A 54,818-nucleotide genomic window follows, 5' to 3' on the forward strand; every position below is an offset into this window, starting at 1 on the left:
CGAGAGACCGAAGTGGCCTGACGTCTGGGGACGTTCGTCTGTACACAACTGGGGAGCTAAGGCCGTACGCCGACAACCGGGTTTACGTGGCCGTTATCGACCGGGCGCCCCGGCAGCTACCGGAACTGTGCAAGGCGGGACCGGACGACATCAACGGCCGCGGGCTGGCTCTGGTCGAAGAACTGGCGGACCGGTGGGGATACGACTTGATGGGCTCTGGACGCAGCCTGTGGGGCAAGCGCGTCTGGGCAGAGATGAAGGTGACTCGATGACCGAGACCAAAGCGTTTCCGTCGGTCGGCGACGAGGTGATGGAGGGCAAGACCCGGGCCATCGTGACCGACGTCCGCGGCGGAGTCGTCTGGCTCCGGCCCCGCGCTGGCGGCGGTAAGGAGTGGCCGGCGGAGAACCCGCAGAGACTGACGGTCAGGCGAACGCGCGCCGAGAGGATCGCGGCGGGAGACCTGTGAGGGCCTGCCGCAGCAGCGGGCCGTAGCCCGCACTCGAACCCCGCTGCCCCCGCCACCCCCGTCGCGGGCAGCGGCCGGAAGCGGCGCCCCGGAATCCCACCCGTGAAGGGTTCCGGGGCGCCACCGTGTGTTCCAGTTTTCTGGAATCAGCCGCCCTCCCGGCCACACCCGCACGACAGCCCGAAGCCCCACCGGAGTCCGAGGCGCCGACCCTTCTTCCCTCCCCTCCCCGTGAAGGCCTTCCCCAGGTCGGAGGACGGAGTGTCAAGGTGGAGCGCCCGCACCGCAGGCGCGTCCGTGAGGAACGAGCGGACGCGGCGAGGAGCGGACGTACGACCTTGATACGGAGGAGTCCGGCCGGACACTGGAGAGGCCGGGGAGGGATACCCCAGCAACACACAGTGCCCCGCGAAGCGGGGCACTTTTCCTGTGTTCTTCACGTCAGGCGGTCGTGCTTCCGGCCGCCGACGTCGCGACTTCCTCGGCTCCGTTCTGCGTCGGCACCGCAGCCGCCGGCGAACCGGTCGAGGAGTCGGTGGACGCCGCCCCCGGAGCCGCCTTCTTCACCGCAACCCGCTTGCCCCGCGGCCGCCCCTTCGGGCGCTTGGCGGGTTCCTCGGCGCCGATCGCCTTCAGTTCCTCCGAAGTCCAGCCCGCCGCCTCTGCGGCTACGAACGCTTCGGCGTACGGCGCGTCCAGCTCCTCCAACTGACGCTGGAGATCCGCGCGCTGCCCCAGGATCTCCGCCAGCGGCTCGAAGGCCTTCTCGCGGACCGCCTGGACTTCCCTCATTCGCTGCATGATGTCGTGTGCACTCGCCATGCCGCGATCGTACTGGCACGGTATGGACGGCGGCTGAGAGGCATGACCTATCACCGCAGGCCATAGAGGTTTTTGACGGATGGCCACGTGCACCGTGTGCACCTAATGGCGGCCTTAGCCACCGGTAGCAAGGTAGTGCTTACTGGGCCCAGTAAGCGGCATCCCCGAGCGCCCCTCCATTAGGGTGGCGGCCGGTGATCATGGGTCCGAGCACGGACCGGGGGAGACCTGAAGGGGCTGTGGTGGCAGAGCCAACAGCGGATGAGACACGTCAGCGCCCCGCTGCGCGGCGACGCGAGCGCGAGGCCGGCGGCACTCGCGAGACACGCATAAAGGTGTCGTACAACGACGACGAACACGCGATCGTGAAAGCGGCTGCTGAGCGCGAGCGTCAGGCGACGGCGTCCTGGGTCGGACGAGTCTCACTGGACGTCGCCGAGGAGATCGTCGTGCCCACGCCCGTCAACGCCAAGGCCGTGGTCGCAGAGCTGATCGAGGCGCGGAAGCAGCTCAAGAGGATCGGGGTCAACTACAACCAGATCGCGAAGGTGCTGAACTCCGACGGCGTCGTGACCGATCCAGAGATGCTCGCGGTGCACCGAGCATTGCTGACGGCAATCCGGCGCCTTGACGAGGCCACGCTCCAGGTGATGAGGGAGAGGAAGGAGCGGGGGTGATTCCGGAGAAGCTGGACGAGGGCAGCGACACCTACGGTCTGCTGCAGTACCTCTATGGGCCGGGGCGGCGCGACGAGCACACTGACCCGCACATGGTGGCGGCGTGGGATCCGTACGTCGATGACCCGGGCCGTTCGCCGGACATGGCGATCTCGGATCTCGCCCTGCTCTTGGACGCCCCAGTCTTCGCGATGCGGGGGAAGAAACCGAAGCTGCACGTATACCACGTGGCTGTCCGCAACGCCCCCGAGGACCGCATCCTCAGTGATGAAGAGTGGGCAGAGGTGGCGCACGAGATGATGCATGCCTCTGGGATCGCTGAGCACGGTGATGACGAGGCTTGCCGGTGGGTGGCTGTCCGGCACGCCGACGATCACATTCACCTCGTGGCGACCAAGGTGCGCGAGGACGGACGGCAGCCGAACTTGCGCCAGGACATCGTGAAGATGCAGTCTGCGGCGCGCGCTTTCGAGGTGCGGTTCGGACTTCGTCGTCTCAAGCACGGAGACAAGACCGCATCACGTTGGCGGAAGGCTGGCGAGCTGGAGAAGGCAGAGCGCCGCGGCTTGAACGAAGCGCCGCGCGTGACCCTGCAACGGACGGTGCGCGAGGCGACAGCGCTGGCAATGAGTGAGGCCGACTTCTTCGCTCGACTGGCGGCGTCCGGGCTGCGCGTGAAGCAGCGGGTCGCTCCGGACGGCAACGTGACCGGCTACTCCGTGGCGATGCCTGGGGACCGTAACCCGGAGCAGACGCCGATCTGGTTCCCCGGAGCCCGGCTTGCGCCGGACCTGTCCCTGCCCCGGGTACGCGAGCGGTGGAGCGAGTCGCTTCCGGCGCCGCGCGTTGCGCCGGCGGAGCTGTGGCGGGTTGCCGAGAGCAAGGTGCGCGCGGCTGCCGACCAGCTCGGTGCCGAGGGGCTGCACCAGGGGGCGGGGAGCGTGGCCGCGCTCGGGGACCTGATCGTGGTTGCCGCCGTCATTTCGCCGCGTCTAGTCCGCAGTCAGATCAAGGAAGCGGCGTACGAGTTCGAGCGGGCCTCCCGGGCTCCCGGCGATCGTGCCCTGGAGGGCCAGGCGCGGACGTTGTACCGGGAGTCGACACAGCTGCTGTCGCAGTCGGCGGCTGCGGCGGGCCGCAGTGATGCGGTCGCCGTGCTCGGGTTTCTGCTGGCCTTGGTGACGGCGGTCGAGGCGTCCCGGCGCTGGCACCAGGCGCAGGAGCACCGCGCCCAGGCGGAGGCCTCGGGGCGGGCCGGACGGCTGCTGCGTGAGGCGGTGGAGGTGACCGCCGGCGCGGCCGCCGCTCGGGGGTACCAACCCCGCCGCAAGCGTGCGGATGCACGACCCAGCGGTTCCCCCCGGACACCCGTGGTGTCCGGTGAGCGGCCGATGGCGGGCGTGCTCCAGCAGGCCCTACCCGAGCAGGCGACTGCGGTACTCGCGGACCCGGCGTGGCCCGCATTGCGCACACGCCTGATCGCGGTCGAGAAGGCGGGCGAGGACCCTGCCGACGTCCTGGCCGCCGTAGCCGCACGCCGGGAGTTGACCTCAGCAGACTCCGTTGCAGAGGTGCTTACATGGCGTCTGGACGGATGGCAGCGCCAACGCAGCACGACGGCGCCCGCCTCCGGCAAGAACCCGTCGCCGACGCCCACGGGGGGCACCGGACGCACCGGTGCGATCCGCAAGACGGGGGCGCCCGGGCCGACCCGTCGGCCGCCGGGCGACGAGCAGCACAAGGGGCCGAAGCGGGCCCGATAACGAGGGGAGCGAGACATGGCAACACCGACGCCAGAGGAGCAGCCAGGAGAGGCGTTTGCGGCGGCTACCGTCGAGGCGGTACAGACCTCCGTGATGGCCTTCCGTTTGGTCATGGCCATCGCGGACGCGGTGCGGCGCCAGCAGCAGAAGAAGGCGGGGAAGGAGGAGGAACTTCCGCCCGCCGAGGAGGTGGTGACCGAGGCCTCCAGCGAGGTGAAGAAGTTCCTGCCGCCGGACATCAGCGCGGCACTGATGGACAGTGCCGACTGGCCGCAACTCGCGCAGCAGCTCATGGCCCTGCGCCGTGCCGGGGTGGACCTGGAGGCGATGCTCCCGCGCGTCGGGGAGATCACGGTGACGGTCCGGGACGAGGTCACCGCGAACGCCGAACGGGTGGCCCGCGAGGGCACGGACACGTGGGCCAAGATGCTGCGGGAAACGATGCCGGCGGGACTGGTGCGCGAGGCGATTCTGTCCTCTCCGGCGTGGCCCGAGATGGCGGCGACGATGGCGAAGCTGGACGAGCGCGGAGTCGATGTGCGGGCGATCCTCGCGTCCGCTCACGAGGAAGGTGTCGGCGTCGACCAGGCCGTCGCGAAGGTTCTCGCGGCCGCCGAGGTGCCGACCACGAGCCGCGACGCGATGCTGTCGTACGGGCCACTGACGACCGGGTTGGACATCCCCAAGGATCTGGACCTGGCCGACCGCGAGCGAGCTCTTCGGCAGCTGGCCATCTCCCCTCAGGAGAACGAGCGTTTCACGCGCTTGGTGCGCGAGGCGATGCCCGGGCGCGAGCGCGAGGCCGACCTTCTGGTGACCGCGAAGCAGTGGCCGTTGGTTGCCGCGCGCATGGCGCAGATGGAGACCGAGGGCGGGCCGGTGAAGGAACATCTGGCTCGCCTGATGAAGGACACCACGTGGGAAAAGGGACCGGGGCCGCAACTCGGCTCACGGCTGGTGCAGGCGACCAACGACGCGCTGCGCAGGCCGTTGGGCGAGGCTGCGGCGGAGTCGCGGGTGAAGGTCAACACCACGGCGGCCCGGGCGCAGTCGGCGACTGTGGGCCCTACTAAGCCGCAGGCGGCCAAGGGCGCGGCGCCTGCTGAGCCGGCGGTGGCCCCGCACCGGGAGGCCGGGCCCGCCCCGACGCGCGGCAAGACCCGCTAATTCGTCGGCCGAACACACGCGTGCCGCAGGCCGGATCGGGTCTGCGGCACGCGTCGTTTTCACGGTAGGTTCTCATCGCTCTTGTCCGGCCAGACGCTTTGAGCTGGGACTTTAGTGCGGCTTCTCATCGAGTTGCCCATGGAGATGTCCACTTCTTGCGGCGGACTACGGGCGGAATCCTTTTGGGGAACAGGGCATCTGGGGCGGCTTGGACCGCCACACTGGTGGGCATATCGGTCGCCGGAGGTGGGGCATGCGAGTTGTTGATGCGCGCGAGGCCGTGAGCCAGGGGGTGACTGCGCAGGTCCAAGCGGCGCTCGCTAACGGCGTGCACACCGCCCAGCAGCGGCGGGAGCGTTACGGGCCGTCGTACGGGGAGAAAGTGTTTGGGCCGTGCGTGGCCCCGCCGGTTCCGGCCGTGGTCGTGGACACCCGGTACGGGGAGGGGGACGCCTCGGTCATCTTCACGTGGAAGGCCCGGCAGGACCCATACCCGTTCTTCATCATGAATGTCCCCACGTACTGGCCGCAGCGCATCGTGCGCCCCGGGTGGGCCGTGCTCGACACCCTGCCGGTGCTCGACGTACTGGACTGGGACGGAGCACGGCGGCCCATTCGGGTGCACACGGCCACCGTCTACGGCCACTGGGACACGCAATGGGGGTGGCGGGCCGGCGCCGTGGACGCGGTACGCGAGGTCGACTGGTCCGACCCGGACAACCCCGTGCTGCGGCAGTCGCTTCCTGCAATGGACCGCGGCTGACCGGATTCGCTTTGCGGATGAGAGTGCGGCCGAAAGCACCAGTTCGCATCACCTGCGAGAACGGATTTCTCATCGTCCCCAAGCGGACAAGGCAGGGACAGAACGATGAGGAAAGGCCAACTCCACTGCGGACCTACGCGAGTGTAGGTTCTCGTTTGATCTGTCGGACGGCGACTGTCTGACCAGGTCCTTCGTCGCCGCTTCTCAACGATCTGTCGGCACTTCTCACCAACCTGTCGGATTCTTCGAACGAATCAGCCATCTTGCTCGGACCCACAGATCGGTGAGACGGTCGACCTGCGGCTTCTCGGGATTGCGGCCTCAAACCGACAGATCGATGAGAAACCGACAGATCATTTGCGTCCCTACAACGAGTTGTAGGTTCTCGTTTGATCTGTCGGTCGGCGCTCGTCTGACCTGGGCTTTTGCTGCGGTGTCTCAGTGACTTGTCGGCGGTTTCGTCTCATCGATCTGTCGGATTCCTCGAACAAGACGGGCGTCTTGCGCGGTCGGACAGATCGCTGAGACGCTTGGCCTGCGGACTCTTCAACTTGCGGTCTCAAACCGACAGATCGCTGAGAAACCGACGGATCTGATGAGTCCCTACACGAGTGGTCAGGGTCGGGTCGCGCCGACGTAGTCGCCCTGGGGCATCGCCGAGGTGAGCGGGGCGACTTCCACGCTGCGTCCAGTGCGTGGAGCGTGCAGCACGTTGCCGTCGCCCGCGTAGATCGCGACGTGATAGATGAAGCCGCTTCCGCCTTTTGCCCAGAACAGCAGATCACCCGGCTTGAGGTCGCTGCGGGAGACGGGCCGGTCGGACGTGGCGCCGTACTGCGCTTCGGCCGTCCGGGGCAGTTTCAGCTTGGGCCAGTAGGCGTACTGGACGAGGCTGGAGCAGTCGAAGCCGATGGTCTTGCTCGCGGCGCACGACCCGTTGAGGTAGCCATTCTTACCGTCGCAGAAGCCGAGCGACGGGCCCGCCGGTCCGCCGCCCCCGTACGCGTATGGGGTGCCCATCCGGGTGGACGCCTTGCGCAGGGCGTCTGCGCCCGAGCCGGACCCGGAGATCGTGAGGAGCCCGGGGCCCTCGAAGCGCGACATGGTCGACAGGATGAGCTTCACGTAGTTGAAGGTCTCGCCCTTCGCGAACGTCACCGGCGGCACCCCGCCGTACTCCACGACCCGGCCCCATCCGGCGTTGTACCCGGCGAGCGCGAGCGCCTGGACGCCCCCGGGATAGCCGGAGTTCTTCGCCGACTTCATCAGCGAGCACATCATGCGGCCCTGCGCGATGACGGCATCACCGATGTCCCACGGCGAGTTCTCGCCGTTGCCGTCCGAGTCGCGCCCCCACGTCGCCCAGGTCCCCGGCATGAACTGCGCCGGCCCCTGCGCGCCGACTCTGCTGGTGGCCTCCTCGCGGCTGGTCTTGAACTTGCTCTCCTGGTAGAGCTGAGCGGCCAGCAGCGCCGGGGTCATCCCCGGTTCCTTGCAGTCGGCATCCGCTTGCAAGATCCACTTGCGGAATTCTTCGGGAACGCCTTGCAACCCGCCCCCGCCGTCAGACGTTTCGGTGGCCGAAGCATCGTCGTCCACGATCAGTACCACCACCCCAATGAACGCCAGTACGACGAGGCCTATCACCGCGGCGACGGCTCCAACGAGCACCTTCACGCGCTATCCCCCCGTGCTGTTCTCTCTCTGCTGTCGTGCCAGTTGTGTGACTTGCTGCCGTACTAGATCACGAGTCGCTTGGCATGTGCGCCTCCATTGAGCGGGGCCGGACCCCGTACGGGATCACGGCTCACGTAGGGTCGGGATCAGGTCTCGTGTGGGGCGTGTTCGCTCGGCGGAAGAACGCCCCCTTCACTGCACGCAGCTGAGCCAAGGCGTCCACGCGGAACCGCTGGCGACTCGGGGTGTGGCTGATGAGTGCAGGTGTTGACGCTGTGACTGGGGGCGGGTCCACCGGTCGCGATCGGGTCGCCGTCTCGAAACAGCCCCTGCCGCGCAGGTGCATCTCCCTTTGCCACGCGCTGTCGTAGGGCGTCACCTGTGACCTGACCTCCGCCTCCCGCGAAAACGCCACCACGGTTTGTCGGGGGTTCACGCTAGCCTCAGTGATCCCAAGAACCCAATATCGTGACTTAAGCGAAGGCATATAGGGGGGAGTTGCGGCATGACCACCCAACAGGTGGCGTCAACCCCGGGTAGGACAGCATCGGTTGTACTCCGGTGGGCGCTGATGCCGGTCGACGGCAATGGCATTGCAGTAGCGACGGTTGCCCGGATGCTCGATGGTGACGCCGGCGGCGCCCGTGCCCGTGTCCTGGCGCCGGGGGAGTACATCCCGTACGCGGCCGCCCCGGTGCTCGTGGCCGACACGACCCTGCACGGCGCGACCCGCGTGGAGGAGACCCTGCTGCGGTGGGGCCCCCTGCCGAAGCCCTGGCTCGTGTGGGTGGCTGACGCCCCGGCGCGGCCGGTACAGGACGCCCGCTTCCTGATCCGCGCCCTGGAAGGGCGTTTGGCCGGGGTGGCGAAGGTGCCATACCTGCCGGTCCTGCGAGCCGTTAAGGGCCCTGACGAGGCCCTTGAATACAAGGACGTCCAGTCCGCGGCCGAGAAGCTGCGGCGCACGATGGAGAGGAACTGATCATGGCTTTGGAGCGGATCGCCGTGGCGATGCAGCTGGCGGCGCCTGGTGACGGCGAGGGTGGTCTCATTCCCGGGGCCAAGCCCACGAAGATCCCCGGGATGGACGGCCCGGTCGCCGAGATCTTCGGCTACGGCCTGTGGCTGCTGATCCTGGCCGGAGTCGGCGGCACGGCCTTCGGCGTCTACAAGCTCGCCGTGGCGGACAAATCCCGCAACGGCGGCGGGTCGGAGCCCTTCAAATGGATGGGCGGCGGCATCGCGGCGATCCTGCTGTCCAGCTCCCTGATCGCCATCCTCAACGGCATCGCAGGCTGAGGGGGCCGACATGGGACGCACCAGGAGCACGGGCACGTGGAACACCAAGGGTGTCTGGTTCGCCGGCGCCGCCCTTGCGGCCGTACTCGCCCTGACGGGGTACGCACTGCTCAACGGGGACGAGGACGGTACGGACGCGCCGGGCAAGGCCGGGGCCAGCGCGAGCGCGGACCCGGGGCCGTCGGCGACGTACGCGGCGCCGGAGGACTGGACTGAGCCGGAGCGGTGGGCTGCGCTTCCGCGGGGGAAGCGGACCGACGAGCGCGGCAGCGAGGTTGGGTTCCCGCACACCGACGAGGGAGCGGTGGCGATGATGGCGGCCGCCAACACCACCGCGGTGGAGGGCAACACCTCCAACGTCGACGAGCAGCTGCGCCTCTACTACGGGTACATCGGGCAGGCCGACCAGTCCTCGGATGCCGCCGAGCGGGTCGAGCTGAACGCGATCGACAGCGACAAGGCGATCGCCCGGAGCATGGGCGTGAAGCCGGGGCAGCCGCTGCCGCCCGGCGCGTACGTGCGCAGCAACGTGGTGGGCTTCAAGGTCATCAAGAAGTCGTCTGACGAGGTCAGTGTGTGGCTGCTGTCCCGGGTGGTCCAGAAGGCCGGGGAGACGGCCAAGGAGGAGGGATCCTACTCCCGGACCCTGATCGGTGCGCAGTGGCAGGGCGAGGACTGGAAGCTGTCGGTGCCCGCCACCCGGCGCGCGCAGGAGGACTCCCAGAGCCAGTCGGAGCCGAAGATGGTGGCTCCGGGTGACGCCGAGTTCAACGCGGCCGGGTGGACGGCCATCCGGGAGGCATCGTGAGGCGGCGGCTGACGTCGCTGCTGCTCGTCCTGGTCGCCATATTCGGGCTGTCGGTGTCCGCGACGCAGCCTGCGGCGGCCGACGGGATCGTCGATGGCGGGATCGAGGTGACCTGCCGGGTCGGCGCCGGGCCGCTCCTGGGCGCGGTGGATGCCGGCGCCGAGCTGTTCACCGGCTCGTCGCTGTGCGACAAGATCGGCGACGCCGGTGCGAAGAAGGTCGACGAGGCCTGGAAGGCCGTCAAGGACTCCATCCTCGGAGACATCATCAAGAGCGCCGAGGACGTGACGAAATGGGTGATCAAGAAGACGCTCACCGTGTCGCTGCTCGGCCCGTCGGTCGACCTCAAGGGGACCGGGCTGTGGGGCGGCGATGCCACGCTGGCGGGCATGATGACCTGGCTGGGGCTGGTGATCGCCGCGGCCGGGGTGATGTGGCAGCTGGGCAAGATGGCCCTGACCGGGCAGGCCAAACATGCCGGCCGGGCAATGACCGGCTGGATCGAGAACCTGATCCTCTCCACCGTCGGCGTGAGCATGTTCGCCCTGCTACTGGTCCTCGGAGACGCCCTGAGTAGCGGTCTGGTCAACGCAACCTTCGACAACGACGGCGAAGCCTACGAGCGCATCGTCGCGGTCCTGCTGCCCAACGGGATCGCCAACCCCATCACGATGCTCTGCGTGGTCGGGGTGCTGCTGCTGATCGGCTTCATTCAGCTGATCATGATCTTTCTGCGGCAGAGCGCGATCCCAATCATCTGCGTACTGCTGCCCGTGGCCGGCGGCGGCCGCACCGGCGGTGACACCACCCGCAAATGGGCCCCGGCCCTGATCACCAGCGGACTCGTCATCATTGCGTACAAGCCCACGGTTGCCATCATCATCTGCATCGGATTCGCCGAGTTCGGGCACAGCCAGACACTGGCGGAGTGGTTGCGCGGCTGCGCCACCCTCCTCCTGGCCGTCCTCGCACCCGGGCCCCTCGCGAAGATTTTCGCGCCCTTCGGGGCGGCGGCCGGGGCCGGGATGAGCGCAGGCGGCGCGATGGGGGCAGTGGCCGGGGGGGCGGGCTACTTCGCCGGTAAGGCCGGTGGAGACGGCGACAGCGGAAGCGGCGGCGAGGGCGACGGGCCGACCACTCCGGTGCAGCACGCCCAGATGGTGTCCCAGACCATGGGCAGCCAGGGCGGCGGCGAGGACGGCGGCCAGGGCGGCGACGCCCAGGCGCAGGCAGCCCGGAATCAGGGCGGGGCAAACGTGCCCACCCAGGGTGGGCCTGACGGTGTGCCGGGAGCCGATACGGCCGTCGGCGGCCGCACCGAAGGAACGGCCGGCGCCACCGGTACCGGCACGGCGGCCGGAGCGGGTGCGGCGAGCGTCGCGCTTCCGGCAGCCGCGCCCATTCAGGTCCTGGACGGCGTCAACAACGCGGTCCAGGATGCGAGCGGAGCAGTAGGCGGGGGAGACCAGCAGTGAGTAGCCATGAAGTGCCCCGGACTCTGATGGTCGACGGTTTCCGGGCCCGCCGTTCCTTCGGGTTCGGCGGGTTGTCGCGGACCGCGACGCTGATCGGTGCTGCGGTGCTGATGGCCGACGGGCTCATCGCCACGCAGGAGCCGCTCTCCCTGCTCATCACGCTGCCCGCGACGGGTGCGGCGTTCACGCTGGCCGCCGCCAAGCGGCACGGCATGTCGGCCCTGTCCTACTACTGGGCGAAAATCGCCTGGAAGCGGGCGGCACGGTACGACGCCACCTCTTACCGGAGGCTGTTTCTCCCGCACCCCTACGCCCTGGATCTGCCGGGCGTGGGCGCGAGCTCCACCCTGATCAGGGCGAGCGACCCGACCACCGGTCGTCTCGTCGGGCTTGTCCACGACCGGGCGACCGGGTACATGACGGTCACGACCCTGCTCGCCCCCGGTGGCAGCCTCATGGCGCCCACCGGGGCGGTGCAGAGCAGTCTGCGCAGCTGGTCGTCCGTGCTGGACGCGATGAGCACGGACGAGCAGGTCAAGGGGGCGAGTGTGACCATCCAGATCACCCCGGGAGCCGGGGAGGCCCTGGGGGACGACGTGAAGGCCCGCAAGGACCCCAACGCCCCGCAGTTGGCCAAGCGGATCATTGACGAACTGGTCCGCACGACGCCGCACGCGACTGCGAGCGTGGCGCCCTGGATGAGCGTCACGGTGGACCCGAACGCCACCGTCAACGCGCCGGCGGACCTTGCCGAGCAGGTTGCCGAGTCGCTGCGGGTGGTCGACGGGCTGGATCTCTCCGGCACCGGAACCGACATCGAGCGCCGGGCCACCGACATCGACCTTCGGCGGATCGTCCGCAGTGCGTACGACCCCGAGGTTTTCAACGCGCGCGACGCGGACTTCGCGGACTTGTCGTGGGGCGAGTGCGGGCCGCAGGCCGCCGACGACGGCTGGGAGGAGTACAGCCACGACGGCGGTATCTCCGTCAGCTGGGTGCTGCGGGAGATGCCGCGACGGCCCATCCCCTACAGCGTGCTGCTGCAGCTGCTGGCCCCCGGCCGTCACCAGCGGCGCATCACCATTGCCTACCGCGTCTTGGACCCGTACGAGGGCGAGGCGGTGCTGGAGCGGGAGATCAGCCACGCCCACCAGCGGGCCCAGGCGACCGCCGAGGTCAAGGGGCGGGCGAAGTACAGCCAGCGGGCGGATGCCCAGCGGGCGGAGAAGGCGGCCGCCCAGGTCGCCGGAGGTGAGCAGGTCGTGGATTGGACGTTGATGGTGACCGCGACCGCCCGCAGTACGGCTGATCTTCCTGCCGCCCGCCAGGAGCTGGCCCGCGCGGTGAAGGCGACCCGCGGGATTCGCATGCGTCCTGCGTACGGGGCCGGGGCCGCTGTGTTCGCCGCCCAGCTGCCGATCGGCTACAACCCGCTGGTGAAGGACTGACGATGGCGCGCAAGCCCAAACAGGTACCCGTGACCACGCCCAAGCGGATGGTGCGGGAGATCGAGCAGGCGCCCAGCCGCGAGGAGAGGCGAGCCGAGAAGAAGCTGCGGGGCCGCTTCGCCCCCCGGCTCGGGTGGGGCGGGCGGTTCAGCGGCCGCGTCCCGGTCGAGGACACCGGCACCGTCTACACCGGGCCGACCAGCCAGGCCGGCGGGATCTACCCGTTCCTGCTCGGCAGCGGACTGCCGCCGCGCGGCGTACCGGTCGGCCGGGACGTACTGACCGGCGAGCTGGTGTGCATCGACCCCTCCGGCTGGACCGGCAAGCTCACGACCAACCCCGGCATGTGGGTCATGAGCCAGCCCGGCGCGGGCAAGAGCGCGCTGGTCAAGCGTGTGTGCCTGGTGTACTCGGCGTACGGGCACATGGTGTGCGTCCCCGGCGACGTCAAGGGCGAGTACAGCACCCTGATCCACGAACTCGGCGGATCGGTGGTGCGGATCGGCGACGGCATCGGCCGCCTGAACCCCTTGGACTCCGGCCCGCTCAAGGGGCGTCTGCACACGCTGTCCGTGGACCGCCGCGAGTCCCTGCTGGACGTCCTGAACGGGCGCCGGTTGGAGACGCTCGTGGCCCTGCTGTCCACCAAGCACGGCCTTGGCCGGGCCCCGGACGAGATCGAGCGCAGCGCGCTCGACACCGCCGCCCAGGTCGCCTCTGCCGCGCAGGAGCGGGGCAGCGACCCCATCGTCTCGGACGTCGTCCGGGTGCTGCGGGCGGCTCCGGAGGAGCTGCGGACGAAGCTGGCCGCCGAGGGCGAGCGGTACCAGGACCTGACCCGAAGCGTGATCGCCGGACTCGACAACTTGATCGGCGGCCCGTTGAAGGGCTTGTTCGACGGGCAGACGACGACGCCGCTGGACATCAACGCCCCCGCGGTCTCGGTCGACATCTCCGCCCTGCGGGCGCGCGGCCACGACGTCGTGAGCGCGGGCATGATCGCCACGTGGGCGTACACCTACAGCGCGATCGACAGCGCCCGCAGCATCGGCCTGATGGACCGTTCGCTCGTGCTGCCGATGGACGAGATGTGGCGCGCCCTGCGGTCCGGCCCGGGCCTCGTGGACGCGATGGACGCCATCAGCCGCCTGAACCGGACCACGAACGACGTCACGATCTACGTCACGCACAGCCTCTTGGACGTCGAGGCGCTGCCGACGGAGACCGACCGGGCCAAGGCCAGAGGGCTGATGGACCGGTGCGACACGTGGGTGATCGGCGCGTCCTCGGAGGAGGAGCTGCGCCGGGTGACCGGCAAACGGTCCCTGACCGAGCAGGAGCGCATGATGATCGGCTCGTGGTCGTCGGCGACATCCACCGGGCTCGACATCGACCCCACCTACGACGACGCCGACGGCACCGCGCCCCTGGAGGAAGAGGGCACCCGGCACCCGGGCCGCGGCAAGTATCTGATCAAGATCGGAACGCGGCCGGGGATCGCGGCCTCGCTGGAACTGACCGGGACCGAGCTGCGGCTGTACCGCACGGACACCAACCGGCGCCGGATCACGACCGCCACAGGAGGTGGTAGCTGATGATGACGGAGAACGACAGGGCGTGGGCCGCCGGGGGCATTCTCCTCGGCGGTGCCGTGACGCTGGGGGTCTCGACATGGGCCGGGGCGGCGGCCGGCGCGCTGGTGACCGGTGAGGACGTTGCCGACTTCCCCCTGTCCCTGGTGGGCGCCTTCCAGATGGCCACCGAGTGGTCGACGGTGTGGCCGCACTCCCAGACCGCGTCCACCATCGGCGCCGCACTGCTGGACGTGGCCGTCGTCATCCTCGTGGTGTGGGGGCTGCGGGTGGCGTTCCGCTGGTTCCGTAACCCCAGCAGTCTGGCGACGCTGCACCAGGTGCGGGAGCTGACGCCGAAGCAGGCCGCCACCACCGCGACCCGGTTGCGCGTCTCGTTGAAGGACACCAAGCCCAAGGAGATCCCGGCCCGAGATCGGGGCGTGCTCCTCGGCGACCACATGCCGTCCGGCATCGAGCTGCGCGGGTCGGACGAGGACACCTACGTCGCCATCATGGCGCCGCGCGCGGGCAAGTCGACGTCGCTGGCCATCCCGGTGGCCGAGGAAGCCCCAGCGGCCCTGCTGATGACCAGCAATAAGGCCGACGTCTACGCCGCGACCCTCGGGAGCCGTTCGAGGGTCGGGCAGGCCTGGATTCTCGACACCCAGGGCGTGGCCCAGGTCGAGCGCCAGATGTGGTGGGACATGGTCGCCCAGGCGGAGACGCTGGAGGGCGCCGAGCGTCTGGCCTCCCACTTCGTCACGCAGATCACCAGCGAGCAGGCCGACCCGTTCTGGTCGCAGGCCGCCGGTGACCTCCTCGTGGGCCTGTTCCGGGCCGCCTGGTGGGAGGGCGGCACCGTCCGCGACGTCATGAAGTGGCTGTCCGACCCGAAGGAGAAGGCGCCGCTCCGCGTGCTCTACCAGCACGAACCCGTGCTCGCCGAGCAGGTGGACTCGTCCATCAACATCGCGGAGGAAACCCAGAGCGGGATCTACCAGAACGCGAGGACCGCCGTCAGCGCCCTGCGCGACGAGAAGGTCCTCGCGTGGGTCACGCCGGACAAGCGCTTCCCCCGCTTCGACCCCGAGCACTTCGCCACCAGCAAGGACACCCTCTACCTCCTGAGCAAGAAGGGCGGCCCGTCCAGCGCGGTCGTGGCCGCGCTCGCCGACGCGATCTTCACCGCCGGCACCGAGGCGGGCGAGCGCAACGGCGGCCGCCTGCCCGAGCCAATGCGGGCGGTCCTGGACGAGGCCGCCAACATCTGCCGCATCGCCGACCTTCCCGACCTCTACAGCCACTTGGGCTCTCGCGGGATCACGCCCTTCGTGATCCTCCAGTCCTACCGGCAGGGCGTGAAGGCCTGGGGCGAGGTCGGCATGGACTCGATGTGGTCGGCCGCGACCAAGAAGCTGATCGGTGTCGGCCTGGACGACGCGAAGTTCGCCACCGACATCTCCACCCTGGTAGGCGCGCACTACGTCCAGCGTGGGTCGTACTCAAAGAGCAAGGACGGCTACAGCCGCAGCTACTCCGAGCAACGCGAGCAGGTGCTCGACCCCGCCGAGATCCGCGCCATGGCGAAGGGCACGGCGCTGCTGATGGCCACGGGTATGCCCGTCGCGCAGATCGGTCTGCGGCCCTGGTACGCGGAGGAGGCCATGGCTCACATTGGCCCGCAGATGAAGGCCGAGGAGCTGGCCATCACCAAGCGGGCCGTCGCGGCGTACGAGGAGAGGAAGGCGGCCCGCGGTGGCCGATGAGCCGGACGTGCCGGACTTCGAGGTGCCCGTAGGGCTGTTCGAGGACCTGGAGGACGTCAAGGCCCAGCTTGCGGCCCTGACCGCCCAGATGAAGACCCTGGCCGCGGGGGCCGACGCCGACCCGGGCGAGGCCTCCACCGACGACGAGGCGGAGGCCGGCGGAGAGGCCGTCGACGGGGCTGACCAGGAAGACGAGTGGCAGTATCCGCCGTTCATTCTGCTGCTCGACCCTCCTCAGTACGACGACGAGCTGCGCGCCCTGATCGAGTGGGTGGAGGGCGTGCTCGTGCCCGGCTATCTGGCTGAGCCGTCGGGCGATGCCCGCTGGTGTCACCTGTGGTTCGAGCACCCCGTCGCCATCGCCCGTCTGCACGCGCTATGGCTGGCCTGGCAGGAGCTGACCGACCCGGCCACCTGCGGCTACACCGGTCCCTCGGTGTGGCACCGCGACCACCTCGACCCCTGCCTGCGGGAGCTGCGCAACTCCAGCGGCCCGTTCGCGGGCTGCACCAAGGGGGAGCACCAGATCGACCACCGCCTGCCCGGCGTGGTGCCCAGCGCCTGGCGCATCAGCGAGACCTGACGCCTCCCGGCAGCCCGAGCGGCCCGTCGAAGCATGCCGCGGCGGGCCGCTGTCGCTCGTCGGGGTGGTCCCGACCCCTTCGCCGTGTCGTCCCGCCGCCGGTACGGCGTTGGAGGGGGCATGCGTAAGATCATTTGCCTTGGCGTAGGCCTTGCCGTGCCGCTGGTCATGACGACTGCGGGGCCCGCCGCCGCAGACACCAGCGCCTGCACCCACCACTTCTCCGGCCCCCAGGTCTGCATCCGACTGGAAGGCAACAACGGCTGGAACTCGGTCACGGGGATCTGGACGAACCCCCCGAAGCACGTCAAGAGCAATGCGGTGACCCTGTACTGGGACGGCGAGCGCTTCGACACCTCGACCGCGACGCGAGTAGGCAAGACCCTGAGCTACACCTGGTCGTCCATGCAGACCGGCACCGACACCAAGCTGTGCGTGAAGTTCAAGGGAAGCAGCCGCACGGCGTGCGAGAAGACCAAGTACATCGGAGACCGCGCCAACTTCTGACCTGCCGGGCGGGCAGCCTGCCCCGTCGCGTCTTCGGGGTTGCCAACTCCGCCGGACAGGGCGGCGGGTGGCCGACGACACGGTCAACTCACCCCAGAAACTCACCTCTTAAGAGGTGAGTTTCTGGCTAAGGTGTAGCCATGACCACCGAAGCCGTCGTCGTCATCCCCGAGCCTGCCCCCGCCCCGTCGCTGGAGGCCGTGCCTGACTTGCCCGTCGAGGTGACCGTCGCCGAGATCGCCGCCGGAGTCACCTCCGCCCTGGTGGGGGCCTGGAACGCTATCCGCGCCCGCCACTGCGACGTGCCCGAGGCCGTCATCAGCATGGCCACCGGCGGCCGCGCGAGCGCGGTCGAGCTGGCCCACTTCGCGCCCCGCCGGTGGCGCCTGCGCGAAGGCGACGACGTCCACCACGAGGTGTTCGTCACCGCCGAGTCCCTCGCCGACGGGGCGCCGAAGGTCTTCGGATACCTATTGCACGAGGCCACGCACGCGGCCAACGAGGCGCGGGGCGTCAACGACTGCTCGGCCAGCCAGTACCACAACAAGGAGTTCCGGAAGATCGCCGAGGCGATGGGGCTCGTCCAGCGGGCCGACGTCACCGAGAAGTGGAAGAAGAAGTACGGGTTCGCCGGTACGGAGCTGGGCGAGGAGGCGGCGAAGACGTACGCCGAGCAGATCGCCGCGCTGGACAAGGCGATGCACGCCACCCGCACCCCCGACATCTTCGCCACCCGCAGCCGCGGGGGCGGCAGCAAGGGCGGAACCACCGACGACGCGGACACCGGAGCCGACGCCGGCGGGGACGAAGAGGTGCCGTCGGGGAAGAAGGAGAAGGAGGACCGCAACTACGTCAAGGCCGTGTGCCAGTGCGAGCCGCCCGCGGTCATCCGGGTCTCCCCGAAGACCCTCGAACGCCGCAACATCATGTGCGGCGACTGCATGGAGAACTTCGCGCTGGAGGAGTCCGGCTGAGAGATGGTCTGTCTGGCCAGATAACCCGCGGGCCCCGGCGGTCCCCTCGCAGAGGGGGAGCCGGGGCCCGCGTCGTCGTGCGGCTGCGCCGCCGTGGTGTATCAGGTCCTCAGCGCCTACGGGGCCGAATTCAGTCCTTCGAAATTCAGTCCTTCGAAGGGGTCGAATCCGAGCATCTCGATCTTCCATCGGCGGGTGGCTTCCTTGGGCCGCCATTCCTGGCTGGCCGGGTAGCGCAGGTGCAGCCCGGCCGCCGGGGGCGATAGCAGATAGTCGGCCTTGGGGCAGCCGGTGACATGCGGGCACTCCTCCAGGGTGCGGTTGCAGAACGCGCACAACAAGCCGCGGACCAGGCCCGTCTGATGGTCGTGGTCGACCATGGCGCCGGGATACCGGCCGCACAGATGGCAGTCGGGGCCGAGCGCGTCGACGAGCGCGGCGCGCAGACGCCGAATGGAAGCCGTACGGGCCGGCCGCGGTGGCCAGCTGTGGAGAGTCTCGTATGGCCCGCCGCCGCAGCGGTCCCGCCGGTCGACGGCACTGGGGTCCGTGCCCGGGCCGGTCGGGCGGACGAAGTTACCGGCCGGGCTTGGGCTGGTGCTCGGGCTCTTTGGACGCCCGCAAGTGCGGGTCAGGCCGCGATCGTGGTGGGCTGGGCGGTGGCGAGATGCCGGGCGCGGGTGCGGAGCTCGTCTACGGCCGCCGTCTTGTAGGGGCGGGCGGCGCCGAGCAGGGTGTTGAGGCGGGAGGCGACGAGCGTGGAGTCGACCCGTGTGGCCTCGGTCAGGGCCTGCTGGGCAACAGTGGTGGCCTGCTCGACCTCGGCTTCGTCGAAGAGCGCGGCGGCGAGCCCGATCCGGTCCATGATCCGGACCCGGTCGAAGCCGGGCGCCCGCAGCCGCAGTGCGTCACGGAAGTGGGTGCTGGCCCGCCTGACGCCGCCCGGATGGAAGCCTGCGAGGTCACGGGCGGATACGGCGCGGGCGCCGGCGTGTTCGGCGGCGTCGAAGTACGCCACCCACTCGGGCACGTCCTCACCAAGTCCGTCGGCCACCAGGGCGTCGGCCCGGCCGAGATGGACATCGGCCTGCTGTTCCTGTCCAAGGGCGGCGTGCACCCGGCCGGTCTGTGAAGCCACCAGCGCCTTCAGCGCGGGCTTCTCCGCCTTGGCGGCGGCCACGCCGAGCAGTCCGAGGGCGTCGTCGGGCCGGCCGAGGTAGATCATCTGGTGGGACATGCGGGTGACGATCTCGACCCCGCGATCACGTTGTCCGGCCTCACCGGCCGCGTAGATCCCGTAACTCCAGTACCGCTGGGCGGTCGCATACCGCCCGGAGTCGTGACTGACCCACCCGGCCAGCGCCGCCAGGTCGGCGGTCGCGCCGAACACACGGGCGCGCAGGGAGGCGGGGACACCGTCCTGGATGCGCCGGGCGACCTCGGCGAGCTGGGCGACGATCGCGGAGCGGTACAGGCCGCCGCCCTTGGAGGCGTCCGCGCGGGAGAAGAACGTTGTCACCTCTTCCAGCGCGATGACGGTGTCGGTGTCGAAGCCCTGGTGGCTCGGGTTGAGCTGGCGGGCGACGCCGCCGAGCATCCGTTCGGCGGCCAGGACCAGCGGGGCGCCGATGGCGAGCTTGAGGCTTTCGCGGCGGTCCAGGAAGAGGTCCATCTGTGTCCATCCGGCCAGGGTTTGGGCGGCTGCCTCGGTCAGCAGCGGTAGTTGGATCGTATCGAGCACTGCCCCGGCGGCCGTCAGTCCGAGGTCACCAGGTGTGAGCGTCTGGCCGACCGCTTCGGATAGGACGGCCGCGAGGAGTTCGGGGACCGGTGGGCGGGGCCGTTCGCCGTCGATCCAGCGGCGTACGCGGGTGGCGTCCGGGGCGATCTGCCGGTGACCTCGGCGCATCGCTTCGGCGGCGACCCGGCGGGCGATCTCGCCGTGCGAGAGGCCCGTCGCGGCGATCCACAGAGCCAGATGCGGGTTGGTGCTCCTGCTGCCCACCGTGGCCTCACCCTCCCGAAATCTGTTACGGAGCGTGGCATTTCCGCCACGGTTCGCGACACCCAGGGTACTCGTCAGGCCGGGTTGGACGGGCGGATTCTCAGCACAGCGGCGGCCCAGGGCCCGGGGCCGCCTCATCCCTTGACCGCCTCAATTCGAAGGGCGTGATCCGTGCTGAACTTCCGGAAGGTCCACGGAGCCGGGAACGATTTCGTTCTCCTCACCGGCACCGCCGCGGACCTGGAAAAAGACTGGTCGGATACGGCCAGAGAGCTGTGCGCCCGGCGTACCGGCATCGGTGCGGACGGGTTGGTCATCAGCGCCCCGCTCACCGCCGACCCGGGCCTGCGCGGTGTCGCCTGCTTCAACGCCGACGGCTCGATCGCCACCATGTGCGGCAACGCCCTGCGGTGCGCCGCCTGGTGCGCGGCCGAGGACTCCGGCGCCCTGGTGAAGGAGGTGCGTCTAGTCATGGCCGGCGTGGAGCACCAGGCGCTGGTGGGTGACGACGGGGTGTGGGTGACGGCCGAAGTCGGCGCCGTCGACCCCCGGCGCGTCCAGGCCGTGCTGAACGGGCGCCCCATCTGGTTCGACTCCGCGCACACCGGCACCGAGCACGTAGTGGCGGTCGTGGCGGATGTGGACGACGTCGACGCCGTGGTGTGCGGTCGCCTGGTCCGCAACCACCCCGACCTCGCACCGCTGGGAACGAACGTCAACTTCGTCCAGGCCGCAGGCCCCCAGGAGCTGAAGATCCGCACCTACGAGCGGGGTGTGGAGGCCGAGACGCTGTCGTGCGGCAGCGGAGCCGTCGCCGCCGTCGTGATCGCGACCCTACGCGGGCTCGTCGCGGACAAGCAGGTCATCGTCCACAACCGTTCCGGGACGCCCCTGATGGTGCGCCCGTACTCCGAGCGCCGGGGCAAGGCCTTCTGGATCGGCGGCCCGGTCACCCAGACCTACCAAGGAGAACTCGTATGACACCTCTCATCGGCCCCCTCGACGCCGCGGCCATCCACCGCGAGGCCCAGGCGTTACGGACCTGGCAGCAGGCCGGCCAGGCCCTGAGTGTGGCGCTGGTCTACGGCGGTCTGTCCGCCGAGGACCGGCTCTACATCGCCGAAAGCCCCACCGAGCAGATGTCGGTCACCGCCCTGTCGGAATCGCTCATCGAGATCGGCGCAACCTTCAAGATCCTCGACCCGTGCGACCCCGGATTCATCCGCGACCTCGTCACCTTCGACGTGGCGCTGTCCAACCTGCACGGCCCCTATGGGGAGGACGGCAGGCTCCAGGGCCTGCTGGACTACCTGCGCAAACCGTTCTGCGGCAGCGGGGTTGCCGCGTCCGCCATCGCCGCCGACAAGATCCTGTGCAAACAGTCCATGGAGGGCCTGGGCGTCCCCACCCCCGCCTGGCAGGCGTGGAAGTCGGGTGCAGCGGCCCGGTGGGAGGGCCGGCCGGTGATGGTCAAACCGGCGCTCGGCGGCTCCAGCGTCGGGATGAGCCTGGTCCGCGACGAAGCCGCGCTCGCGCCCGCCCTCGCATACGCCTGGGCCACCGACCCCTCCCCGGTCCTGGTCGAGGAGTACGTCACCGGCCTGCCCGTGACCGTCGGCCTGCTGGAACTGCCCGGCGGGGTGCTGGCGTTCCCACCGCTGGCCACCGAGGTCCACGACGGCGAGTTCTACGACGCCGCCTCGAAACTCGACGCCGACGCGAAGGGAACCGTGTCCGTCGCCCTGGCCGATCTCCCCACGGAGGTGCTGGACACGCTGACCCGGCACGCCCGGACCCTGTGGGACGGCCTGGGCTGCCGCAGCGCCGCCCGGATCGACTTCATGGTCACCAGCGGCGGGACGGTGTACGCACTGGAGGTGAACACAACGCCGGGCATGTCGCGGGAGTCGAACTTCGTCACCGGCGCGGCCCTGTGCGGGCTGAGCCACACCGACGTGGTTCGGGCTTTCCTCCATGAGGCGCTGACCCGCCCCGCATACGATGTACCCCTGCCCATTCCCGTGCTGAACGCGTCAACGAGCGTGCGGGAGACCGCTGCCTGACGCGACATCAGGAGTCCGCTGCTGTGCCCCACGTCCACGATGTGCCCATGGTCCGCCAGCTCGTTGATCCCGCCGAATGGGACCTCCATGGAGGGTGGGCACTGGGGGACCGGATGGAGTGGTCCAACCGGGCGTGCGGCATGGCAGCGCTGCGGATGATCCTGCTCGCCTACGGCCGTGAAGCGCCGTCGGTCACCGAGCTGCTGAAGCTCGGCGTCAAGCACGAGGCCCTGACCGACCGGGGCTGGCTCCACGCCGGCATCGCCGACCTGGCCACCGGCTTCGGGATTCCCGGCCGCGCGGAGCCCATCGCGGCCGGGGACCTGACCGGCGCTCTCGCCAACGCCCCGCTGATCATCTCGATCACCGAGCAGTTCCCCGACGACGGCCGCAAGGGCGGTCACCTGGTCATCGCCCGCGGCTACACGGACGGCACCGACCCGGACATCCTCATCCGCGACCCGTCCGCCTGGGGACAGACCCACGACCGGGTTCCGCTCAGCCGCCTTACCGCCTCCTACACCGGACGCGCCATCACCTTCGCTCCGCTCACCGCCGGAAGGACCGCCCAGTGATCACGCTGACGCTCGCCGAGATCGCCGACGCCACCGGCGGCACCCTCCACGACGCCCCCGATCCCCAGATGCAGGTGACCGGCCGCAGCGCCAGCGACTCCCGCGAGGTCGGCCCCGGCGGCATGTTCGTCGCGGTGGCCGGCGCCCGCGTGGACGGCCACGACTTCGTCGACCAGGCGGTGGCCACCGGTGCCAGCTGCGTACTGGCCACCCGCCCGGTCGGTGTGCCCGCCGTCGTCGTCCCCGACGTCACCGCGGCCCTCGGCCGCCTCGCCCAGCACGTCCTGACCCGCACCGGGGCGCAGATCATCGCGCTGACCGGCTCGGCCGGGAAAACCAGCACCAAGGACCTCCTCGCCCAGGTCCTCAGCCGACACGGGGAAACCGTCGCCACACCCGGCTCGTTCAACACCGAGATCGGCCTGCCGCTGACCGTGATGCGCGCCGCGGAGTCCACGCGCTACCTGGTCCTGGAGATGGGCGCCCGCCACCAGGGCGACATCGCCTACCTGGCGTCGCTGACCCCGCCGCAGGTCGGCACCGTCCTCAACGTCGGCTCCGCCCACATCGGAGAGTTCGGCAGCCGGGATGCGATCGCAACGGCCAAGGGCGAGCTCATCGAGGCGCTTCCCTCGGCGGCTGAGGGCGGGGTCGCCGTCCTGAACGCGGACGACGAGCTGGTGGCCGCGATGGCCCCCCGGACCTCCGCGGCGGTCGTGACATACGGGACCGGCGAGAACGCCGACATCCGCGCCACCGACATCCAGGTGACCGCGGGCCGCGCCTCCTTCACCCTGTACACCCCTCACGGGTCGGGACCCGTTCAGTTGCGCCTGCTCGGTGCCCACCAAGTCCACAACGCGCTCGCGGTCGCCGCGGCCGTCCACGCCGTGGGCATGGCCACCGACCGGATCGCCGAAGCACTGTCCGCTGCCGAACCGGTGTCGGCCGGAAGGCTCCAGGTCCTTGAACGCGCGGACGGTGTGACGATCATCAACGACGCGTTCAACGCCAACACCGAGTCCATGCGCGCCGGACTCGAAACGCTCACCTCCGTGGCCGGAGACCGGCGTACGGTCGCCGTACTGGGAGAGATGAAGGAACTCGGCGACACCGCCAAGGCGGCCCACGCCGCCGTCGGAAAGCTTGTCGGTGACCTGGGCATCGACGTCCTGGTCACCGTCGGCACCACCGCCGAGATGACCGCACTCGTCGAAGCCGCGCGCCCCTCCTCGCCCCTGCGCATCGAATCTGCCGACGACCCCGACGTGCTGCTACCGCTCCTGAACCGACTGCTCAACAGCGGTGACGTCGTCCTGCTGAAGGCGTCCAAATCCGTCGGCCTGGAGAAGCTCGCGAACATCCTGCACGCCGAAGTTCCGGCGTAGGACGAGCGGGTTCCCCACCAGGTCGCCGTCCACTGACCACCGTCCTGCGGTCACCTGCCGACGGTCGTAGCGTGGAGGTATGACCGCCCCCACGGTCGAGGAGGAACGGCTAACCGCCGCGTACGGCACGCTGCTGGCCCGGGTCTCCGCGTGCTCCCAAGCTCTCCAGGGCGGCAGCTGGGTCTACCTCGCCGCGAAGGCGCGCGAGGCCGCACAAGCCGCCGAAGACGTCGAAGCCTCCGTTAACAGGGTGATGGCCTCGGGCGCGGGGTCCACCACCGACCCAAGTCGCATCGTGGCCACGGTCGTCGAGCGCGCCCGTACCGACACCCGCACCGTCGAACGCGCCGTCCAGGCCCTCCATCCGCAGGTTCAGCCACACGGATGAGGCGCCCGGGGGTCCCGTGGGCGGGATGGATTCGCGTCGGACAGCAGCGTGCCCCGCCGCCCGACGGATGCGCTGACGCCTCAAGATCAACAATTGGTGAAGGCCCATCATCATGCTCCACGCCCCCGACGAGACCTTTGGGGAACGTGTAGCAAACGCTACGTCGCTGATGTAGTATTTGCTACACGTTCAGATCTCTTCGCTTGGGGGATATCGTCATGATCGAAATCGTCGACAGCAGCGACGCGGGCCGCGCGGGCGTGTACGCCGTGGGCAGTTGGGGATGGGTGTACTACCGCGAGCGCTACGACACCGGCGTCTGGAAGGAGCGCGGATACACCCTGCGCCTCATGGAGGACGGACGACAGATCGCCTACACCGAGGCGTTGTGTAGCCGGGATGAGTGGGAGGAATCGGCCCGGGGTGACCTCGACGGCATCGAGCCGTGGCTCCGGACCCTGCGCGTACTGCGTGGAGGCCCGCAGGCTGCCGGGGTGGAGAGGTTGGGCGACAGTATCCGCGCCACCCGCCACGCGGCCGAGGAACTGGCCGACGTCGACGCGTGGGACGCGGTCATGACCGATTTCCTCGGGGAGTACGCGGACTCGCTCACCTCCGCGGCTACCGGCGACGAGATCAGCGCGGCCCGCCTGGATGGAAGCCGCCTGCATTACGGCACTCTCGCGCGGCTGATGGTCGAGCGGCTGGAGTCGGACATCAGGCGCTCGCAGCTTGTCGCACTCGCAGCCGCCCCCGACCCTGCGGCCCATCCGATCCACGAGCGGTGGGAACTGCCCCGTCCCGAGTTCTTCAGCGGACATGCGGAGGATGCCAAGCGGGTTGCCCCCTACGTGATGTGGCATCTCCTCGCGGGCTGGAGGGCCACCCAGGACATGAAGGGGAACCTGCTGGTGGCCGCAGAGACGGCGGGAGTCACGAAGACGGAGATGCACACGACGACAGGTCTCGCGCGAACCACCATCGACCGGTTGCTGACGCTGGCGTGACCCAGCGCCCGGACTGGCGGCGGACCTGGCCAACCCTCGGGGCGGGAGCGTCGCGAGACGTTACAGCCGTAACGTTTCGCGTGACCACGTACCTCATGTGTCTGAAACCCCAAAAGACGTCTCAGCTGGGGTGATGGTCGCTCAGTCTTCGCCGATGAGGGCGAGTTCGCGGCGGGCGTGAGCAATCAGGTTGGACTCGGGGCGGGGCGTGGAAGGGGCCATGCTTCCCCCGGTGGTCAGGCGGTCCGCGGCTTCCGTCCGGCCGTCTTCTTCGCGGCGACCTTCTTCGCCGGGGCCTTCTTGGCCGCGGTCTTCTTCGGGGCCGTCTTCTTGGCGGGGGTCCGCTTCACCGTCTTCTTCCCGGCCGGCATGTCGTGCACTGTGGCCGGCTGGTCTTCGCCGCGGGCCTGCTGGGCGTCCTTCACGGACTGCTGTAGCGCCGCCATCAGGTCCACCACCGTGCCCCTGCGCTGCTCGGTTTCCTCCAGCTCCGGCGGCTTTTGCCCGGCGGCCTTCGCGGCGATGACCTTCTCCAGCGCAGCCCGGTACTCGTCACGCAGGTCGTCCATCTTGACCTTGCCGTAGGCGTCCATCAGCTCTTCGGCGGCATCCAGTTCATCTTTCGGGATCTTCACGCGCTTCGGGGTCGCGACGACGGACGGGTCGCGGATCTCGTCGGGCCAGTGCATGGAGTGCAGCACGAGCGCCTTGTCCTTGATCCGCAACAGTCCGAGGCGTTCCCGGTTGTGCCAGGCGAACTTCGCGACGGCGACCTTGCTGGACCGTTCGAGCGCCTTGCGGAGCAGGACGTATGGCTTGTTCGCCACGGCGCCCTCGGGGGCCAGGTAGTAGCTCGCGCCGATGCGGACGGGGTCGATCGATTCGGCGGGCACGAACCCGACGATCTCGATGGCCTTCGCGGTGGGCAGCGGCATGGCGTCCAGCTCTTCGTCCGTGACCTGGATGGTGGCGCCCGACGGGGTCTCGTAGCCGCGGCCGATCTCCTCAGTGGGCACGGCCTTGCCCTCGCTCTCGCAGACCTTGCGGGTGCGGATGCGGCCCATGTCTTCCAGGTGGTACTGGTGGAAGGCGATCGACTTGTTCTCGGTGGCGGGCTGTACAGAAATGGGGATGGTCACCAGGCCGAAGCTGATGGCGCCTTTCCATACGGGGCGTGGCATGACCGACCTCCCGGGGCCCCCTCGCGGAATCCCAGCGTATGGCGGTGCCCGGGGCGCTGCACGCGGGCGCGGCGGCCCGTAGTGGGCCGGTGTCAGCTCGGGGACGTGACCAGCCGGGTCCACGCCATCAGGCCCTGTACGGCCGCGGCCTGCCTGGTCGGCCAGTGCTCCCTCGACCCGGACGGCCCGAGGGCGGCGATCCGGTACCTCCATCCGTTCCGGCCTGTGCGGGAGGCGCCGCCGTACGAGGGGGACACCACCACCAGGACGCTGCCGTCCGCAGCCGTGACGTTCCACTCCCGGGTCTCGGACCAGTCCGCGGACTTCACCAGTTCCGTGCTGTCGGCGATTTCGCGGGCCTTCCTACGGGACATGTGCTTGGGCAGGGTGCTGTCGGCCATGGGCGGCAGTCTGTCAGCCGGTACTGACGGTGGTCCCTGACCCACGGTGCAAAGTAGCCGCCGCTCCCTTCTGCGCCTCCCGTTGCTTCGTGTCCGGCTGGTTCGTTAGGCCGAACGAGTAGTCAGCGGAGGGGTGGGAGTGTTCATGCGCCGGGAGTGGTTGGCCCGAGGACGTGGTGGCCGGCCTGGAGCGCTGAAACCGCAGTACGAGCCGACCGCAGTCGGAGAGCATGGTGACCATGACTGATCAGGAACAGCCCGAGCCCGCGTGGGACACCCCCGAGTACCGACTGATCGGACTGGAACGGATCGCTTCCACGATCCCGGAAGAAGACGAAGGGGCCGCGTCGTTCCTGTCCGCGACGGTGGCGTTCATCGGCGACGGGGACCAGGTCCGGGAAGCGGAAGTGTTCCAGAGGGCCGCCGACTATTTCAGGTCGCACCCCGAACTTGCCGTTCAGTCGGCGCACTGGACGAATTTCCGGGACGCGGAGGGCTTCGAGCGTTTCCAGCTGGAGCTGTCCGTCGTCCCGCCCGGATGGATCCGACCGGAAGAGGCCCGCCGGATCTATCCCCGGGCCAAGCGGTAGCTGAGGAACAGCTCCCGGCCAAGGCGTCACGCGGAAGCGGACGCGGCTCTACTTTGCACCGTGGGTCAGAGATAGGAGACCGCACAGATCAGGGGGTGGGCCGGAGTGTCCAGCCAGGCGGTGGCCGTGCCGTTCGCGGTGACGGTCAGCCCGTGGCGGCCGACGCCGGGCCGACCGAGATCCTCCCAGTCACGGTGCGCGGTTTCGACCTGGTCCCAGAGGCGGCGGGGCCCGTACTGGCGGACGCGGAAGTGGTCGGTCTGCTGGCCGTCGTAGTCGACCGATGCCCAGGAGACGCGCAGCGCCGCGGTGTTGAAGCCGGGCCCGAACGCGACGGCTACGCCCTGCGCTCCGTCGGCGGGCGGGACGCAGGGCGTACGGTCCAGGAGTTCCAGTGCGCACCTGTCCCCGCAAAGAGTCCCCGTTACCACGCCAACGGCCATTGCAGAAGCCGTATTTGTGGATGTGATTTCGCCGTGCCCGGGGTGTGCCAGGGTTGGCCGCATGGTCCAGCGCACTGACACCGGCCCCGTCGCAGACACCACCGAACTCCTCACCACCCTGACCCATCTTGGGCTCCTGACCCGCCCCTTCACCCCGGAGGAGCTCACCGACGAGGAGAAGAGTGCCGGCGGGGCCGAGCTGCTGAGGCTGCGCATGGCGCACGCCCTCGCCGGCCTGGCGGAGATGCAGGTCATGCACGCGGCTGTCGCCGCCGGTGAGGCAGGGCACGAGGGACCGGACCTGATCCTGGCCGCCGACTACCTGTACGAGGGCGCCAACCTGGAACACGCCGACGGCGGCGCGCAGACCGCGCTGCTGTACCTCCTCGCGCAGCGCCTGGACGACCTCCTCACCAGCCGCACCGCCGCCATCCGGCGCGGGGACGAAATCGTCCTGCCCCGCCTGGTCATGCCCGCATGGGGCATCGCCTCCTCCCTGTCCACTGTGCTGGACCTCGCCTCCAAGGACCCCGACCACAGCGTCCAGGCCAAGAAGCTGCGGGAGACCGCCAGTCAGCTGCACGGCATGGCCGAGGTCCTGGAGGAGTTCGCCGACCGCCACGAAAACGCCGCCCGCGATCACTAGCGAATGGCACTACGTTGCGGCTGGTGTCGGAGGGGCGGCACCGACAGCCGGCAGAGAAACCTCCCTGGGTGTGGCTCCCGTCGCCGAAGCCATATAATCGAACACATGACCGATCTGCCGCCTGATCTCGACCGTCTCCGCACCCTGGAGACGTGGCACGAGCACTGGCTTCGGCAGATCCGCCACCGCATCACAGAGATCGAACAACAGCAGGCCCATGCCCGACCCGCCGTCCTCCCCGACCCGCCCCCATGGCTAGCCGAATACGACATCGGCGTCGCCCACCGCGTCGTCCAGATCCACACCGGCGACTGCGCGATGACCGGCGGGCGCACCCGGCGCATCAGCGAGCGGGAGGCGCGGCAGGGATGCGTCGACGTCGGAGCGTGCCAGTTCTGCCGGCCAGACCGGGAGCTCGGGATCATCGACGGGGCGTAGTACGGATTGCCGCCATCGGGTCTCAGGGGGGTGCAAGGCGAACGCGGTCTCGGTCTCGTGGCCGCGTCATCCGGATCCGGGCGGTCGTGCATGACCGGGTACCGGCCGCCCGCCGAAGCGTGCCTGAGAACCCGTCGGAGTGCGGCGCCACGGGGGGAGCGCCGCACCCCGCGACCAGCGTAACGACGTCCCATTCCGTACGTGCCGCTTCCCTACAGGTGCTTAAGGTGAGTTTGGGGGTGAGTGTCGCTCGCCGGTGTGGGGTGTCAGTGTCACCTGCTTCACTGCATGCCGGGCGTCGACTGGGAGGCCGCCCGCGGTCTGCCCAAGGGCGCCCCGAGCCCGCTGCGCGAGTACGCCAAGCTCGCCCCGACCCGGGCCGCCGTCGTCTGCGTGGTCGCCGCGGTGGTCTCGGTCTCGATCACAGTGTCCGTCATGCCTGTACCTCCGTCGTCTCGGTCGCGGTGGGAAGGGCCCGGCGCCGGGCGGCGGGCCAGATGAGCTTGAGGAACTCCATGCGCCCCCCGTAGTTGCTGATGTCGACGTTGGCGTCCGTCACCTCGTACGGCGCGCTGCCGGGCTGCTCGATCCGCGCCGAGGCGGTGGGCCAGGGGATGCCGGGCCGGTCGGGCTCGATGTAGCCGCTGAACTCCTCGTAGTCCGCGCCGCCGCTCCAGGGCAGCGCTGGACTGTGCGGCGCGGCGCCGTACACGGTGATCGTCGGACCTCCTGTGAAGGTCACGGTGGCGGGCGTCCGCTCCGGTGCGGGTTCGGGGAGCTTGTCCAGGTCGCGCAGCCACTGCTCGACGGCCGCGCGGGGGAACCTGGGGCTCTCGTCGGTGCCGCCGGTGGCGTCGAGACCGCCGTGGCGACGGCGCCAGTTGACGACGGCCGCGCGGCCGACTCCGGCCATGCGGGCGATCTGCGCGAGGTTCACCTCGTCCTCGTCGGGGTGGGTCAAGGGATCGTCCTATCTGCTCGTCAAAGAGTCCTGGGGCCGGGGGCCGGTGGGTGCTGGGGGCCTTCGCCAGCCGCCAGCCCCCCGTTCCCCCGGGCACCGACCGGCGCGGGCAGCGCTCCCGTGGTGCAGGTACGTGCGCGCCGGACGGCACCGGGCCGTGTGTGCCTCGGCTGAACGGGCGGGGGAGGGTCAGCAGAAGGACACGCGGGCGACGACGGCCAGCAGCTCGCCGGAGTCCGCCGCTTGCGTCAGCGCGCTCTCGTCCTTCGCGTCCTTGAGCGGTCCGGCCACGAGAATGTGCTGGGCGCGGTCGAGCAGATCCCACCAGTGCTCGGGCAGCGCGACGGTCTCGCTCGCGTCCCACAGGTGCGGCTCCACGTCCCAGCCCTCGGCGTCGACCTGGACCAGGCAGCGCAGCGACCGGGTGGCGATGTCCGCCCGCACGCACCAGTTGAAGTCCAGCCCGGGCATCTCGCGCCCGTCCCAGCCCTGCCAGTCGGTCCGGCGGCGCAGGTCCTCGATCCCGGCCCCGGCCGTCTCGCACTCCAGGCTCAGCATGGGGAACGGGCGCCCGTCCGGCAGCACCGTGCGGGCCAGCAGCACCGAGTACCGCGCCACGCCCTCGGGGTCATCCGGCAGGCCCAGGTCGATGAACCGGACGAGGTCCGGCCCGGCCTCCCCGGCGGCCCACATGTCGAGCGCGTCGTCCAGGAGATCCGCCGCCTGCTCGTCCGTCATCGCCTCCACCGCAGCGAGCGCCGTGAGGCTCCGGCCGCTGTCCTTCGCGGCCCGGGCCAGGGGAGCCCACTCGCGCGTCGCGACGGAGGCGATCGGCCCCGCGGGCAGCGTGCCGAAGATGGCGCCGGCCACGGCGGCGAGCGTCGGACGGTTCTGCCGCATCGCCTTCACCATCGACCTCTGGCACGGCTGGCAGCCGGTCCGGGCTGCGGCAACGAGTCGGGCGGCGAGGTCGAGATCGAGCAGCCGCCCGCCGCCGTACGGCAGGAGGGGCAGCAGGCTCATGTCCGGCAGGGGTGTGTGCTCGTGCGCGGTCTTCGTGACCGCCGCGGCGTGTCCGGTTCCGGTCCGCCGGGCGCGCTGCTTGGCGCGCTGCTTCTTTCCGTGTCCACTGACCACAGCAGTTCTCCTCTGGAGCGTGCAGCGGTTACCCATGACCCGATACACGCGAGCGAGAACGAGGCTGCGCGGGCATTCGGTGTGCTCACCGACGAACGGCGAGATGGTGCGATACGCACTGATGCACTGGGACCGAAGTCCTGGCACCTTCGCCTCAGTGCTCCCAGTCATGGGCTGAGGCTCGGCTTGGGCCCGTGCGCGGGCCGTGCTCCACCACAGTAGCGACCGGTACTGACAGTGGTCCCGGGAACGCGCCAACGATCGCCCGAAACGGCGGCGGCCGACGGGAAGTCCCGCCGGCCGCCGCCGCAGATGAACGCCTCGGTCGCAAGCCGATGCCCTCAGTCGCGGCATCCTCGAGCATCTCGCCCTCGTCCACGTACTCCCAGAACACGGTGCCGTAGCTGTACGAGAACTGGACCTGGCTGCGGGGCATACCCCGCGAGGTTTCATGCACTTCGTCCGCGACGGCATGGGGAGATAGGTGTGCAGAGCCGTTCCGGAACTCCGGTCGACGCGTCTGCCCTCCCCGGAACGCCGGGGCAGAGACTCACCGGAAGGAGTCTGTGCACATGAACAGCAACCCGTTCGCACCGGGTGGCGGCGAGGGCCACCGCCTGGTCGTTCTGCTCCTGGTGGCCGTCGCCGGCGTCGTGGCGGCGCAGAGTCAGGCGTGGGCGAGTGCCCTGGGAACGGCGGCCGCCGTCTACGCCGTGATGTCCACCGGAAACCCGGATCGCAGGAGCTGACCATGCCCCGTACGAAGCCGTCCCGTCTCGAACTCGCGCTGATCGGCGAGGTCGCGAAGTACGGGTACATCGTGACCGCCACGCAGCTAGAGCGGTGGCGTCAGCGGCTGTGGCTGCCGAGGACGAAGGACTGGCGCGGCCCCGATGGTTCCGTCCGCCCCGAGGTCGTGAAGCGCACCATCGACCTGGCCAAGGCCTCGGTGCCGGGCCGCAGCATCGGCTGGGTCGGCTGGGTGTTTTGGGCGATCGACGAAACGCCGGAGACCGCAGTGTGCTTGCGGGAGGCTCTGCTCGCGGCGATGCGCACGCCCTTGGAGCGGGCGGGGGTCGACGTCGGGCTGGTGCCCGCCGGGGACTCCGACGAGGCGTTCGAGGCGCGGCAAGAGCTTGCGGCGCAGCTGCTGAGAAACCGCCGCTCCCCAAGGCGGGACCTTGACGGCACCCTGCGCGCGTACGCGGCCGAGGCCGGTGTTGAGTTGCCCCCGACCCGCTGGGTGCCGAACGTCTTCCACCGGGCGCTGACGGAACCCGGCGCCCGAATGGTGGTGGGCGGAGCGGCGGATGTCGGCTTCGAGGGGCTGATGGAGTCCTGGGAGGCCACCTGGCCGGAGGGTAAAGAGATGATCGAGCACATACGCGCCGCCCACCGTGAGGCCGAACTCGACGGCGTCGACCTGATGGCCCAGTGCCCTATGGCGAGCGGGTTCCTCGGTTTGATGCAGGCCGTCGAGCAGGCCGACGACCGGCTGCTGTGTTCGGCGGTCCGCGCGTGCACGAAGGCCTCCGGCACGCTGGCGATGCTGTGGACCTGGGCTGTGGAGAAGCCGGAGATCGTCCCGCAATTGATGAACGACGTGATGTGGGACCAGTGGGTCCGGGTCGGCGGCCTCGCTCCGAACGGAGCGGCAGGTGAGGCCGCGGTCGCCATCAGCACAGTGCAGTATCTGGTGGTTCCCGGCTGGGCCGAGGACCTGCATCGCTTCCAGGCCTTCATGGACAAGCTGCTTGCCTCAGCCGGCGCACGCCATTTGGTGTGACACCCACAAGGCCGGTGGGACGGGCATGGGCCCGCAGGTCCCAAAGCGGCGACGGCCGACGGGAGATTCCCGCCAGCCGCTCTCGATCAAGGCCGCCACGCTCACAGGCCGATGCCGTCGGTGGCGTTGTCCTCCCACTTCTCGCCTTCGTCCACGTACTCCCAGAAGACCGGCGAGTTCTTCGACCAGCCGCCCTGGGCGCGCAGCTTCTCCGGGCGCTTGCCGTTGCGGCGGCCGGTGGTGACGAGTCCTCGGCGGCCGGAGTGCCCGGTGATCCGCCGCCCGGTCATACCCGCGTACTTCGCCGAACGCGAGATCGCCCGACCGCAGCCATCGGGCGACAGCCGCTCGGTGCCGAGGTTGCCCCACTGGTCGACGGGCAGGTATGCGGGTCCGTCGGGGGCCGCGCCGGCGGCGACCTTGGCCTCCTTCCACGCGATCCAGCAGCGCACCGGGCAGGTGTCGGCGTTCTCTCCGTAGGAGACGACGACGTCGCGGGCCGGGCGGCCCTTCACGCTGGGGACGTGGACCTCCAGGCCCTCGGCGACCAGCTGGACGCCGGTGTCGTCCAGCTCGCTCATCTCCTCGTTGCGGCCCGCGACGGCGAACCGCATGGTGTGCAGGGACCGGTCCCGCAGCCGGGCCAGTTCCGGCACGACCTGGACCCGGCGGCGCCGAGCGTCCGGCTGCGGAGCACGCTCGCGCGGGGCCGTGTTCATCTTCCGCAGGTCATCCGGGGTGATCGCAGCGGCCTTCCCGCGGCCGCGCTTCTGCCGCCCCTTGTCCAGCTTGAGCGGCTTGAGCGCCTGGGTGGCGGCCGCCCGGGCGGCCTTGGGCACCTCGTAGCCGTACCTGCGGGCCTCGGAAGCGACCCCGGTCACCCGGCGCTCGATACTGTTCGGTGCGGCCTCCTTCACTTCGTCCAGCCACCTCACGAAGGCGACGTAGGTGCCGACCGTGATGGCACTGAGCGGCAGGCGGATGCCGGTCTGCTCGGCGAGCCAGTCGTGGAACTCGCCCCACAGCTCCCAGTCCCGGGCGTACCCGGTCCGGGTCTTGTCCGGCCGGGACTCGTGCAGGTCCTCGGCGGCCTTCGTGTCCAGCGCGGCGAGCACGGCGGCCACCGGATCGTGCACGGCGACCTCGCCGGCGCCGGGGGCGTCGTCGTCCACCAGCTCGGCGTCGACCACCTCCACCGGCTCCAGCGCGGTCCCGTACTCCTCGGCGGTCGTCACTCGGCCGCCTCCACCTCGTCGGCGAGCTTGCGGACCCGGGCGCCGGTGTGGGTGATCCGCTCCGTCTCGACGCGCAGTGTGCTCGCCGCGTCCGAGCCGGTGGGCACACACTCCGCCGCGACCTCGCCCACCAGGTGGGCCACCTCGTCCAGCACCCCGGCGACGTCCTTCAGCCCGGGACGCAGCTCCCTGCGCTCCAGGTAGTAGGCGGCGCGGGCGAGTTCGGCATAGGCAGGCAGGTCGTCGCGGGTGGCGACGGCAGCCTGCTCCTCCTCCTCGGCCGGGAAGGGCACGTACACCTGGGTGAGCATCAGGCCGGGCTGCTTGCTCTCGGCCGGGGTGCCGAGCCCGGAGACCATGCCCACCAGACGGGGGTGAATCGTGTGTACCTGGTTCTCCTCGTCCGGCAGGGCCCGGTGGTGGTCGTCCAGAGACAGTGGCATCTCGTCTGGGAGCTGCTCCAGCAGGGCGCGCAGCTCGCCCACGGTGTCGACCATCGGCGCCGTGGCGACCGCCGACCGCAGCCGGGGCGCCTGCTGCTTGTAGGTGTCGCCGGCGTCGGCGTCGGCCCGCTCCACGGCGACCGCGACCGCGCGCATCACCTCGTCGTACGCCTCGTCGGTCAGGCCGATCCGGTTGTCCGGGTTCTCCGCGAGGAGCTGGTGGTAGAGGGTGCGCTGCCCCTCGGCCCACACGCGAAGGTCGTCGGCCGCCGCGAGTGCGGTGGTGTCGAGGGCCGCCGCCACCTGCTCCCATGTCGCCCCCAGCCGCAGCGCCTCGCGGACCGTGCTGCCGCGCTGGCTGCGGACGGTCCGGCGGATCGCCTCGCCCAACGCGATCTGGGTCAGGGCGTCACCGACGGCGGCGTCCCGGTCGGGGGAACGCTTGGTCAGCAGCCGCAGACCGGCCTCGGACCGCTTCTCCGCGAGGGAGGTGAGCGGCGTGCCAGCCGGAACGTCGTCGGGGCGGTGGGTCTCGGCGGCCATGAACGCCTCGTCCGGGTCGATGTGCTGCTCGGTCATGCCTTCTCCCCGAACGGCGCCGGGACGGTGTAGCCGTGCTCCCGCAGCCACTGGTGGGCCGCCTTCTCCTCGGCCAGCAGCCGGTTGTAGACGGCGTCGCCAGCGGGGGTCATGTCCGTGAAGGCGACGTTGGCGATGCGGGTCTGCGCCCACTGACACACGGACCACTCCGGCTGGCCGGTCTCGCTGTTGTACGCGGCCGGGTGGAGGGAGCCGTCCCGGGCGAACGCGTCCCGCTCGGCCTCCCTCTGCCCGACCTTGGCCTCGGCGGCGGCGAGCGCCGCCCGGGCCTCCTCCACCTCCTTCTGCGTCTCGGCGATCCGGTCCTCGAAGTACATGGCAACGATGGCCGTGCCGTCGGTCTGGCTGGTGTTGTTCACTGGCCCGGGGCCTCCTTGGTCTCGGTGGCGGCGGCCGCGTCGACCTCCGCCTTCACCCACTTCGCCGCCGCGGCGACGGTCTTGAATGTTGTGTCGCCGCTGCCCCTCGCCCACGTGGGGAACGGGTCCGGGCGGCCGATTACGGACGGCTTCCAGGTCGGGAGGGCGCCCGCGCTCCAGGTCGTGCCGCCGCGTGCGCCCCGGCCCTCGCCGATGGCACCGACGATGTCGTCCTGGGTCAGCCGCTCGACCTTCTCCAGGGAGCACAGGTAGCCGCTGGGCCCGGCGTTCCGCCAGTCGAGCAGCGGCGGGCCGGGGTAGAGCCACAGGCCGCCCGCCTTCTTGGGTGCCTGCCCGTATCCGGTGCTTGCCGTGGTGGTCGTCCGGCTGGTGTGCTCCTCACCGCTGATCAGGTGCACCGTGCCGCAGGAACGGCACAGCACCCGCACGGTGACCTTGTCGTAGTGGCCGTGGTGGCCGCACTCCTCATTGGGGCACAAGTGCTCCGGGCCGCCCCGGCGGTCGCGCCGCTTGTCGGGCTCGCTCTGCTGGTCGACCTCCCACACCGGCTTGGCGCAGTCCGGCCGGTGGCGGAACGGTCGCCAGTCCAGGTGGGCGGCGAGGGCATCGGAGGTGCTCACGGGGTCACTTCCCGTCCGCGGTGAACCACCGCAGCAGGCCGGTGACGGCGTCCTGCACGGCGTCATCGTCGCCCGCGCGGGCGGCGTCGAGCAGGGCGAGGCCCGGCGTGTCCCTGCGGTAGACGAGCACCAGGGCCGCGTCGTCGTCCGGGAGCGTCTCCGGGAGGGTGTGCAGCGGCATCGCCGGGATCAGGATGATGCGGGCGGCCCGCACTTCGCCGGCCGGGACGGCGCGGGGCCGGTACCCGATCCGGTGCTCTAGGTCGTGGGCGGGGTCGGCGTCCTCGCGGCACCCGTCGTGGCACGGCGGCTGCGGATCGGCGTCGTGCCGGCGGGCCAGCTCGCCGCACAGCTCGGCGAGCCGCTTCACGCCGACGTTCTGGCTCTGGCCTGCGGCGACGGAGCGGGCCAGCGTCTCGGTGTCGCGCACCAGATGCTCGGGCGCCATGTGGAAGGCGCGCACCAGGTCCAGGTGGGCTCGGCTGTCCGCCGGGACTGCCACCGGGTCGAGCGGGGCGATCGGCGGCGTCGTCCAGGTGCCGGCGGAGGACTGTGGCTCCATGAGGCCCAGATCCCAGGGCGCGGTCTTCCCGTACCTTCGCTCGATCGGGTACGGCGTGCGGCCGGTCCTGATCAACCGCTCGATCTCCTCCCGCACCTCGTCCGGGGTCTGGTCGGGGAAGAGGGTGTTCTCGCGCACCCGGGCGGCGACCTCGGTCATCTCGTCCGCCCACAGCACGACGGTGTCGGGCGAGCCGCCCGTGCGCTCCTGCTGGTCGGCCAGTAGGGCGGAGAGCATGTCCGCGGCCGACGTCGTCGTCTTGCCGTGCATGGGGCGCTGCAACTCCTCGCGCAGACGAAGGAGTTGGACGTCCTGGTCCACGAGCTGCCCGGCGGCCCATTCGCGGGCGGCCTCGGCCTCGACGTCCTCGTCGGCATCACGGTGGTACTGCTCGGCGACGGCGGCGCAGGCGTCCTCGGTGCACAGCACGCGGGCCACGGCCTCGGCCGATCCGTCGGGGTTCTCGGTGACCTCGACGTCGGCGCCGGACAGCTCGGCGGCGATGCACTCGGAGACCATCCGCAGGCACCGCTGGGCGTTGGCCCCCAGCTCCGCGAGGTGGTCGGCGGTGAGCGTCCGGGAGACCGAGCCGACACTCCAGCGCACGCGGTGCAGGTGGACGGTGTAGTGGCGGTCCGGCTCTCCTGGCACGAGGAGGAGCGGTACGGACAGCGGCATGGGTGTGACCTCTCGATCTACTTGGCGTTGGTGACGGCGAGGCGGACGAAGCCGAAGAGGACGAGGAGGGTTCCGGCGACGATCGCGGGGAACGCCAGGTGGTTGCAGATCGCGTCGAAGTTCTCGCCGATCCACACCGTGAAGCTGCTGCCGGAGGCGAACTCGGGGCGGTGGTAGTCGTACTGGCCCATGGCCCCGCCGGCGGCCGCGCAGAGCACTCCGACCAGCACGAAGAGGAGCGAGACGCGGCGCTGTCGCCGGCCGTGGTCCGACCGGACGCGCTGCTGCACGACCCGCAGCTTCCCGGCGGGGATGCCCATGTCCTTCTCCGCTGCCCAGTCGGCGGCGGCCTTGGCCTCGATCGACTCGGCGGCGTCGAAGTGGTGGCGCTGGGCGGCGGCGTGGCAGTCGGCCTCGTCGCACAGCACGCGGCCGGTCATCGTCACCGACCCGTCCGGGTGCGCGGCGACGGCGATGTCCGGCTCGGTGAGCTGGGCGTAGGCGCAGGTGGACGCCGCCTTGCGGACGCCCTCGCGCACCGCCGCCTCCAGCGCGGCGCGGCCGTCGGCCTCGGTGGCGAGCTGCTCGGCGCTCCAGCGCTGGCGGTCGGTGTGCACCGTGTACGAGCAATCTATGGGTGGCAGGGTGAGGGTGACGGGCACGTTCAGCGGCATGCGGTCAGTCACTCTTTCGGGTGGTGGCGGCACGGGCGAGCCGGGCCAGCCGGTCGAAGTCCTCGCCGGTCAGCGGGCCACCGTCGGGGCGGGCGTAGTCGATGGTGATGGGCGGGCGGGTCCGCACGCGGAACAACTCAAGCTGCCCCGGGTGAACGGGAGTTGCCTCCGCCGCCGGCGTGTCCGGGGTATTCACCGGACCTCGTGCTGCGGGTCCTCGTGGGGGAGGAAGATGGTGGCCCGGAAGCAGCCGGGCACCGGCCCCACCTCTCCGTTGACCGCGGCCTTCCAGCCCGCGTACAGGTCCTCGCGGCCGTCGGTGGTGTGGCTGGTGTCGACCGGGACGCCGACGTGGGCGGCCCAGCGGCGGACGGCCTCGCGTCGCTCGGCGGGGGTGTAGCTCAACCCGTCGGCCTCGCCGGTGAGGGCGCCGCTCGTGGCGAGCGTCCATAGCAGCGGGGGCAGGTCGAGCTTCGCGCCGTCGGCGAGAAGGGTGGCGAGCAGCTTCTGTCCGCGCCGCTGCCACCGGTAGAGGGTGGCGGCCGGGACCGTGTCGGTCTGGGTGTCCGTCTTGGGCACGAGCGTTCGATTCCTTCCGGGTTGGCGGGCCGGTTTGCTGACCTGTCGTCATGTCCGGTTTATCGCCTCGGATATGGCACATTATCCGAGCCGAGACGTCCCGGTCCACCACATCACCCGAACGAGTGCAGAATTCCGCCAGTGTTCTCCCCGGTCTAGACGAGGGACGGTCGGGTCGGGCATCCTGCATGGAGACCGGGGAGAACCGGGTATGAATCTGTCGGAAGGCTTCCATGGAGATCATCGTCAAGGGCGCAACCGAGGAGTTCGCCGAAAAGCTCATCGCGCTCGCCGCCCAGCACCACGCGGAACTCACCATCAGCACGGTCCAGCCGGGCTGGACCGTCGACCGCGCCGAGCGCTACCTCCGCGACCTGACCGCCGGCTCCCGCAGGATGGCCGAGATGGTAATCGTGGACGGCGACGGCTACATCGACGCCGAACAGCTCCGCAGCGTGGTCGGCAAGCTCAACGGCCCGTCCAACGGCCTGAAGCGGGCCGTTGATCGCGGCGTCCGCAAGGGCTGGTGGCCCGAAGGCACCCCGGCGCCCATCACCCCCGTCTCCGACCCCAACAACCCGTCCTGGCACCAGAACATCGCCTACCGGATGGACCGGGAGATCCTTCCCGTCTTCCGCGAGGCGCTCACCCGCATCGCGGCGGGCAAGAAGGCCGCCGAGGACCTGGGGATCACGCCGGGAGGCCTCGGCAAGACGTCCTCGTCCTGGGCGCCCGATGACGACCAGGACGAGGAGGGCCAGCAGCCGTGACCACCCACATCCCGCGCAACGCCAAGCGGGTCTTCTACGCCACCGAGAGCACCACCCGGACCAAGCCCGACGGGGAGGTCATCCGGGTCGCCGGGCGCGAGCAGCGCTCCACCACCTTCGCCGAGGCCCGGCGGTTCCTGGACGACCTCGGCGTCCCGGGCGGGGTCACCCTCTGGACCGAGCGCAGCCAGCAGACCAACGCCTACGCAGACCGCCGCGCGGACGGAACCTGGGTGGCCCTGGACCGGCTGACCGGCAAGTGGGAGCCGCTTCCCGAGCCCGCGCAGGCGTCTCGATGACGTGGCTGGTCCAGCCCGCGTGCGGGCTCTGCGGCATGACGGACATCAACTTCGTCCGGGCGGCCGCTGCCGGGTGGCGCCTCGTGCTGGGGTGGCTCGCCTGCTCCCACTGCGCGGGGCGCTTCCCGGCCTGGATGCGCCGCCAGTTCTGACCAACTCACCCTGAAAGGAACGGACATGACGTTATCTGCCTACTCGACCTCCCGGGCTGATGCCCTGTGGCGGGCGCTCACCGAGCAGGAGCCGGGCGTCGCCGCCGCGCTCGCCATGCAGCTGCGCGACCTGCCCGAGGACTGGGCTCCGCGCGTCCTCGGCGTCGCCCGGCCGTACGCCGCGCTGGAGCTGCCCGCGACCGCCAAGGTGCCCATGGAGATCGAGCTGTACAACGCCGCCGACTGGGAGGACTGCCCGGCCTGCGCCGAACTCGAAGACCTCTGCCGCTACCACGAGGGCTACGCCACCGGGTACGAGGCGCTGAACGGCCCGCTGACCGAGGTCTCGCGCGTCGACCCGACGGTCACCGTCAAGGACGCGCTCCAGCGGCTGATCGACGCCGACGAAGCCGCCGAGTGGGGTGAACTCGACGCTGTCGTGGACCACATGACCAGCACGGAGACCTCGCCGGACACGTCGCCGCAGACCTCCGGGCCGCTGACCGCCCGGGAGTTCTTCGCGGTCGTGGACCTCTCGCGCCCGTACATCCCGGAGGTGGACGACACCGAGGACGACGAACGCGACGAAGCCCCCGCCGGCGGCACCGCCGACTGTGACGGGAAGACGCTGTGAACGAGACGTTCCTCAACCTGCCGTCCGGGGCGCTCGTGGTCGCGATCGGCCCCGGCGGGTCCGGCAAGTCGTCCTTCGCGGACGCCGCGGCGTTCGACGTGGTGGTGTGCCTCGACACCCTGCGGGGTGAGATCGGCGGGGATCCGGGCGACCAGTCCGTCACCCCGGCCGCTGTCGCCCGGCAGGACGCCCTCCTGGAGCAGTACCTGAGCGCCGGAGCGACGGTGTTCCTGGACAGCACGAACGTGGAGCCCCACGTGCGTACGGGGCTCGTGGAGCGAGCCCGTCGGCACGGCCGCCCCGTCGTCGCCCTGCGGTTCCTGCTCGACCTCGACACCTGCCTTGCCCGCAACGCGCAGCGGCCGCCCAACCGGCGTGTGCCCGACGCGACGCTGCGCTGGCAGCACGACCTCACGCGAGAGGCCACCGTGGACAACCTGTTCCGCGAGGGCTTCACCTCCGTGCACCACATCGAGCCCACCCCGACAGGAGCCACCGTGCGCAACGACACCATTTCCCCCGAGCGGATCGCCGATGCCGTCGCCGTACTGCGCAAGGCGCAGGAGGGCGACGAGGAGGCACGCGTAGGCCTCGCCGAGTTCTTCCCGGAGTACGAGGGGCTGGTCATGCAGACCGATCACGCCCGCTACCTAGAAGCGGCCGCCAACGCCGGGTTGGTGGCAACGCACCTTCTGATCATCGAGAGCGGGGTGTGGGCAACCTCGGTGGAGACCTCCACCTCGGACTTCGGGATGCCGCTCGCGTCCGTGGACCTCGGGGAGTACCCCAGCAGGACCGAAGCGATCCGGGAAGCCGTGCGCGCGGCGACGGACAACGGATGGGCGCTCGCCCCTGAAAGCGAGTGGTCCGACTTCGACTGCGGCGGCGGGGAGATCCACATCCCGATCCACGTGCGGCCGACGCGCTGACTGACCGCCCCCACCTTCTGACCAGCAGAAAGGACCGCACCCTATGCGTACCTGCACTCGCATCCAGCGTCAGCGCACTGAGGGCTGGTGGCGCAAGCCGGAACGCTGCATGATCGTGGACAGGACGTCCACCTTCGGCAACCCGTTCACCGTCCCGCAGCTCATGGACATCGGCTACAGGGAGCCGGAGGCCCGCGCGACCGCCATCGCCGAGTTCCGCCCGTGGCTGCGCGGAAGCCGCTCCAACTGGACCTCCACCGAGGGTGACGAGCGCCGGGAGAAGATCCTCGCCCGGCTGCCGGAGCTGCGCGGCATGGACCTGGCGTGCCCGTGCGCGCCCGGCGAGCCGTGCCACGGCGACGTGCTGCTGGAGTGGGCCGCGCTCTCCCCGCTCGCCCTGGAGGTGCGCACCGCCGCGACCCGCGTCCGGGTCGACCGGCAGCGCGTCTTCCAGGGCCTGGAGCCGATGTACGACGGAGACGCCCTGGCCGCGATCCTCACGCAGGACGTGGGCCTCGACTGCCTGGTCGACTTCGACCCGGGCGACGGCATCCCCCAGCGCTGCGACAACCGGACCTGGAACCACTACCTGAAGGGGCAGCGGCTGCACGAGGACGCGGTGACGGTGCGGCTGGTGGAGGTCTTCGCGTGAGCCCGGCGGACGCCGACGCCCCGCGCCTGGACCGGGCGGAGACGCACGCGAAGGTCGTTCACCGCATCTTCGGCGACCGCCGGGCCGCCCCGCCGGCGCGGGAGCTGCTGCTCGCCGTGGCGTACGCCCTCTTCGTTGCCCCCGGCGACCCCGGGCGGGTGCTGAGCACCGCCGCCCGAGCCTTGGGCCGCGAGGGAGGCCGTCCCCGCTTCGACGCCCTGGTCGCCGACGACGCGCCCCGCTACGAGCCGCCCCGCGCGGCGGGCGACTGGGGCCCGCGCTTTATCTGGCCAGATAGGCCACCAGACAGGGCCGGGACTCCCCGGCCCGTACAGAAAGGGGCCCCATGGGCACATACGAGGAAGACGTCGCCATCGCACTGCGCGAGCGTCGCGCGTCCACCTGCACGTGCGGCGCGATCAACCCGCCGCACTACGACGCCTGCCACGACTGCGGCCAGGCGCTGGTGACGTGCGCGACCTGCGGGACCGTCAGCCCGCAGCGATACAGCGGCTGCACCGAGTGCGGGTGCGAGACCGCCGCCGAGTCGCTGGGCGACCGCGAGGAGGGCTACGAGCTGACCCACGTGGAGTGGGCCAATCTCCAGATCGGCCCGCGCCGCGTCGGCGGCCGGTACCGGGTCGGCGCGAACGGCGCCGAGTATGAGGTCCTCGCCATCGAGCCGGGCCCGCGCAAGGGCTGGCCATCGTGGCAGATCACCGTTCGGTGGCTGGAAATCGGCTCGGTCACCTCGCTCTGCACGGGCTGGGATCCCCGGCGCGACACCGTCGTTGACCAGCCGGACCCCGGCCTGTCGTAAGCGCCGCACCGGCGCGGACATTGGGCCAGACTGATCATGGGCGGGACTTCGCTGGCGAAGCCCTTCGAAGCCCCGCCCCCGCACACGACCAGCACCGACGAGAGGACAAGGAAAACCCTGTGCAGGCTTCTCAACCCACAGATCCGTACGAGAACGTCCCGACCGCCTCGGTCTACGACACGTTCGCCGAGACGGCCACTCGTCTCACCGGCCGCTACACACAGTTGTCCGACACCGCTTCAACGCCTGACGAGCGCGTGAGGTGGTGGCAGAAGGTGCTGGAGCTGCGGGACGCCAAGCGGGCCGTTCCGGCTCACGACCGTGCCCAGCTGATAGCGCACATCCAGCAGTGGGAGGCGGAACTGGCGAGGCTCAAGGACGACCGTGGCTGAGGCCAGCGACTACTTCCTCACCGAGGAACAGCTGCGTGACCGCTTCGAGGAACGGGTTCGGGACTTCGTGTTCTCCGGCTATTCGCCGCAGGAGCAGCCGGTCCTGGTGCTGCTCGGCGGGCAACCCGCGGCGGGCAAGAGCCAGGCGATGGCGGCCGCCGAGCAGCGTCACGCCGGCCGGCAGCTCGTTCCGCTGACCGGCGACGAGCTGCGTGCCTTCCACCCGCAGTACCAGGAGCTGCTGGACGAGCAGCCGTTGCTGTTCCCCAACGCCACCGCGCAGGCCTCCGGAGCTTGGGTGCGCATGAGCATCGAGCACGCCCGCACCCACGGGTACAGCCTGATACTCGAGGGCGTGTTCCGGAACCCGGAGATGACGGTGACGACCGCCGAGGAGTTCGCCGCGATCAGCCACCGGGTGGAGCTCGTCGGGTTGGGGGTGCGCGTCGAGCGCAGCCGACTCGACAGCCTGCACCGCTACCTGGAAGCGGGGCGCTGGACGCCGCCAACCGCCCACGACAGTTCCTACCGGATGATGCCGGAGACGATCGCGGCCGCCGAGGCGAGCCCGGCCGTACAACGGATCACCCTCACCGACCGGACCGGCGCCGATCTGTACGTCAACGAGCGTCTTGCGGACGGCCGATGGAGCCTTGGGCCCACCGGCGCCGAAGCACTGCACGCCATCCGGGCGCGACCGTTCCCGACCGAGGAGGTCGCCGGATGGCTGGCCCGGCACCAGGACATCGTCGTGGAGTTCGCGGTGCGCGGCGAGATCAATGCAACCACCGTCCCGGTGCTGAACGAGGTGGCCAGCAATGCGGACACCGTCGCTGCCATGGATCCCGACCCGCACAGTCCGGCCCGACGGGAACACGCGGCGGTGCGCCGGCTGCTCCACGTGTTGGCGTCCGAACCGATCACTTCGGCCAATGCGCTGCCGCTTCTGCTGGTCCCTGACGACTCCCTCACCGCGTCGCGGGTGAGCAGCTCCAGCACTGCCGCCGCGTACGTCGGCGCCGAGATGGAACGCCGCCGGACTCTCCCGCCCGCCGCACGGCAGGCCGAGGACGCCCTCCGACGGAACCTCAACGAGCGTCTGCGGGCAGTGGACCGCACCTCGCCCCCCGAGCCGCCGGCGCGCATCCGCCCTCCGGCGAACCGCCCGTCCAGTGATGCGGCTCGGTCCAGGTCCACGACGGTCCGCAAGCCACCGGGCGCGGACCGGCCTGCCGCACCCGGCGCCGCCGAGCAGCCGTCACACCTGCGCCGTCCCGGCCCCGATCACAGCCACCGCCGAGGGCCGACCATCTAACTACGCCCGCGGGGGACGCTTCCTCTTCCCGTGCCCTGCCTGCCCTCCGCTCCTGATTGGGCCGCCTTTTGCCTGGGGATGGGCGGGCGACCCTGGGGGTGGCCGGGAGGCAGGTGGGGTCAGTGAGCGGCGCCAGCTACCGCCTTCAACTCCGCTTCGGTCAGGGGCGGCTCGACGAGCTCCGCCCTTCTCGGGTCGAGGACGGAGGAGAGCAGAATGTCGGGCCTGATCAGCCGCGTCGGTTCCCTCTCCATCGTCATCACATCGAGGAGTGCACGCGTAACGCGGCGGCTGCGGATGGACTTGATGACGACGCGGTCTATGTAACGGGCGAGAGCCCGCTCGGTGAGCGTGGGCGGATGGTCGGAAGCGCCGGGATAGAAGATGTCCTGGCCGGTGGCGAGGTCCCAGGCAGTGCCGACGGGCCGGGCCGCAGCGCGCTGGATGCGCTGCGCGATGCCCGGTGTGCTGAACCCGTGGACGCGGAGCTCGTGCTGCATGGCAACGACGCTCTTCGCCGCGACCGACATGCCGTGCCCGTACACCGGGTTGTAGGTAGCGATGGCGTCCCCGAGGGCGGCGAAGCCCTCGGGCCAGCGTTCCGCCTTCTCGAAGTATCGGCGGTCGTTCGCGGTGCTGTGGCTGGTGATCACCCCGGTCAGCGGTTCGGCTCGGGTAATGAGTTCACCGATGACAGGGTGGCGCAGACCCCGTGCGAAGGTCTCGAACTCGTCCTCGTTACTGGTCGGCTCTCCACCACGGGTACCGGAGAGAGTCACCAGCCATCGGTCCCCCTCGATCGGGAGGATCACACCGCTCTTTCCGGGCTCGCCGTTGCGAGGGTTCGCCTGGACGTTGACGATCGGGTACTCGGGTACGGGCGCGCGGTAGATGCGGCTGGCGTAGGTGACTCCGGAGTCCACCGTGCGCTCGGGCACGGCGGACAGGCCCAGTGCCTTGAGCCAAGAGGGCGCGCGGGATCCGCGGCCGCTGGCGTCAATGACGAGGTCGGCCGCGAGGAATTCCTCGGCGCCACTGGTCCGCGCCCGGACGCCGGTCACGCGGCGCGCGTCGCCCTCCAGTGCAAGGACTGTGGTCTGATCGCGGACCGATATGTTCGGCAGGCGCAGGACCTCTTCGCGCAGCTTTGCGTCGAGGAGATCGCGGCTGCACAGCAGGATGTAGTGGTGTGAGCGCGGCCTGCGTGTGAACCACGGGCCAGCCGGGCTGAGGGAGACCAGCCCGTGCATGACCGGGACTCTGCGGGCGCCGGCCTCGACGATGACGTCGGACACGCCAGGCAGGATCTGCTGGATCGCCTGGACGCCGCCGGACCACAGGAGGTGGCCGTGCCGCGCCTGGGGGAGACCCTTGCGCGGTTCGGGTCCGTCGGGGAGGCGGTCGCGTTCGAGGACGGTGACGTCGGCGAACTCGGACAGGGCAGCGGCTGCGAGCATGCCGGTCAGGCTCCCGCCGATGACGACCGCGGTGCGTCGGGTTCGAGCGGAGGGTCTTTCATTCATGTACGGGCACGCTCTCTGACCTGGCCGCGCGCTGGCGGATCGTTTCGACGGTGGACGAGTCGCGAAGGGCTCGGGAGATGAACGCGGGATCACCGAGGCCCTCGGCGCCGATCGGTTCGTCGGCGGCTGTTTTTGCCTTCAGGGCGTCGATGGCGGCGAGTACGGTCAGGGCGCCGGCGAAGCCCTCGGCCTCGCCCGGGGAGATTCCCTGTCTGCTGGCTTCGTCGTAGGCGCGTGTCCGTACGGCCCGATCGAGGTAGTCGTGCAGGCTGAGCAAGCCGTCGCTGATGTCGGACTCCCGCTGAGTGAGCAGCAGGTCGAGGCCGGGTCGAGGGGGGAGGCGGACGGTGGCCGCGGTGGGGTTGGCGCTGCGCAACAGCTGCCACAGCGGGCCGAGGTCCCGGTACCGGGCCCGGGTGTGCCAGCGCCCCTCGAGGTAAGGGCCCGCGTGGGGAAGGATGAAGCCAATGCCGATGAACAGCGCGGATGCTGCGGCGATCGGCGGCCCGGCGTGCGTGCTGAGCCAGTCCAGGTTGTTGCCGGTCCACCGGGCGATGACCGCGGTGAACTTGGCGGTGCCGTAGCCGATGTTCAGGACGTAGCCGACCCCGAGGAGGCCGAGGCCACCGCGTGTCCATCGCTCGACTTCCGTCCGGCGGATCCAGTTCCAGATCAGGGCGGAGGACACCAGGCAGGCGACGCCATGCGCCACCAGGTACAGCACGATGTGCTCGCGCATGTACGGGGTATTGGCGAAGTAGGTGTCCAGGTCTCGCAGTCTCTCCTCGGACACCTCCGCGAAGGCGAAGAGGACCCACAGAGCAATGATGACGGCCGCGTAGCTGCTCCAGACCCACAGCGAGGCGCGTCGGGTCTTCTCCGCGGGCCCGCCCCGCCAGTTGATGATCAGTACCAGGCAGCTGGCCCAGTACGCGGTGAGCAGGCTGTAGACCCAGGGCGCGGAGATGTTCGGGACACCGGTGAGCCGATTGACCAAGGCGATGGTGCTCGGGGTGGCGAAGAAGAACACTCCGATGGCCATCAGCAACAGGCCCCCTACCGCGCGCAGGAGGGGGTCTTGCCAGTGCTTGATGATCGTGCGCAGCCGGATTCCGATGGCCAGTGTCAGGACAGCCAGTGCTATGAGGTACGAGGCGTCGACGTAGGAACTATCCACCTTCATCTGCTCAGCCCCGGTAGCCGAGGGACATTTCGATACGTCCTTCGACCGCGTTCCGGCGCACCGGTCCACGGGCACGGGGACCGGACATCAGCGACCGCAGCTTGCTGCCGAGGAGGAGGCCGAAGTTCTCGGCTTGGTTCTCGTCGTCCTCCTGGAACTCGGTGCGGGCAGCGACCGTCTGGACCACCCGTTCCCAGTCGGTCCCGTCAGCCAGAGCGCGAGCTGCCATAGCGGCACCTCCGCCGTGGTTGTGGCAGTGGCCAGCCTGCATGTGCCACAACTCATGACCGAGGATCACCAGTTGGTGCTCCGGCTTGGTGTTCTCCTCGACCACGATCATGTCGCGATCCTCAAATGCGAGCCACAGGCCAGAGGTGCCGGCCTCCCTGGGGAAGGGCATGATCCGCAGTTCGATGGGGCGCTGCCGGAGCTCACTCATCTGGTCGCACAGCGCCTGGAACACCTCGGGTGGGTCTGCGGGTACCTCGAGGGAGTTCTCCAGAGAGAGAGCGAGCCCGTCGGCCAGTTTGCGCATCTTCCTGACGGTGCTCACTGGTCCCTCTCTCGCTCCAAGACGTTCTTCAGCACGGCGACGAGGGCGCTTTCCTCGTAGTCCTTCAGGGTTCGCCCTCGCAGCGATACGGAGGTCAGGCCATGGCGCGCCATCAGCTCGCTCAGCGGATGGGCGGGTTCTCCCAGGTCCTGAAGGACGGACTGAAGCGACTTGTTCAGGGCGTAGCCCGGCTTCGCGGTGAGGAAGCCGGGTTCCACGCCGAAGAAGTCTTCCAGGCCCTCGCCATACTTGAGACTGGGCACCTTCTCCCCGGAGAGCAGCGCGCGGACCCACACAGTGGAAGCGCCGATCGCCGCCGCGATCTCCGGGATGAGTTCTCTGTCTCGCTTGTGTGCGCACCGTGTTTGGCGGAGGAACCGGACGCGGTTTCGGGCGCGTGTTTCAACGTCGCCTTCGGGTACCTCGTTGCCGTCGAGCAGCGAGCGGACATCCTCTTCCGAGATGCCCGTTTTGGACGACAGCGCCTTTACGTCAAGAATCGCGGCCCGGTCGAGGCCTCGCTCTGCGACCAGTCTGTCGATGCGGGCCAAAGTATCTGGGAGAGGAGTTCGGGACTCGCTCATGGTCTCCCTCAGTCGGATGTTGATCGTCTTGGTCTGAAGGGGAACCATACGCGCTCAACCCCGCCACCATCAACGATCGTTGTTTAACTGAAAACGATCATTGACAGAGTGGGCAGGGGTGTAGCAAGATCCGAGCGGCGAGCAACCACGATCAAAATGTGCTCCCAACCTGCCTGAGAAAAACAGTAGTTGACACCCCTGGATGGGGTAGACCGGGCTCGTTACACATGAACTGCCCGAACCGTCAGGTGCGGGGACGCCGAAAAGACCAGCCCGGACGTTCGAGCACCACCCGAACCACCTGCACAAAGCGCGATGGCCGTCCCTTTTGGCGAAGGAACGGCCACCACAGACTCGTCCGAGTCAACGCACCACCACAGATCAAGGACCCAACCCAAATCACCGGGGTGCTCTAGCAGGCGTGTGCAACCACGCCGTGCTCAGGATAGACCTTGCCCGCCTCTCGCCGGATCACTTCCCGCAGCGAGAGCGCAGGAGCGTTCCTGCGCGCCAGGGCTCCCCGCTACACAGAGGGGAGCCCTTTGTGCTTTCTCCACATCGTCCAGGCCTAGCCGCCGCGCTGTGCGCGGCCACTGCCGCTGTGGCCCTGACCGCGGTCACTGCGCCGCCGGCGGCCGCCCTTACATACAAGTGCACCAGCAGCTCGAAGAGCATCGACGACCCCGCGTACAGCGGCCCCTGGGCCGACAACTGGGACATCACCGTGCGGGTCTGCGCGGCCCGGTCGGGGTCGACCCTCTACACCTACTCCAAGGTGAGTTGGGACGGACCGGTCTACAGCCGGGTCGACAACACCAGCCTGTTCAACAACGCCTACCTCCGCCAGCAAGTGAAGAAGTCGGTCTCCGGCACGGACCCGGTGGGCAAGACCACCGACTTCGGCGGCATCGAATCGCGGCTGGAGAACTCCGACAGCAACGGGAACTACAACGGCTCGTACACCACGGGCACGGTCAGCTACCGGATCGGCAGTGCCAAGGGGCTCGGGGACGCCGAGCTCAAGCTCGACTGGGCCAACGACGGCGCCGGCACCCGGACCTACGCGTTCTCCGCCTCCCCCGTGGTGTAGCCGCCCTCTTCCCCACTCCATGAGCGCACCAGAGCCGGCCGGGCTTCCAGGCCCGGCTCGGATGAGCCGCCCGGTCACAGCTTCCCCCTGCCTGACCGGGACCGGCCGAGGACAGCGCCGTTCGGGCCCCCCTTGAACGAAGCGCTCGGTACCGCTCGCGGTTCCCCCTGCGCGAGCGGGCTCCTCGGCCCACCGGGGGTGCCGTCGTCCCGCCCGAGCTGCCACTCGGGCGGGCTGCCAGACGGCACCCCCCAACCCTCCCCATTCCCGTTGACTCCGGCGCCCGGGAACCGTCAGACGCCGAGGCCGCACCACTGAAGACTCCCGACCTCTTCCTGGAGCGCCCTGTGTCCACCACCGCGAGGAGATACCCATGACCTTCGCACCCTCGGCACTCGCAGCAGTCGGCCATCATCAGTCCGGCCGCAGCGTGGCTGCCGTCGTAGCGCCGCACGGCGACGATGGCGAATACGAACGAGAGTTCGCCCTACGTGGGTGGCAGTGTGTAGCGGTCACGCTGCCGTCGTACACGCTCCCTCCGGCGTACGCCGGCATGGAGCCCCACTCGGCCTACGCGCAGCGGGTCTCGCACGCGGGCAGTCTGCGCCGGACGGTCAAGAAGCTGCGGGCCATGAACGTCAGCGCGGTGGTGGCCGGTAGCGCACTGGGCGTCGAGCTCACCGACCGGCTGGCCCACGCAATGAGCCTGCCGGGGAACGACCCGGCCACCTCGCTGCTGCGCCGTGACCGTGGTGTCCAGGCCGCCGCTCTGGCGGATGCGGGCGTTGCCGCGCCGCGCGGTCTGCGGACCGATCGGCTGGCCGACGCTCTGGCGTGGACCGATCGCTGGCCGCTGACCGAGTACGTCATCGCTCCCGCTGACAGTTCCGTGGCTGCGTCGGCCCGCCGGTGCCGCAACCGCTCCGAAGTCTGCGCTGCCTGGCGCGAGATACGCCGGGTATCGCACCGCCATACGTCTGAGGCCCACTTGGTCATCCAGGAGTACGTCCCTGGCCCGCAGTACCTCGTGAACAGCGTCACCAGCCGCGCCCTGGACGGCACGGTCGAGCATGTCATTACCGAGATCTGGTCCGAGACTCGTACCGACCAGCAGCTGCACGACCGGTCGGACTTGCTCGGCAGGCACACCCTGATGGCCCGGGCACTCTCCCTTTACACCATGCGTGTGCTGGACGTGCTGGGTGTCGAGTCCGGCCCGGTCCGCAGCCGGATCGTCTTCGTACCGGGCCGCGGCGCCGTCCTGCTGGCGGCCCGCGCCTATGCGCGCCCCTCACCCGCCCACGACGTCACATACGCAGCGCACGGCAGCGGCCCCTTTCACCACGCCGTCGACGCAGCAGTCTGCGACGGCGTCCAGCGGGCAGCCCGCGGTGGGTCCCGCGTTCACCTCGCCCGCGTCTCACTGATCGCGCCGCAAGACGGAGCGCTCGACGCCCGGCTGCTGCGCATGCTCACCACCCTGCCCACGGTCGCCCAAGTCGTCGGCCCGCTCCGCCCCTCGGAGCCGGTGCGGCGCACCGTCGACCGCTCCACGTCACCCGGCGAGCTCGTCCTCCTCGCCCCAACGAGGCGCGCGCTCGAAGAGGACTACCGCATCATCCGGGCCGCCGAGGCCCTGGGCCTCTACCAGGGCAACGCGCAGGGATCCGCATCCCCCGGGCATTCCCACTCCCCAGCGAGCACGCGATGACCCAGACGATCACTCCTCCCGCTCAGCAGCTCGAACCTCCGGTGGGCTGGACGGCCGTGATGCGGCTGCCGCACTGCGCCCGGCTACTCGGCGGCACACTGCTCGGCCGACTCCCTTTGGGCATGGCACCGGTCGTTCTGCTGCTCGCGGTGCGGGCCGAGGGCGGCACCTACACCAATGGGGCAATCCTCGCTGCGGCCTTCGGCTTGGCGGTGGCCGCGGGTCAGCCCCTGCTGGGCCGGATCGCCGATCGGTACGGACAGACCGGCCCGCTCGCCGTCGGCGCCGCTGTGTCAGCCACCGCTTTCCTCATCCTTGCAGTCGCCGGTACGGCAGACCTCGTCCTCGCCGCCTTGGCTGCCGCCCTTGCCGGGCTCGCCTCCCCACCGTTGGAGGCCGCCCTTCGCACGCTGTGGCCGGCAGTGGTTCCCTCCCCCAGGCACCTGCGCGCCGCTTACTCACTGGACAGCGGGAGCCAGGAGCTGGTGTACGTCGCGGGCCCGCTCCTGGCGGCCGTCGTGTGCTCCGCAGCCGGGCCTTCGGTCGCGCTGGCCGTCACCGGCGGGATCGGCTTGTGCGGGGCGCTGTCCACCATCCTGTCCGGGCCTTCCCGTGCCTGGCGCCCCACCGGGGCAGAAGGCGGCGGCATTGCGGGGGCTCTGCGTTCGCCCGGGATGCGGATCTTGCTCCTCGCGCTGGTCGCGGTCGGTGCGGCTCTGGGAGCACTCAACGTCGGTGCTCTGGCAGCCGGTGAACGGCACGAGGCTGCCTGGCTGGCCGGCGCGATGCCTGCCGCACTGTCGATCGGCGCGCTGCTGGGCAGTGCAGCCTTTACCGCCCGCCGGTGGGGCGGCAGCACCGGCCATCAGCTCACCCTCGTTGGCGCCGCCTTCGCCCTTGCCTGGCTTCCTCTCTGCCTGGATCCCGGTCCATACCTCGCCGTTGCTTTCTCAGCGCTTCCCGGATTCTTCTTCGGCCCGCTGCTGACCTGCGCCTACCTCGCGATCGACGCGTTGGCTGTGCCCGGCACCGTCACCGAATCCTTCGGATGGCTGGTCAGTGCCTTCGGTATCGGCACGGCGCTGGGCACTGCTGCCGCCGGCCCGTTCGGCGGCTCGTGGGCCGTCCCCGCCGTCGCGGCCGCGCTCGCCGTGGTGCTGCTCCATCTCGTACGACGCCCGCTCCGCCTGGCTCATTCGGCGTCGTCCACCTGCGGCAGCCCCCTCAAGGGCCGGTCATGACCACTGAACTTCGCCCGCCGTCGTGGGCCGCCGCACGTCTCGATCACGCTTTCGCCCGCAGCCGCGCCCGCGGGCATGCACTCCTCGCTGCCTATCTGCCGGTCGGCTATCCGACCTTCGACCAGAGCCTGGACACCCTGCATGTGCTCGCGAAGCACGCCGATGTGCTGGAGCTGGGTCTGCCGTTCACGGACCCGATGATGGACGGTCCGGTCGTCGCCGCGGCTGCCGCGCAGTCCCTCGCTGCGGGTTTCCGGATCAGGCACCTTTTCCTCGCGGTGCGGGAGCTGTCGGCCACGTCCTCGGCCGACCTGTTGGTCATGACCTACTGGCAACCCGTCTACCGGTACGGACCGCAGCGCTTCGCGGCAGAACTGGCGGCCGCCGGCGCAGCGGGCGTCATCCTCCCCGACCTGCCTGTCGAAGAGGCCAGTCCGTGGCTGGCCGCCAGCTCTGCCCACGGCCTGCACACGGTATTCGTCACCGCGCCGAATGCGAGCGACGCCCGCCTCTCACGCGTGTGTGCGGCCGCCAGCGGCATGGTCTACGCACCCGCCGTCGCAGGAGTAACGGGCGCTACTGGCCCGCTGCATTCCGGACTACGCGACTTCGTGAACAGACTGCGCGCGCTCAGCAGCCTGCCGGTCGGTGTGGGGATCGGCGTCAGTACCGCCGAGATGGCGTCGGAAGTCGCCGAATACGCCGACGCCGTGATCGTCGGCTCCGCGATCATCCGGCGTCTCGGATCAGCCCCGGGAGCACGCGGCACCGCCGCAGCGGCCGCGCTCGCCGCGGAACTCGCCGACGGAATACGCCGCAGCACCACACGCGCCGCCTGACACCCCCCTCGTCCCCTCCCAAGGAGACTCCTTGTCCGTCACCGCTACCCCTCCGCTCCTGTCCGGCCCTGCGTCCTACACCGCATCCGTGGCGGCCGACCAGTCCCTGCGGATCGGCGCGCACCCCTGCGACGCCGAGGCCGACACCTCTCACCTCCTGGAGCTCGTCAGCCGGCTGCGGGCCGAGGAGCCCCGCATCCTGGGCTACCCGGGAAACCTCAACTTCTCCTTCGAGGCCCTGGGCCCGGCGCTGAGCGTGTTCTTCAACAACGTCGGCGACCCGGACAGCGCAGACTCCAGCGGCATGCACGCCAAGACCTACGAGCAGGCAGTGCTCCGCTTCTTCGCAGAAACGGCCGGCACCACCCTGGACGAGGTCTGGGGCTACATGACCGCCTCGGGCTCAGAAGGCGTGCTCTACGGCCTCGCCACCGCGCGCCGTGCGCTGCCCCACGCCCACGTCTACGCAAGCGATCAAGCTCACTACAGCGTTCCCAAAGCGATTGACCTGATGGGCATGCAGTTGGTGACCATCCCGTCCCTGGCAGACGGAACCATGGACCCTCAGAGCCTGAAGGCTGCAGCCTTCGCCAACCGTCGTCTCAATCCACGCCTCGGCAAAGGACCGGGCGCGATTGTGCTGGCCTCCATCGGAACGACCATGCGAGGAGCGGTCGACGACGTCGTGGCGCTACGCAGAATGGGATCCGCCGCCGGCGCGGTCTACCTCCACGCGGATGCGGCGGCCGGCGGACTCGTTGCCGCACACGCGCCGTCCTCCCCTCCATGGAACTTCCGGCACGGCGTCGACTCGCTCTCCATGAGCGGCCACAAGATCCTTGGATCTCCCATCCCCACCGGCGTCGTCCTGGTCCACCGCGACTTCACACCCCCAGCGTCGGGCGCCGAGTACATCGGCGCCAGCGACCGCACGCTCGGCTGCTCACGCAGCGGCCTCGCCTCCGTGCTCATGTGGTCGGCTCTGCGCCGTCTGGGACACTCCGGGCTCCGCTCACTGATCCACGACTGCCTCGACGTTGCCGAGTACGCGACGCAACAGCTCGCCCTCGCCGACGCGAACCCGTCGCGTTTCCCGGATTCACTGACCGTCTGCTTCGACCGTCCCGCCGATTCCATCGTGCGCAAATGGCACCTGGCCTGCGAAGGCCCCCGGGCCCACGTGGTGTGCGTCGGCCATGTGTCCACGGCCGCCGTGGACCAGCTCTGCCGAGACCTCGCCTCCGGCACTGCTTCATGACGGCCCTCGCTCCAGCCTTCGGCGAGCCCCGCGCGGATCAGACGGTTGCCACAGACCAGTGGATGACCGACGACATCAACCGCTCCCATCCCCCTGCTCTCCAAGGAAGGGCCCCGTGGCCGACGTTCTGCTTGCCCTACTCGCCCCCGCACTCCTGTCGGCCGGCTTCTGGGGCCCCGCGCTCATTGTCCGCACCCGCTGGGGCAGTACCGACCCGTTCGCGTACCAGGGCAGCACCCGGCACCTGGCCCCGCTCGCCCGGGCCGACCAACTGGCCATCACGTCCGGCTCGTCGATGCCGACCGACCGAGTGAACAACTA

At 70.0% G+C, this 54,818-nt stretch carries 64 protein-coding genes (1 of these 64 running past the window's edge); 42 read left to right on the plus strand and 22 right to left on the minus strand.

The genetic code is table 11. The annotated features are described in order from the left end of the window. Positions 1-272: ATP-binding protein (locus ACWV17_RS22995; RefSeq protein WP_455361238.1), on the plus strand; the 272-nt coding region annotated here is incomplete at its 5' end. Beyond that, entirely contained in the window at positions 269-469 is a 201-nt protein-coding gene (locus ACWV17_RS23000) for a hypothetical protein (protein ID WP_455361239.1), read from the plus strand. The genes ACWV17_RS22995 and ACWV17_RS23000, both read left to right, overlap by 4 nt. A 441-nt stretch (positions 470-910) precedes the next feature. Here ACWV17_RS23000 and ACWV17_RS23005 read toward each other — a convergent pair whose 3' ends face one another. Further along, positions 911-1,291, minus strand: a complete 381-nt coding sequence (locus ACWV17_RS23005; protein WP_455355946.1) for a hypothetical protein — start codon at positions 1,289-1,291, stop codon at positions 911-913. Between the two features lie 242 nt (positions 1,292-1,533). Here ACWV17_RS23005 and ACWV17_RS23010 point away from each other — a divergent pair, with 242 nt between their 5' ends. The 4 genes from ACWV17_RS23010 (at position 1,534) to ACWV17_RS23025 (ending at position 5,661) form a co-directional block, all read left to right on the plus strand. Next, positions 1,534-1,968: a plasmid mobilization protein gene (locus tag ACWV17_RS23010; protein ID WP_455355945.1), complete on the plus strand. Its 435-nt coding sequence runs from the start codon at positions 1,534-1,536 to the stop codon at positions 1,966-1,968. Then, positions 1,965-3,731 carry a relaxase/mobilization nuclease domain-containing protein gene (locus ACWV17_RS23015; protein ID WP_455355944.1) on the plus strand — a complete coding sequence of 589 codons (1,767 nt, stop codon included), beginning with the start codon at positions 1,965-1,967 and terminating at the stop codon, positions 3,729-3,731. Before ACWV17_RS23010 ends, ACWV17_RS23015 begins: the two co-directional genes overlap by 4 nt. Positions 3,732-3,746: 15 nt before the next feature. Then, a complete protein-coding gene (locus ACWV17_RS23020; RefSeq protein ID WP_455355943.1) occupies positions 3,747-4,898 on the plus strand; it encodes a hypothetical protein in 1,152 nt (383 codons plus the stop codon). 253 nt (positions 4,899-5,151) lie between these two features. Then, positions 5,152-5,661 (plus strand): hypothetical protein, encoded by a 510-nt coding sequence (locus ACWV17_RS23025; protein ID WP_455361240.1) that lies wholly within the window; start codon positions 5,152-5,154, stop codon positions 5,659-5,661. A gap of 615 nt (positions 5,662-6,276) precedes the next feature. On the opposite strand, the gene ACWV17_RS23030 is transcribed toward ACWV17_RS23025, so the two are convergent. Next, positions 6,277-7,338, minus strand: a complete 1,062-nt coding sequence (locus tag ACWV17_RS23030; protein ID WP_455355941.1) for a C40 family peptidase — start codon at positions 7,336-7,338, stop codon at positions 6,277-6,279. A 616-nt stretch (positions 7,339-7,954) separates the two neighbouring features. Between ACWV17_RS23030 and ACWV17_RS23035 the strand changes: the two genes are divergently transcribed. The 10 genes from ACWV17_RS23035 (at position 7,955) to ACWV17_RS23080 (ending at position 17,772) form a co-directional block, all read left to right on the plus strand. Next, complete coding sequence (locus ACWV17_RS23035; protein ID WP_455355940.1) at positions 7,955-8,320, plus strand: hypothetical protein; 366 nt, start codon at positions 7,955-7,957, stop codon at positions 8,318-8,320. A 2-nt stretch (positions 8,321-8,322) separates the two neighbouring features. Continuing rightward, a complete protein-coding gene (locus ACWV17_RS23040; protein ID WP_455355939.1) occupies positions 8,323-8,637 on the plus strand; it encodes a hypothetical protein in 315 nt (104 codons plus the stop codon). 10 nt (positions 8,638-8,647) lie between these two features. Further along, positions 8,648-9,445, plus strand: a complete 798-nt coding sequence (locus ACWV17_RS23045) for a hypothetical protein (RefSeq protein WP_455355938.1) — start codon at positions 8,648-8,650, stop codon at positions 9,443-9,445. Beyond that, positions 9,442-10,920, plus strand: coding sequence for a hypothetical protein (locus ACWV17_RS23050; protein WP_455361241.1), 1,479 nt, complete (start codon positions 9,442-9,444; stop codon positions 10,918-10,920). Before ACWV17_RS23045 ends, ACWV17_RS23050 begins: the two co-directional genes overlap by 4 nt. Further along, on the plus strand, positions 10,917-12,368 hold the full coding sequence (locus ACWV17_RS23055) for an SCO6880 family protein (RefSeq protein WP_455361242.1): 1,452 nt from the start codon (positions 10,917-10,919) through the stop codon (positions 12,366-12,368). Before ACWV17_RS23050 ends, ACWV17_RS23055 begins: the two co-directional genes overlap by 4 nt. Positions 12,369-12,397: 29 nt before the next feature. Beyond that, positions 12,398-13,963, plus strand: coding sequence for an ATP-binding protein (locus ACWV17_RS23060; RefSeq protein WP_455355935.1), 1,566 nt, complete (start codon positions 12,398-12,400; stop codon positions 13,961-13,963). Beyond that, a complete protein-coding gene (locus tag ACWV17_RS23065; RefSeq protein ID WP_455361243.1) occupies positions 13,963-15,708 on the plus strand; it encodes a type IV secretory system conjugative DNA transfer family protein in 1,746 nt (581 codons plus the stop codon). The genes ACWV17_RS23060 and ACWV17_RS23065 overlap by 1 nt, the downstream gene beginning before the upstream one ends. Beyond that, positions 15,698-16,291 carry a DUF4913 domain-containing protein gene (locus tag ACWV17_RS23070; RefSeq protein ID WP_455361244.1) on the plus strand — a complete coding sequence of 198 codons (594 nt, stop codon included), beginning with the start codon at positions 15,698-15,700 and terminating at the stop codon, positions 16,289-16,291. The genes ACWV17_RS23065 and ACWV17_RS23070 overlap by 11 nt, the downstream gene beginning before the upstream one ends. Before the next feature lie 120 nt (positions 16,292-16,411). Continuing rightward, entirely contained in the window at positions 16,412-16,798 is a 387-nt protein-coding gene (locus tag ACWV17_RS23075) for a hypothetical protein (protein WP_455361245.1), read from the plus strand. A gap of 140 nt (positions 16,799-16,938) precedes the next feature. Next, positions 16,939-17,772, plus strand: coding sequence for a hypothetical protein (locus ACWV17_RS23080; RefSeq protein WP_455361246.1), 834 nt, complete (start codon positions 16,939-16,941; stop codon positions 17,770-17,772). Between the two features lie 116 nt (positions 17,773-17,888). Here the strand turns inward: ACWV17_RS23080 and ACWV17_RS23085 are convergent, their stop codons facing one another. Both ACWV17_RS23085 and ACWV17_RS23090 read right to left on the minus strand, forming a co-directional pair. Then, on the minus strand, positions 17,889-18,407 hold the full coding sequence (locus ACWV17_RS23085) for an endonuclease domain-containing protein (protein ID WP_455361278.1): 519 nt from the start codon (positions 18,405-18,407) through the stop codon (positions 17,889-17,891). Then, on the minus strand, positions 18,404-19,777 hold the full coding sequence (locus ACWV17_RS23090; RefSeq protein ID WP_455355929.1) for a Tat pathway signal protein: 1,374 nt from the start codon (positions 19,775-19,777) through the stop codon (positions 18,404-18,406). Before ACWV17_RS23090 ends, ACWV17_RS23085 begins: the two co-directional genes overlap by 4 nt. Positions 19,778-19,948: 171 nt before the next feature. Here ACWV17_RS23090 and dapF point away from each other — a divergent pair, with 171 nt between their 5' ends. The 6 genes from dapF (at position 19,949) to ACWV17_RS23120 (ending at position 25,198) form a co-directional block, all read left to right on the plus strand. Beyond that, a complete protein-coding gene (dapF, locus tag ACWV17_RS23095; RefSeq protein WP_455355928.1) occupies positions 19,949-20,758 on the plus strand; it encodes a diaminopimelate epimerase in 810 nt (269 codons plus the stop codon). Next, the gene (locus ACWV17_RS23100) at positions 20,755-21,840 is read left to right on the plus strand and encodes a D-alanine--D-alanine ligase family protein (RefSeq protein WP_455361247.1); all 1,086 of its coding nucleotides are present in this window, start codon (positions 20,755-20,757) and stop codon (positions 21,838-21,840) included. Before dapF ends, ACWV17_RS23100 begins: the two co-directional genes overlap by 4 nt. A gap of 47 nt (positions 21,841-21,887) precedes the next feature. Further along, positions 21,888-22,415, plus strand: a complete 528-nt coding sequence (locus ACWV17_RS23105) for a C39 family peptidase (protein WP_455355926.1) — start codon at positions 21,888-21,890, stop codon at positions 22,413-22,415. Further along, positions 22,412-23,803: a UDP-N-acetylmuramoyl-tripeptide--D-alanyl-D-alanine ligase gene (locus ACWV17_RS23110; protein WP_455361248.1), complete on the plus strand. Its 1,392-nt coding sequence runs from the start codon at positions 22,412-22,414 to the stop codon at positions 23,801-23,803. Before ACWV17_RS23105 ends, ACWV17_RS23110 begins: the two co-directional genes overlap by 4 nt. A gap of 79 nt (positions 23,804-23,882) precedes the next feature. Further along, positions 23,883-24,191, plus strand: a complete 309-nt coding sequence (locus ACWV17_RS23115; RefSeq protein ID WP_455361249.1) for a hypothetical protein — start codon at positions 23,883-23,885, stop codon at positions 24,189-24,191. 218 nt (positions 24,192-24,409) lie between these two features. After that, the gene (locus tag ACWV17_RS23120; RefSeq protein ID WP_455355923.1) at positions 24,410-25,198 is read left to right on the plus strand and encodes a hypothetical protein; all 789 of its coding nucleotides are present in this window, start codon (positions 24,410-24,412) and stop codon (positions 25,196-25,198) included. A gap of 236 nt (positions 25,199-25,434) precedes the next feature. Here ACWV17_RS23120 and ku read toward each other — a convergent pair whose 3' ends face one another. Together ku and ACWV17_RS23130 are read right to left on the minus strand one after the other, a co-directional pair. Further along, positions 25,435-26,379, minus strand: a complete 945-nt coding sequence (gene ku, locus ACWV17_RS23125; RefSeq protein ID WP_455361250.1) for a non-homologous end joining protein Ku — start codon at positions 26,377-26,379, stop codon at positions 25,435-25,437. Positions 26,380-26,471: 92 nt separating this feature from the next. Continuing rightward, positions 26,472-26,780 (minus strand): hypothetical protein, encoded by a 309-nt coding sequence (locus tag ACWV17_RS23130; protein WP_455355921.1) that lies wholly within the window; start codon positions 26,778-26,780, stop codon positions 26,472-26,474. Positions 26,781-27,019: 239 nt separating this feature from the next. Between ACWV17_RS23130 and ACWV17_RS23135 the strand changes: the two genes are divergently transcribed. Then, positions 27,020-27,370 carry a hypothetical protein gene (locus tag ACWV17_RS23135; protein WP_455355920.1) on the plus strand — a complete coding sequence of 117 codons (351 nt, stop codon included), beginning with the start codon at positions 27,020-27,022 and terminating at the stop codon, positions 27,368-27,370. A gap of 65 nt (positions 27,371-27,435) precedes the next feature. Here ACWV17_RS23135 and ACWV17_RS23140 read toward each other — a convergent pair whose 3' ends face one another. Then, complete coding sequence (locus tag ACWV17_RS23140; protein WP_455355919.1) at positions 27,436-27,813, minus strand: hypothetical protein; 378 nt, start codon at positions 27,811-27,813, stop codon at positions 27,436-27,438. A gap of 61 nt (positions 27,814-27,874) precedes the next feature. On the opposite strand from ACWV17_RS23140, the gene ACWV17_RS23145 reads away from it, so the two are divergent. Both ACWV17_RS23145 and ACWV17_RS23150 read left to right on the plus strand, forming a co-directional pair. Further along, entirely contained in the window at positions 27,875-28,459 is a 585-nt protein-coding gene (locus tag ACWV17_RS23145; RefSeq protein ID WP_455361251.1) for a hypothetical protein, read from the plus strand. Positions 28,460-28,564: 105 nt separating this feature from the next. After that, positions 28,565-28,897 (plus strand): DUF6233 domain-containing protein, encoded by a 333-nt coding sequence (locus ACWV17_RS23150; protein WP_455361252.1) that lies wholly within the window; start codon positions 28,565-28,567, stop codon positions 28,895-28,897. A 281-nt stretch (positions 28,898-29,178) separates the two neighbouring features. Here the strand turns inward: ACWV17_RS23150 and ACWV17_RS23155 are convergent, their stop codons facing one another. The 3 genes from ACWV17_RS23155 to ACWV17_RS23165 form a co-directional block, all read right to left on the minus strand. After that, on the minus strand, positions 29,179-29,334 hold the full coding sequence (locus tag ACWV17_RS23155; RefSeq protein WP_455355917.1) for a hypothetical protein: 156 nt from the start codon (positions 29,332-29,334) through the stop codon (positions 29,179-29,181). Next, entirely contained in the window at positions 29,331-29,858 is a 528-nt protein-coding gene (locus tag ACWV17_RS23160; protein ID WP_455355916.1) for a hypothetical protein, read from the minus strand. The genes ACWV17_RS23155 and ACWV17_RS23160 overlap by 4 nt, the downstream gene beginning before the upstream one ends. A gap of 189 nt (positions 29,859-30,047) precedes the next feature. Beyond that, a complete protein-coding gene (locus ACWV17_RS23165; RefSeq protein ID WP_455355915.1) occupies positions 30,048-30,995 on the minus strand; it encodes a hypothetical protein in 948 nt (315 codons plus the stop codon). 572 nt (positions 30,996-31,567) lie between these two features. On the opposite strand from ACWV17_RS23165, the gene ACWV17_RS23170 reads away from it, so the two are divergent. Both ACWV17_RS23170 and ACWV17_RS23175 read left to right on the plus strand, forming a co-directional pair. Continuing rightward, entirely contained in the window at positions 31,568-31,744 is a 177-nt protein-coding gene (locus ACWV17_RS23170) for a hypothetical protein (RefSeq protein ID WP_455355914.1), read from the plus strand. A 2-nt stretch (positions 31,745-31,746) separates the two neighbouring features. Continuing rightward, positions 31,747-32,781 (plus strand): hypothetical protein, encoded by a 1,035-nt coding sequence (locus ACWV17_RS23175; RefSeq protein WP_455355913.1) that lies wholly within the window; start codon positions 31,747-31,749, stop codon positions 32,779-32,781. Between the two features lie 101 nt (positions 32,782-32,882). Here ACWV17_RS23175 and ACWV17_RS23180 read toward each other — a convergent pair whose 3' ends face one another. The 8 genes from ACWV17_RS23180 to ACWV17_RS23215 all read right to left on the minus strand — a co-directional run bounded on the left by ACWV17_RS23180 (position 32,883) and on the right by ACWV17_RS23215 (position 38,552). Beyond that, on the minus strand, positions 32,883-34,016 hold the full coding sequence (locus ACWV17_RS23180) for a hypothetical protein (RefSeq protein ID WP_455361253.1): 1,134 nt from the start codon (positions 34,014-34,016) through the stop codon (positions 32,883-32,885). Further along, positions 34,013-35,038, minus strand: coding sequence for a hypothetical protein (locus ACWV17_RS23185; RefSeq protein ID WP_455355911.1), 1,026 nt, complete (start codon positions 35,036-35,038; stop codon positions 34,013-34,015). Before ACWV17_RS23185 ends, ACWV17_RS23180 begins: the two co-directional genes overlap by 4 nt. After that, positions 35,035-35,418 carry a hypothetical protein gene (locus tag ACWV17_RS23190; RefSeq protein ID WP_455355910.1) on the minus strand — a complete coding sequence of 128 codons (384 nt, stop codon included), beginning with the start codon at positions 35,416-35,418 and terminating at the stop codon, positions 35,035-35,037. Before ACWV17_RS23190 ends, ACWV17_RS23185 begins: the two co-directional genes overlap by 4 nt. After that, positions 35,415-36,059: a hypothetical protein gene (locus tag ACWV17_RS23195; protein WP_455355909.1), complete on the minus strand. Its 645-nt coding sequence runs from the start codon at positions 36,057-36,059 to the stop codon at positions 35,415-35,417. The genes ACWV17_RS23190 and ACWV17_RS23195 overlap by 4 nt, the downstream gene beginning before the upstream one ends. Before the next feature lie 4 nt (positions 36,060-36,063). Further along, positions 36,064-37,299: a hypothetical protein gene (locus ACWV17_RS23200; RefSeq protein ID WP_455361254.1), complete on the minus strand. Its 1,236-nt coding sequence runs from the start codon at positions 37,297-37,299 to the stop codon at positions 36,064-36,066. A gap of 17 nt (positions 37,300-37,316) precedes the next feature. Further along, positions 37,317-37,973, minus strand: coding sequence for a hypothetical protein (locus tag ACWV17_RS23205; protein ID WP_455361255.1), 657 nt, complete (start codon positions 37,971-37,973; stop codon positions 37,317-37,319). A 4-nt stretch (positions 37,974-37,977) separates the two neighbouring features. Further along, entirely contained in the window at positions 37,978-38,100 is a 123-nt protein-coding gene (locus ACWV17_RS23210) for a hypothetical protein (protein ID WP_455361256.1), read from the minus strand. Between the two features lie 65 nt (positions 38,101-38,165). Further along, positions 38,166-38,552, minus strand: coding sequence for a hypothetical protein (locus ACWV17_RS23215; protein WP_455361257.1), 387 nt, complete (start codon positions 38,550-38,552; stop codon positions 38,166-38,168). Positions 38,553-38,785: 233 nt separating this feature from the next. On the opposite strand from ACWV17_RS23215, the gene ACWV17_RS23220 reads away from it, so the two are divergent. The 9 genes from ACWV17_RS23220 to ACWV17_RS23260 all read left to right on the plus strand — a co-directional run bounded on the left by ACWV17_RS23220 (position 38,786) and on the right by ACWV17_RS23260 (position 44,515). Further along, a complete protein-coding gene (locus ACWV17_RS23220) occupies positions 38,786-39,322 on the plus strand; it encodes a hypothetical protein (protein ID WP_455361258.1) in 537 nt (178 codons plus the stop codon). Next, a complete protein-coding gene (locus ACWV17_RS23225; RefSeq protein ID WP_455355903.1) occupies positions 39,319-39,621 on the plus strand; it encodes a hypothetical protein in 303 nt (100 codons plus the stop codon). The genes ACWV17_RS23220 and ACWV17_RS23225 overlap by 4 nt, the downstream gene beginning before the upstream one ends. After that, positions 39,618-39,773 (plus strand): hypothetical protein, encoded by a 156-nt coding sequence (locus ACWV17_RS23230; protein ID WP_455355902.1) that lies wholly within the window; start codon positions 39,618-39,620, stop codon positions 39,771-39,773. Before ACWV17_RS23225 ends, ACWV17_RS23230 begins: the two co-directional genes overlap by 4 nt. Positions 39,774-39,798: 25 nt before the next feature. After that, on the plus strand, positions 39,799-40,407 hold the full coding sequence (locus ACWV17_RS23235) for a hypothetical protein (RefSeq protein ID WP_455355901.1): 609 nt from the start codon (positions 39,799-39,801) through the stop codon (positions 40,405-40,407). Beyond that, on the plus strand, positions 40,404-41,336 hold the full coding sequence (locus ACWV17_RS23240; protein WP_455355900.1) for an AAA family ATPase: 933 nt from the start codon (positions 40,404-40,406) through the stop codon (positions 41,334-41,336). The genes ACWV17_RS23235 and ACWV17_RS23240 overlap by 4 nt, the downstream gene beginning before the upstream one ends. 43 nt (positions 41,337-41,379) lie before the next feature. Next, positions 41,380-41,988 (plus strand): DUF4326 domain-containing protein, encoded by a 609-nt coding sequence (locus ACWV17_RS23245; protein WP_455355899.1) that lies wholly within the window; start codon positions 41,380-41,382, stop codon positions 41,986-41,988. A 346-nt stretch (positions 41,989-42,334) separates the two neighbouring features. Beyond that, positions 42,335-42,808: a hypothetical protein gene (locus ACWV17_RS23250; RefSeq protein WP_455361259.1), complete on the plus strand. Its 474-nt coding sequence runs from the start codon at positions 42,335-42,337 to the stop codon at positions 42,806-42,808. Positions 42,809-42,927: 119 nt separating this feature from the next. Continuing rightward, entirely contained in the window at positions 42,928-43,200 is a 273-nt protein-coding gene (locus ACWV17_RS23255) for a hypothetical protein (RefSeq protein WP_455355897.1), read from the plus strand. Continuing rightward, positions 43,193-44,515 carry a zeta toxin family protein gene (locus ACWV17_RS23260; protein ID WP_455355896.1) on the plus strand — a complete coding sequence of 441 codons (1,323 nt, stop codon included), beginning with the start codon at positions 43,193-43,195 and terminating at the stop codon, positions 44,513-44,515. The genes ACWV17_RS23255 and ACWV17_RS23260 overlap by 8 nt, the downstream gene beginning before the upstream one ends. 119 nt (positions 44,516-44,634) lie before the next feature. Here ACWV17_RS23260 and ACWV17_RS23265 read toward each other — a convergent pair whose 3' ends face one another. From ACWV17_RS23265 to ACWV17_RS23280, 4 genes are read right to left on the minus strand one after another with little or no spacing between them, the layout of a single operon-like run. Then, complete coding sequence (locus ACWV17_RS23265) at positions 44,635-46,038, minus strand: FAD-dependent monooxygenase (RefSeq protein ID WP_455361260.1); 1,404 nt, start codon at positions 46,036-46,038, stop codon at positions 44,635-44,637. Beyond that, on the minus strand, positions 46,031-47,215 hold the full coding sequence (locus ACWV17_RS23270; protein WP_455361261.1) for an MAB_1171c family putative transporter: 1,185 nt from the start codon (positions 47,213-47,215) through the stop codon (positions 46,031-46,033). Before ACWV17_RS23270 ends, ACWV17_RS23265 begins: the two co-directional genes overlap by 8 nt. A gap of 10 nt (positions 47,216-47,225) precedes the next feature. After that, positions 47,226-47,756, minus strand: coding sequence for a toxin-antitoxin system, toxin component (locus tag ACWV17_RS23275; protein WP_455355979.1), 531 nt, complete (start codon positions 47,754-47,756; stop codon positions 47,226-47,228). 14 nt (positions 47,757-47,770) lie between these two features. Beyond that, complete coding sequence (locus ACWV17_RS23280) at positions 47,771-48,358, minus strand: transcriptional regulator (RefSeq protein WP_455355893.1); 588 nt, start codon at positions 48,356-48,358, stop codon at positions 47,771-47,773. A 601-nt stretch (positions 48,359-48,959) separates the two neighbouring features. On the opposite strand from ACWV17_RS23280, the gene ACWV17_RS23285 reads away from it, so the two are divergent. The 6 genes from ACWV17_RS23285 to ACWV17_RS23310 all read left to right on the plus strand — a co-directional run. After that, a complete protein-coding gene (locus tag ACWV17_RS23285) occupies positions 48,960-49,448 on the plus strand; it encodes a hypothetical protein (protein ID WP_455361262.1) in 489 nt (162 codons plus the stop codon). A gap of 373 nt (positions 49,449-49,821) precedes the next feature. Further along, positions 49,822-51,159: a hypothetical protein gene (locus ACWV17_RS23290; RefSeq protein WP_455361263.1), complete on the plus strand. Its 1,338-nt coding sequence runs from the start codon at positions 49,822-49,824 to the stop codon at positions 51,157-51,159. Next, positions 51,156-52,400, plus strand: coding sequence for an MFS transporter (locus tag ACWV17_RS23295; protein WP_455361264.1), 1,245 nt, complete (start codon positions 51,156-51,158; stop codon positions 52,398-52,400). Before ACWV17_RS23290 ends, ACWV17_RS23295 begins: the two co-directional genes overlap by 4 nt. Continuing rightward, the gene (gene trpA, locus ACWV17_RS23300) at positions 52,397-53,239 is read left to right on the plus strand and encodes a tryptophan synthase subunit alpha (protein WP_455355889.1); all 843 of its coding nucleotides are present in this window, start codon (positions 52,397-52,399) and stop codon (positions 53,237-53,239) included. Before ACWV17_RS23295 ends, trpA begins: the two co-directional genes overlap by 4 nt. Before the next feature lie 31 nt (positions 53,240-53,270). Beyond that, positions 53,271-54,497, plus strand: a complete 1,227-nt coding sequence (locus tag ACWV17_RS23305) for a histidine decarboxylase (RefSeq protein WP_455355888.1) — start codon at positions 53,271-53,273, stop codon at positions 54,495-54,497. Between the two features lie 115 nt (positions 54,498-54,612). Beyond that, positions 54,613-54,818 carry the 5' portion of a hypothetical protein gene (locus tag ACWV17_RS23310; protein ID WP_455361265.1) on the plus strand. It continues 4 nt past the right edge of the window, so 206 of the gene's 210 nt are visible here — the first part of the coding sequence; it begins with the start codon at positions 54,613-54,615; its stop codon lies off the right edge, out of view.

The sequence above is a fragment of the Streptomyces mabaensis genome, assembly GCF_053763515.1.

Excerpts from the sequence above, each read along its gene's own strand:
- ACWV17_RS23000 (WP_455361239.1), top strand. The coding sequence starts at position 269 with ATGACCGAGACCAAAGCGTTTCCGTCGGTCGGCGACGAGGTGATGGAG.
- ACWV17_RS23005 (WP_455355946.1), bottom strand. The coding sequence starts at position 1,291 with ATGGCGAGTGCACACGACATCATGCAGCGAATGAGGGAAGTCCAGGCG.
- ACWV17_RS23020 (WP_455355943.1), top strand. The coding sequence starts at position 3,747 with ATGGCAACACCGACGCCAGAGGAGCAGCCAGGAGAGGCGTTTGCGGCG.
- ACWV17_RS23025 (WP_455361240.1), top strand. The coding sequence starts at position 5,152 with ATGCGAGTTGTTGATGCGCGCGAGGCCGTGAGCCAGGGGGTGACTGCG.
- ACWV17_RS23035 (WP_455355940.1), top strand. The coding sequence starts at position 7,955 with ATGCTCGATGGTGACGCCGGCGGCGCCCGTGCCCGTGTCCTGGCGCCG.
- ACWV17_RS23040 (WP_455355939.1), top strand. The coding sequence starts at position 8,323 with ATGGCTTTGGAGCGGATCGCCGTGGCGATGCAGCTGGCGGCGCCTGGT.
- ACWV17_RS23045 (WP_455355938.1), top strand. The coding sequence starts at position 8,648 with ATGGGACGCACCAGGAGCACGGGCACGTGGAACACCAAGGGTGTCTGG.
- ACWV17_RS23065 (WP_455361243.1), top strand. The coding sequence starts at position 13,963 with ATGATGACGGAGAACGACAGGGCGTGGGCCGCCGGGGGCATTCTCCTC.
- ACWV17_RS23075 (WP_455361245.1), top strand. The coding sequence starts at position 16,412 with ATGCGTAAGATCATTTGCCTTGGCGTAGGCCTTGCCGTGCCGCTGGTC.
- ACWV17_RS23080 (WP_455361246.1), top strand. The coding sequence starts at position 16,939 with ATGACCACCGAAGCCGTCGTCGTCATCCCCGAGCCTGCCCCCGCCCCG.
- ACWV17_RS23100 (WP_455361247.1), top strand. The coding sequence starts at position 20,755 with ATGACACCTCTCATCGGCCCCCTCGACGCCGCGGCCATCCACCGCGAG.
- ACWV17_RS23105 (WP_455355926.1), top strand. The coding sequence starts at position 21,888 with ATGGTCCGCCAGCTCGTTGATCCCGCCGAATGGGACCTCCATGGAGGG.
- ACWV17_RS23115 (WP_455361249.1), top strand. The coding sequence starts at position 23,883 with ATGACCGCCCCCACGGTCGAGGAGGAACGGCTAACCGCCGCGTACGGC.
- ACWV17_RS23120 (WP_455355923.1), top strand. The coding sequence starts at position 24,410 with ATGATCGAAATCGTCGACAGCAGCGACGCGGGCCGCGCGGGCGTGTAC.
- ku (WP_455361250.1), bottom strand. The coding sequence starts at position 26,379 with ATGCCACGCCCCGTATGGAAAGGCGCCATCAGCTTCGGCCTGGTGACC.
- ACWV17_RS23130 (WP_455355921.1), bottom strand. The coding sequence starts at position 26,780 with ATGGCCGACAGCACCCTGCCCAAGCACATGTCCCGTAGGAAGGCCCGC.
- ACWV17_RS23135 (WP_455355920.1), top strand. The coding sequence starts at position 27,020 with ATGACTGATCAGGAACAGCCCGAGCCCGCGTGGGACACCCCCGAGTAC.
- ACWV17_RS23140 (WP_455355919.1), bottom strand. The coding sequence starts at position 27,813 with ATGGCCGTTGGCGTGGTAACGGGGACTCTTTGCGGGGACAGGTGCGCA.
- ACWV17_RS23145 (WP_455361251.1), top strand. The coding sequence starts at position 27,875 with ATGGTCCAGCGCACTGACACCGGCCCCGTCGCAGACACCACCGAACTC.
- ACWV17_RS23150 (WP_455361252.1), top strand. The coding sequence starts at position 28,565 with ATGACCGATCTGCCGCCTGATCTCGACCGTCTCCGCACCCTGGAGACG.
- ACWV17_RS23155 (WP_455355917.1), bottom strand. The coding sequence starts at position 29,334 with ATGACGGACACTGTGATCGAGACCGAGACCACCGCGGCGACCACGCAG.
- ACWV17_RS23170 (WP_455355914.1), top strand. The coding sequence starts at position 31,568 with ATGAACAGCAACCCGTTCGCACCGGGTGGCGGCGAGGGCCACCGCCTG.
- ACWV17_RS23175 (WP_455355913.1), top strand. The coding sequence starts at position 31,747 with ATGCCCCGTACGAAGCCGTCCCGTCTCGAACTCGCGCTGATCGGCGAG.
- ACWV17_RS23185 (WP_455355911.1), bottom strand. The coding sequence starts at position 35,038 with ATGACCGAGCAGCACATCGACCCGGACGAGGCGTTCATGGCCGCCGAG.
- ACWV17_RS23200 (WP_455361254.1), bottom strand. The coding sequence starts at position 37,299 with ATGCCGCTGTCCGTACCGCTCCTCCTCGTGCCAGGAGAGCCGGACCGC.
- ACWV17_RS23205 (WP_455361255.1), bottom strand. The coding sequence starts at position 37,973 with ATGCCGCTGAACGTGCCCGTCACCCTCACCCTGCCACCCATAGATTGC.
- ACWV17_RS23220 (WP_455361258.1), top strand. The coding sequence starts at position 38,786 with ATGGAGATCATCGTCAAGGGCGCAACCGAGGAGTTCGCCGAAAAGCTC.
- ACWV17_RS23230 (WP_455355902.1), top strand. The coding sequence starts at position 39,618 with ATGACGTGGCTGGTCCAGCCCGCGTGCGGGCTCTGCGGCATGACGGAC.
- ACWV17_RS23235 (WP_455355901.1), top strand. The coding sequence starts at position 39,799 with ATGACGTTATCTGCCTACTCGACCTCCCGGGCTGATGCCCTGTGGCGG.
- ACWV17_RS23245 (WP_455355899.1), top strand. The coding sequence starts at position 41,380 with ATGCGTACCTGCACTCGCATCCAGCGTCAGCGCACTGAGGGCTGGTGG.
- ACWV17_RS23250 (WP_455361259.1), top strand. The coding sequence starts at position 42,335 with ATGGGCACATACGAGGAAGACGTCGCCATCGCACTGCGCGAGCGTCGC.
- ACWV17_RS23265 (WP_455361260.1), bottom strand. The coding sequence starts at position 46,038 with ATGAATGAAAGACCCTCCGCTCGAACCCGACGCACCGCGGTCGTCATC.
- ACWV17_RS23275 (WP_455355979.1), bottom strand. The coding sequence starts at position 47,756 with ATGCGCAAACTGGCCGACGGGCTCGCTCTCTCTCTGGAGAACTCCCTC.
- ACWV17_RS23280 (WP_455355893.1), bottom strand. The coding sequence starts at position 48,358 with ATGAGCGAGTCCCGAACTCCTCTCCCAGATACTTTGGCCCGCATCGAC.
- ACWV17_RS23290 (WP_455361263.1), top strand. The coding sequence starts at position 49,822 with ATGACCTTCGCACCCTCGGCACTCGCAGCAGTCGGCCATCATCAGTCC.
- ACWV17_RS23295 (WP_455361264.1), top strand. The coding sequence starts at position 51,156 with ATGACCCAGACGATCACTCCTCCCGCTCAGCAGCTCGAACCTCCGGTG.
- trpA (WP_455355889.1), top strand. The coding sequence starts at position 52,397 with ATGACCACTGAACTTCGCCCGCCGTCGTGGGCCGCCGCACGTCTCGAT.